A 57,671-nucleotide genomic window follows, 5' to 3' on the forward strand; every position below is an offset into this window, starting at 1 on the left:
TGCGAGGTCGCGCCGCAGATCGTGGCCGCCGGTGGCCAGATCGCGGTGATCGGCGGTGGCGAGCCGGAGATCGAGCAGCAGGTGGCCGAGCTGACCAGGCGCTATCCCGGTCAGGTGGGCGCCTTCATCGGCTTCGAGGAAGGCCTGGCACGGCGCATGTTCGCCGGTGCCGACTTTCTGCTGATGCCCTCGCGCTTCGAACCCTGCGGCCTGAGCCAGATGTATGCGCAGCGCTTCGGCTGCCTGCCGATCGCCCATGCCACCGGCGGGCTGATCGACACCGTGGACGATGGCGTCACCGGTTTCCTGTTCCAGCATGCCAGCGTGGAAGCGCTGCGCCGCTGCCTGGAGCGAGCGTTCCGCACCTTCCGCCTGCCCAGCCTGCTGTCGGCGATGCGCCGTGCGGCGATGCTGCGTCCCAGCGGCTGGGACGTGGCCGGCAGGAAGTATCTTTCCCTCTACGAACACACCGCCGCCCACGCGCCCGCGCTTGCGACGATGTCATGAGCGAACGGTTGGACGGGCAGGGCCAGCAGACGGAAACTGACGCGGTGACCACGGAAGGCATGTCCGATGTTGCACAGACGCTGCAGGCGCTGGCCGAGGGGCTGCCTGCAGATGCATTCGCGGTACTGGGCCCGCACCCGCAAGCCAACGGGAAACGCCGTGTGCGCGTGTTGGCGCCGGGGGCCGAGGCGATGGGCCTGATCGATCCGCGCGGTAAACTGCTGGCACGCGTGCCGGCCAGCGGGATCGAAGGCCTGTTCGACGGCGAGCTGGCGGGCGATGGCCCGTATCGGCTGCGCATCGTATGGCCGGACGCGGTGCAGGAGATCGAAGACCCGTACGCCTTCGGCCCGGTCCTGGACGAATCGGTGCTGCTGCAGATCGCCGCTGGCGACGGACAGGCGCTACGCGATGCGCTCGGCGCCCAGCACGTGCACTGTGGCGATGTGCCGGGCGTGCGCTTTGCGGTGTGGGCGCCGCACGCGCAGCGCGTGGCCGTGGTTGGCGACTTCAACGGCTGGGAGCCGCGGCGGCACCCGATGCGCCAGCGCAGCGGCGGCTTCTGGGAGCTGTTCCTGCCGCGCGTGGAAGCCGGCGCGCGCTACAAATATGCCATCACCGCGGCCGACGGCCGCGTGTTGCTCAAGGCCGACCCGGTGGCGCGCCAGAGCGAGCTGCCGCCGGCCACCGCCTCGGTGGTAGCCGGTAGCGGGGCGTTCGCCTGGACCGATGCCGACTGGATGCGCCGGCGCAGCGCGCAGACGCTGCCGGCGCCGATGTCCATCTACGAGGTGCACGCTGCCTCGTGGCGGCGGGACGGGCACGACCAGCCGCTGGACTGGCCCGGTCTGGCCAGGGAACTGATTCCCTATGTGCAGCAGCTGGGTTTCACCCATATCGAGCTGCTGCCGATCACCGAGTATCCGTTCGGCGGCTCCTGGGGCTACCAGCCGCTGGGGCTGTACGCGCCCACCGCACGCCATGGCGACCCGGAGGGCCTGGCCGCGTTCGTCGATGCCTGCCACCGCGCCGGCATCGGGGTGATCCTGGATTGGGTCAGTGCGCACTTTCCCTCCGATGCGCACGGCCTGGCGCAGTTCGACGGCGCCGCCGTGTACGAGCATGCCGACCCGCGCGAAGGCATGCATCGCGACTGGAACACGCTGATCTACAACTACGGTCGCCCGGAGGTGACGGCGTTTCTGCTGGGCAGCGCGCTGGAATGGATCGATCGCTACCACCTCGATGGCCTGCGCGTGGACGCGGTCGCTTCGATGCTGTATCGCGACTATGGCCGTGCCGAAGGCGAGTGGGTGCCCAACGCGCATGGTGGGCGCGAGAACCTGGAGGCGGTGGCGTTCCTGCGCCAGCTCAATGCCGAGATCGCTGCGCGCTTTCCCGGGGTGCTGACCATCGCCGAGGAATCCACGGCCTGGCCCGGCGTGACCGCAGCGCTGGCCGATGGCGGGTTGGGCTTCACCCACAAGTGGAACATGGGCTGGATGCACGACACGCTGAGCTATATGCAGCGCGATCCGGCCGAGCGCGCGCAGCACCACAGCCAGCTCACCTTCGGTCTGGTATATGCGTTCTCCGAGCGCTTCGTGCTGCCGCTGTCGCACGACGAGGTGGTGCACGGCACCGGCGGTCTGCTCGGGCAGATGCCGGGCGACGACTGGCGGCGCTTCGCCAACCTGCGCGCCTATCTGGCGCTGATGTGGGCCCACCCGGGCGACAAACTGCTGTTCATGGGCGCCGAATTCGGCCAGTGGGCCGACTGGAACCACGACCGCTCGCTGGACTGGCACCTGCTCGATGGCGCGCCGCACCGCGGCGTGCAACGGCTGGTGAGCGATCTCAATGCCGTCCTGCGGCGCGAACCGGCCTTGTATCGCGGCAGCCACCGTGCCGCCGGCTTCGACTGGAGCGTGGCCGACGATGCGCATAACAGCGTGCTGGCGTTCGTCCGCCATGACCCCGACGGCGGCGGCGCACCGCTGCTGGCGGTGAGCAACCTCACCCCGCAACCGCTGCACGACTACGGCGTGGGCGTGCCGCGTGCCGGCAGTTGGCGTGAAATCCTCAACACCGACAGCGCCCATTACGGCGGCAGCAACCTCGGCAACGGCGGCCGCCTGGCGACCGAGCCGTTGGGCATGCATGGGCATGCGCAACGGTTGCGCCTGACCTTGCCGCCGCTGGCCACGATCTATCTGCAAGCGGAGACATGACGATGAGCGAGTACGACGCGACCACCCCGGCCTGGGGCGCATGGCCAGCGGGTGAAGGGCAAGTGCGCTTCGCGCTCTGGGCACCGGACGCCAGCCGCGTGGAGGTGGTCTTCGCCGACGGCACGCGCGCTGCGCTGCAGGCGGGGGCGGACGGCTTCTTCCGTGCGGTGCTCGCCTGCGCGGCCGGCACGCGTTATCGCTACAGCATCGACGGCGGCGAACCGGTGCCGGACCCGGCCTCGCGCTGGCAGCCGGATGGCGTCCATGGCGCCAGCGCCGTGCAGCCGACCGATGGCTACCGCTGGAACCACCCGCAGTGGCAGGGCCGGCCCTGGGACGAGGCGGTGATCTACGAACTGCACGTTGGCACGTGCGGCGGCTATGCCGGGGTAACGGCGCAGCTGCCACAGCTGGCGGCGATGGGCATCACCGCGATCGAGCTGATGCCGCTGAGCGCCTTCCCGGGTGCGCACAACTGGGGCTACGACGGCGTGCTGCCGTATGCGCCGGCCGACGCCTACGGCACGCCGGACGAGCTGAAGGCGCTGATCGACGCCGCGCATGGCCATGGCCTGATGGTGCTGCTGGACGTGGTCTACAACCACTTCGGCCCGGACGGAAATTACCTGGGCAACTACGCCGGCGCCTTCTTCAACGAAGACAAGCCCACGCCGTGGGGCGCGGCGATCGACTTCCGCAAGCCGCCGGTGCAGCGCTACTTTCTCGACAATGCATTGATGTGGCTGCACGAATACCGCTTCGACGGGCTGCGCCTGGATGCGGTGCACGCGATTTCACCGAATACGTTCCTGGACACCCTGCGCGAGACCATCGAAACCAGTCTGCCGGCCGGTCGCCACGTACACCTGGTCCTGGAGAACGAGGCCAACCAGGCCTCGCAGCTGCAACGCGGCTATACCGCGCAGTGGGACGACGACTTCCACAATGCCCTGCATGTACTGCTCACCGGCGAAACCGAAGGCTATTACGCCGCGTTTGCCGACAAGCCGACCGCGCATCTGGCGCGCGTGCTCGGCGAAGGCTTCGCCTACCAGGGCGAGCCGGATCCGCGCGGGCATGTGCGTGGCGAGCCCAGCGGAGCATTGCCGCCGCACAAGTTCGTGGTGTTCGCGCAGAACCATGACCAGATCGGCAACCGCGCGCGCGGCGAACGGTTGCGCGTGCTGGTCTCGCCGCAACGCTTGCGCGCGGCGCTGGCGCTGACCGCATTGACGCCGATGATTCCGCTGTTCTTCATGGGCGAGCCGTGGGGCGCCACCCAGCCGTTCCTGTTCTTCACCGATTTCGGCCCGCCGTTGGACGAGGCGGTACGCGAAGGCCGTCGCCGCGAGTTCGCGCATTTCGCTGCGTTTGCCGATGCAGCGCAGCGTGCCACCATTCCCGATCCGAACAGCCATGCCACCTTCGCCGCATCGCGTTCGCCGATCGACGATGCAGCGCAGGGCGAGGGCGCGCAGTGGGCGGCCTGGTTCACTGCGTTGCTGGCCGCGCGGCGGCAATGGTTGGTGCCGGGCCTGGCCCAGGCGCGTGCGCTGCGTGCCAGTGTCCTGGCAGATGGCGCGGTGGCCGCCACCTGGGAGCTGCCCGGCGGGTTGTGGCATATCGCCTTCAATGTCGGTACCGCCGCCGTGCCGCTGCCGCCGCTGCGTGGGCAGCTTGCCTACGCCGAGAACGTGGATGCCGCCACGCAACAGTTGCCGGTGGATGGCTTCATCGCCTGGCACGAGGCACAGGCATGAGCACGCAGTCCCTGCGCACCCTGGCCGCCGCGGCCGGGGTGATGGTCGATTGGGTGGATGCCAGCGACCAGCCGCGGCAGGTCTGCGAGCCGTCGCTGCAGGCAGTGCTGGCTGCGCTGGAACTGCCTGCCGCCACCGCCGCACAGCGCGAAGACAGTCTGCGTCGCTGCCAGGCCCAGGCTGCCGAGCCGGCCGCCTTGCTCACCGTACAGGTCGGCGAGCCACTGGTGCTGCGCGTCGCCGCCAATGCCAGCGGCCGTTGGATAGACGACGACAGCGGCACTGGCGAAGCGGCGCAGGCCGACGCGCAGGGGCGCCTGCGCGCGCCGCAACGCTACGGCTACTGGACATTGGAGATCGGCGCAACGACGCAGCGGGTGGCGGTGGCGCCGCCGCGGTGCTTCAGCGTGGCCGACGCCTGCGGGCAGACCTCGCCGCGCGCCTGGGGCATGGCGCTGCAGGTGTATTCGGCCTGCAGTCCCGACGATGCCGGCATCGGCGATGCCGCCGGCACCGTCGAATGGCTGCGGCATGCGGCCCTGGCCGGTGCCGACGCGCTGGCGCTGAGCCCGGTGCATGCCGCGCGCCCGATCACCGGCGGCTACAGCCCCTACTCGCCCAGCGACCGGCGCTTCTTCGACCCGCTGCATGCCGCACCGGTGCGCGTGCTCGGCGAGACGGCGCTGGAGGCGCTGGCTGCCGTGCCCGGCCTGCGCGAGCACTTCGCCAGCCTGCATGCGCATGCCTTGATCGACTGGCCGGCCGCGGCACAGGCCAAGTGGCGATTGCTGCGTGAGCTGTACGCGCGGGTGTCGCCGGATCATCCGGATCTGCTGGCGTTTCGCGCTGCCGGTGGCGCGGAGCTGGACGGCTTCGCCCGCTTTGCGGCCCGCGATTTCGGTGATAACGACCCACAGCTGCATGTGTTCACGCAGTGGCTGGCGGCGCGCAGCTGGTCCGATGCGCAACGCGAAGCGCACGAGCGCGGCATGCGGATCGGCCTGATCGCCGACCTGGCAGTGGGCTTCGACCCCAACGGCGCCGAGGCGGCGGCGGCTGGCGACAGCGTGCTGCGCGGCCTGGTCCTGGGCGCGCCACCGGATGCCTTCAATGCCGATGGCCAGCACTGGGGCATTGGCGCATATTCGCCCACCGCCCTGCGTCGCAATGGATACGCGGCCTACATCGCGCTGCTGCGCGCGGTACTGCGCGACCGTGGCGGCATCCGCATCGATCACATCCTGGGCCTGCTGCGGCTATGGGTGGTGCCCGATGGCGCCGGCTCCAACGAAGGCGCGTATCTGTCCTACCCGCTGCACGACCTGCTCAACTTGCTGGCACTGGAATCCTGGCGCCACCGCGCCATCGTCATCGGCGAGGACCTGGGCGTGGTGCCGCCTGGCATCCGCGAAGAACTGTCGCAGCGCGGGGTGATGGGGATCGATGTGCTGATGTTCACCCGCGACCGGCAGGGTGCCTTCGTCACGCCGGCGCTGTGGCGAGCGGACGCGGTGGCCACCACCACCACCCACGACCTGCCCACCCTCACCGGGTGGCGCCAGGGCCGCGATATCCAGTGGCGGCGTCAGCTCGGCTTGATCGGGCCCGATCAGGCTTCCGACGATGCGCGGACGCGGTCGCAGGATCTGGCGCGCCTGGATGTCGCAGTGGAGCACGCCGGCCTGCAGGCCGAAGACCCGCTGCTGGGCGCGCTGCGGTTCACCGCCAGCGGGGTGTCTCCGCTGATGCTGGTGCCGGTGGAAGATGCGCTGGCGTTGCAGGAACAACCCAATCTGCCGGGTACCGTCGAGGTCCATCCCAACTGGCGCCGACGTCTGCCCGATCCCTTGCCGCATGCGCGCCTGACCAGGGCGATGCACGGCGTTGCCGAGGCGCGTCGCGTCGCGGCTGTTTCGGACTCCCAGTCATGATCGAGCTTCGCGCCACCGCCCGCCTGCAGCTGCATGCCGGCTTCACCCTGCAAGATGCGCGCGCGCAGGTGCCGTACTACGCCAGCCTGGGCATCAGCCATCTGTATCTGTCGCCGATCGGCACCGCGGTGCCCGGCTCCACGCATGGCTACGACAACATCGACCCCACGGTGGTCAACCCCGAGCTCGGCGGCGAAGATGCGCTGATCGCGCTGTCGAAGGCCGCGCGCGAACACGGCATGGGGTTGATCGCCGACATCGTGCCCAACCACATGGCCACCCATCCGCAGAACGCATGGTGGTGGGATGTACTGCGCAACGGCCGCAGCGCCAGGCATGCGGACTGGTTCGACATCGATTGGCGTGCCCCGGGGCGCGACGGCAAGCTGTGGCTGGCAGTGCTGGATCGCCCGTATGCGACGGCGCTGGCCGAAGGCCTGATCACGTTGGTGATCGAAGACGATGGCGGCGCCGCATTGGCGCACTACGACCAGCGGTACCCGATCCGTCCGCAGACCCTGGACATTCCCGACAAGGCCGCACGCGCGCAGTGGCTGCGCGACTACAACGACGGCGCCAGGCGCGGCGATGGTCGGTTGCACAAACTGATCGAACGCCAGCCGTATCGCTTGAACTGGTGGCGTGTCGGCAACGACATGCTCAACTACCGGCGTTTCTTCGACATCACCTCGCTGGTGGCGCTGCGCGTAGAGCTGCCGGCGGTGTTCGATGCGGTGCACGCGCTGCCGCTGCGGCTGGTGGCCGAAGGCCATCTGGACGGCCTGCGCATCGACCACGTGGATGGACTCACCGACCCCACCGGCTATGTGCGCAAGTTGCGCAGCCGGCTGGACTCGGCCGGCCGCGCGCGCGGCCTCAAGCCCGGCACGCTGGGCCTGTATCTGGAAAAGATCCTCGCACCGGGCGAGCACCTGCCGGCCGACTGGCCGTGCGATGGCACCACCGGCTACGACTTCATGGACCAGGTGGGCGGCGTGCTGCACGACGCGGCCGGCTTCAAGCCGCTGGCGCGTGCCTGGCAGAAGATGAGCGGGCGCAGTGGCGACTTCGCGCAGGAAGAACGCGCCGCACGCGACGAGATGCTGCGCGGTGCGTTGCAGACAGAGTTCAATCGCGCGGTGGGCGCGTTGTCGGCGCTGGCGCGACTGGATCCGCCAACCCGCGAGTTCAGCCCGCAGATGCTCGCGCGCGGCCTGTGCGTGCTGCTGCGCTGGTTCCCGGTGTACCGCACCTATGCTGGCAGCAAGGGGCTGACCGGCAGCGACGCCGAGCGGCTGCGCGCTACCGCCGCGCACGCACGCGAAGGCATGCCCGAAGCGATCGTGGCGGCGGTGAACGCCATCGAACGCTGGCTGCTGGACGACGCTGGCGCCGACCGCGCCCAGATCGCCTTGCGTCGCATCCTGCGCCGACGTGTCGAGCAGCTGTCCGCGCCGCTCAACGCCAAGGCGGTGGAAGACACCGCGTTCTATCGGCACGGCGTGCTGCTGTCGCGCAACGAGGTGGGCAGCCATCCCACCCATTTCGCCAACGAGGCGGCCGAATTCCACGCGCAGAATCTCGAACGCGCCAGGCACTATCCGCGCGCGTTACTGGCCACCGCCACGCACGACCACAAGCGTGGCGAAGACCTGCGCATGCGTCTGGCCGTGCTGTCCGAGCAGCCTCGCTGGTGGATCGAGCAAAGTGCCCAGTTCGACACCCTGGCCGAAGCGCTGGACGCGCCGGCGCTGGCCGGTGGCGACCAGCAGATGCTGTGGCAGACGCTGGTGGCGGCGTGGCCGATCGGCCTGGGCGCCGATCAGGCCGAGCCGTTGGCCGGCTACGCCGAGCGCGTGGCGCAATGGCTGCTCAAGGCGGTGCGCGAAGCCAAACTGCATACCAGCTGGACCGATGGCTCGGCCGCGTACGAACACGCGGTGCAGGCCACCGTGGAACAGGTGCTGTGCAGCCGCGCAGGCTTGCCGCTACGGCGCGCGCTGCTGCGCGCCAGCAACCATATCGCTGCGGCTGGCGCGCGCAATTCGCTGGTGCAGACCACCTTGCGCCTGACCGTGCCGGGCGTGCCCGATCTGTACCAGGGTACCGAAGGCTGGGATCTGTCGTTGGTGGATCCGGACAACCGTCGCCCGGTGGACTATGCGCAACGCCAGCAATGGCTGGACCAGACGCGCGACTGGAGCACGCTGCTGCGCAACTGGCGCGATGGCGCGGTCAAGGCCCGCCTCACCGCCGTGCTGCTGCAGCTGCGCCGCGACCATCCGGCGCTGTTCGCCAAGGGCGACTATCAACCGCTACAGGTCGCCGCCAGCGGTGGTGCGCAGGTACTGGCATTCCGTCGTCACCACCGCGGCCAGTCGCTGGTGGTGGCGGTCACGCGGCTGGGCGCCGGCAGCCAGGGCGAAGGCGATCTGCCGCTGCTGCTGCCACCGGCGATCTGGGGCCAGGCCGCACTGGCCTTGCCGGAGGCGTCCTATCGCCATGTGCTCGACGGCAGCACGCTGCAGCCGCAGCGCGGCCGCGTGCCGTTGTCGACGCTGTTTGCACGCGCAGCGGTGGCAGTGTTGCTGACCGCTTGACCCCGAAGATCCTCGAGAGAAACGCACGCAATGAATGAGATGCAACGCCAGGCACGGCTTCGCCAGTTGGCACAGGAAATCTGGGAGGCCGAAGGCCGTCCCGACGGACATGCGGACCGCCATTGGGCGATGGCCGAGCGGCTGGTGGACGCCGAGGAGCGGGCTGCCGAGCAGGCCACCGAGCAGGTGGTCACGCCGATCACTGCACGCCAGTAACGTGGCTTCTGCCACCTTTCAGCCCAGTCTGCCGGGTGATCCGGCGTGCCCCCGAACGGCGTACGCCCGCGTCGTCCCACAGCGCGAATCGCGTGCCTGATTTCACCGTACCGAGGAGTTACCGATGGCCACCCGCAAGTTCACCCAGCGCTCGCGTATCCGCGAAGGCCGTCCCAACCCGCTCGGTGCGACCTGGGACGGCCTGGGCGTCAATTTCGCACTGTACTCGCGCAATGCCACACGCGTGGAGCTGTGCCTGTTCGACGAGCGTGGCCGCGAACAGGAACGCATCGCGCTGCCCGAGTACACCGACGAAGTCTGGCACGGCTATCTGCCCGACGCGCGCCCCGGGCAGCTGTACGGCTACCGCGTGCATGGCCCGTATGCGCCGGATGCCGGTCACCGCTTCAACCACAATAAATTGCTGCTGGACCCGTATGCCAAGCAGATTGTCGGCGAACTCAAATGGGCGCCGCATTTGTTCGGCTACACCATTGGCCACCGCGACAAGGACCTGAGCTTCGACCGGCGCGACAGCGCCGCGTTCATGCCCAAATCGGCGGTGATCGATCCGGCCTTCACCTGGGGCCAGGATCGCCCGCCGCAGACGCCGTGGAACCGCACGGTGATCTACGAAGCCCACGTGCGTGGGCTGAGCATGCTGCATCCGGCGGTCCCACCGGAAAATCGCGGCACCTTCTCGGCGTTGAAGACCGATGAACTGATCGACCACATCAGCTCGTTGGGCGTCACCGCAGTGGAACTGCTGCCCGTGCACGCCTTCGTCGACGATCAATATCTGCTGGAAAAAGGCCTGCGCAATTATTGGGGCTACAACACGCTGGGGTTCTTCGCCCCGCAGGCGCGCTACATGTCCACGCGCACGGTGGCCGAATTCAAGCAGATGGTGGCGCGCCTGCACCATGCCGGGCTGGAAGTGCTGCTGGACGTGGTCTACAACCACACCGCCGAGGGCAACGAGCTCGGCCCCACGCTGTCGTTCAAGGGCATCGACAACGCCAGCTACTATCGCCTGGCCGATGATCGACGCTTCTACATCAACGACACCGGCACCGGAAACACCTTCGACCTGACCAATGTCGGCGCGCTGCGCATGGTGATGGATTCGCTGCGCTACTGGGTGCAGGAAATGCACGTGGACGGCTTCCGTTTCGATCTGGCCAGCATCCTGGGCCGCGAACGGTATGGCTTCGACCCGTCGGGCAGCTTCCTGGACGCGGTGCGCCAGGATCCGGTGCTGAGCCAGACCAAGCTCATCGCCGAGCCGTGGGACATCGGCCCGGGCGGCTATCAGGTCGGCAACTTCCCACCCGGCTGGATGGAATGGAACGACAAGTTCCGCGACAACGTGCGCGCGTTCTGGCGCGGCGATGCCGGACAGCTCGCCGAGCTGGCCACCCGACTCACCGGTTCTGCGGATCTGTTCAACCGCAGCGGCCGGCGTCCCACTGCCTCGGTCAACTTCGTCACTGCGCATGACGGCTTCACCCTGCGCGATCTGGTGAGTTACGAAAGCAAGCACAACATGGCCAACGGTGAGGATGGCCGCGACGGCAGCGACCACAACATTTCGGCCAATTACGGGGTGGAGGGAGACACCAACGATCCGGCCATCAAACAGCTGCGCCGTCAGCAGATGCGCAATCTGCTGGCCACGCTGCTGCTGTCGCAGGGCACCCCGATGCTGCTGGCCGGCGATGAGTTCGGCCATAGCCAGAACGGCAACAACAATGCGTACTGCCAGGACAATGCGCTGACCTGGATCGACTGGACGGCGGCCACCAAGGCCGCCGCCGCCGACCAGGCCGCGTTCGTGCGGCGGCTGATCCGTGTACGGCAGCGCTACCCGCTGCTGCACCGCGCGCGATTCTTCGACGGCAAGTTCGACGAAGCCTTGGGCCTGAAGGACCTCACCTGGCTGGCGCCCAGCGGCGTGGAGATGGACGAGGCCGCCTGGCACGACCCGGAGGCTCGCGCGCTGATGCTGCGCCTGGATGGCCGCTCGCCCACCACCGGCCTGCGCGAGATCGCCGCCAACGTCACCTTGCTGATGCTGATCAATGCCGCGTCCACCAGTGTTTCCTTCACTCTGCCGGCGATGCACGACGAACACTGGCGCGTGCTGGTCGATACCGCACGCCATGGCGGGCGCGTGGTTGCCGGCGGCAGTGAATGGAAGGCGCCCGCGCATTCGCTGACGCTGCTGGCGGTGGAGCGCGACCGCATCGCCAGCAGTGCGCGCATCGTCTCCGAAGGGGCGCGCTGATGGCGAGGATGGCCTGATGGACGTATTACTGGCAGGTGCGACCGGATTGGTCGGCAAGCATGTGCTGCAGCAACTGTTGGCCGATGCACGCTGCACCGGCGTGGTGGCGATCACGCGCCGGCCGCTGACACAGATGCATCCCAAGTTGCGCAACCAGGTGGTCGACTTCGAACGGCTGCCACAGTGGACCGCACCGCGCATGGAAGCGGCCATCTGCGCCCTGGGCAGCACCATGAAGCAGGCCGGCTCGCGCGAAGCGTTCTATCGTATTGACCACGATTACCCGATGGCGATCGCGCATGCGGCCTGCGCGCAGGGCACCTCGGTGTTCGTTCTCAATTCTGCAGCGGGCGCCAATGCGCAATCGCGGATCTTCTACAACCGCGTCAAAGGCGAACTGGAGCGCGATCTGCGCGCCGTCGGCTTCCCCTCGCTGACCTTCGTGCGGCCCGGCCTGATCGGCGGCGAACGCGAAGAGCGCCGCACCGGCGAACACATCGGCAGCCTCGTGCTGGGCGCACTGGGCCCGCTGCTGCCGCGGCGCTTTCGCATCAATCCGGCAGAGCGTGTTGCTGCGGCAATGGTATCCGCCGCGCTCGCGCCGGCGCGTGGCGAGCATAGCGTTGAGGCTGCAGAGCTGGCGGGCTGATGATCGCAGGAGCGCGCCCGAGCGCGATAGGGCGTTACCGGTAGAGGTTCGCCGTGCGTAGGTACGCTCCTGCGGGTGGGTTTGGACTGCAGCACTTTCGCTGGTACCGCTCCCCTTAAACGCCCAGCGATTGCCCGCCATCCACCGCCAGCACCTGCCCGGTGATCCAGCGCGCCCGCGATGAAGCGAGAAACAGCGCGGCGTCGGCCACGTGCTGCACCTGCCCGAAGCCACCGAACGGGATGCTGTCGCGGATGCGTGCATACAACTCCGGTTCCTCACGACTGCGCCTGTCCCACAGGCCGTCGGGGAATTCGATCGAGCCCGGTGCGATGGCATTCACGCGGATACGTTCGCGCGCCAACTCTGCGGCCAGGGTGGTGGTGTAGTAATTCAGCGCGGCCTTGGCGGTGGAATAGGCGATCGCGCGTGGTGTCGGGCGTTGCGCGTTGATCGAGCTGATGTTGATGATCACCGCGTCGCTGCTCTGGCGCAGATACGGCAAGGCAGCCCGGTTGCAGCGCACCGCTGCCATCAGGTCCACATCCAACCCCGCCTGCCAGCTTGCATCGTCGTTGCCGTGTCCAAAACCGGAGGCATTGTTGATCACCACATCCAGGCCACCCAATGCCTGCGCGGCGGCCTGCACGTAGCGTTCGATCTGTGCGGCATCGGCCAGGTCGCAGGGCAGGGTATGCACTGTCGCACCTTGCGCAGTCAGCGCGTGGGCCGCCTGCGCCAGACCGTCGGGGCTGCGTGCGCAGATCGACACCTGCGCGCCATCGCGCACGAAGGCTTCGGCGATCGCCAGACCAATGCCGCGGCTGCCGCCGGCAATCAGGACGCGTCGCGGAGGAGATGCGGAGTCGGACATGACGGAGACCGGAGAGCAGAAACCCGCATTATCGGACAGCGGGCGCTGCATGACGCACTGCTATCGGACCTAGTGGGGTAGGCAAGTGCGTGGCGCCGCAGCAGGAAGTTCCACGCTGCAGCAGCGCCGGCACGAGCGGCAGGTGCAGCATCAGGTGGCGTCTTCAGGCGCGAAACACGAACGCCCAGGCTAGTGGCAGGCCAGGCCGGAGCGACAGCGGAAGCCTGCGACGCAGCCGATGGCGAAGCGTCTTCCAAGCCCGGCAGCAGGCCTCACCGGGTCGGCGTCCGCAGCAGCTCCCTGAGCCGGCACGCATGCCTGCTTCGGCACCGGTTGCCGGATAGCGAGGACGTCCAGAGTGCGCTGCGCAGCGGCGCCCGTACTGGATGCCTGCGTCTGCGATCTGGCCCATCGGTTGCGGTGGCGGCTGCTGTCATCTGGCCGTCATAGGCGCCAAGCGCTGCTTGCCCCGTAAGCCTCATCGCCGCTGGCGATCAGCTCATGCCTTTCTGATTGCTCCTCGCTAACCAATTGTTTACACATCGGCTGCGCGCTGCGGGCACAACGTGCGGGTCATTCAGTGGGAGTTGCACATGGAAACCCATATCACCGTCATCGGTGCCGGCTTCTGCGGCACCGCGCTGGTCCGTGCGCTGGCGCAGACGGCCGATGCGCAGGTGCGCATCACGTTGGTGGGCGTGGCCGACACCTTCGGCAGCGGCATTGCCTACGGCGCGGCGCGGCCGGAGCATCTGCTCAACGTGCGCGCCAAGGACCTTGGCATCGACGCCCAGGCGCCGGGTGCGTTCGCCGATACCTTGCATCTGGGCGAGAGCGGGCGATTGGAATTCCTGCCGCGCCTCGCCTATGGCGACTACCTGCGCAGCGAACTCGATGCAGCGGTGAGTGGTGCGCAGGCATCGATCGTGCGCCTGTCGCAGGAAGCGGTGGCGGTGGAGCGTGTGCGCAAGGGATTTCGCGTGTTTCTCGCCAACGGCGATGCCTTCCACAGCGATCGCGTGGTGCTGGCGGTCGGCGGGTTGCAACCGCAGGCGCTGGCGGGTATCGGCCCGCGTTTGAGCGTGCATCCCCGCTACATCGGCTGGCCATGGCAGGGCGATGCGTTGGCACGGCTGTCGCCGGATGACGACGTGTTGATCGTCGGTGCGGGTCTGACCATGGTGGATGTGGCGCTGAGCCTGCATGCGCGCGGACATCGGGGCCGCATGCTGGCGATCTCCCGGCGCGGGCTGGCGCCGCAGGCGCATCTGCGCCAGCCTGGCGCATCGTTGGAGCTGCCGCCGCATCTGCAGCGTGCGCTCAAGGATGCCGATCTGCGCGGACTGTTGCGCGGCGTACGCCAGCTCAGCGCGGTAGTGGACGACTGGAGGCGCGTGGTGGATGCGTTACGCCCGCATCTGCAGCCGCTGTGGCAGCGTCTGGAGCTGTCGCAACGCGCGCGGTTCCTGCGCCACCTGCGCCCGTACTGGGAAGTCGTGCGGCATCGCGTTGCGCCGGGTGCGGCCGAACAGCTGGCGCACTTGCAGGTCACCGGCCAGCTGGAGGTTGTTGCAGCGCGCTTGCTGCGGGCGCGCTGGGTGCCCGATGGCGTGGAAGCGGTGATCCGCGCACGCGGCGCAGCCGATGCGCAGACCTTGCGGTTCGATGCGGTGATTCGTGCCACCGGCCTGGATACCGATATCGATCGCACCAGCGATCCGTTGATCGCCGGTATGCGCGAAGCCGGCCTGTTGCGCGCCGATCCATTGGGATTGGGTGTGGATACCGATGCGCATCTGCGTGTGCGCGACGGCACCGGGCAGATCGTGCCAGGGCTGTATTGCGTGGGACCGCTGCTGCGTGGACGCTACTGGGAAATCACCGCCGTGCCCGAATTGCGCGTGGCCACGCGCTCGCTGGCCGAACGGCTGTTGCTGGGCGCAACGCCGGCCTTACAGCCGGAACCCGAGCACGTCCCGCGCGAAGTCAACGGGCGCTCGTAAGGCGGGGATGTGTTTCGCCCTCGTCGTTGGTGTGCGTACCTGCACGTGTCCGCCGACCTGGTGTGACGTCACTTCGTCAGTGACGCTGCGCATCGACATGCACGCTGGCCGTATCGACCAAGTGCAGAGCGGCTCTGCGCATGCAGGCATGGTCAAAACTGTGCACCCGTGCACGCGCCTTGTCGAACAGCGCAAACATGCGGCGTGATGCGTAGTGCAGCGCGTGGCATTGGGAAGGATTGGGTCATGGTGTTTGCGCTGGGCATCTCTGATGTCCAGCGCGCTTGATTCCCTCGTCTGCCTGGAGTCTGCCATGCCCCGTCTTGCGCCCTCTCTCCTTGCCGCTGCGCTATGTGCCAGCGCCCTGCCTGCGATGGCCAGCGAATCGCTCAAGTCGCGTGCCGATGTCATTGCCGCACTGGAGGCCGGCTACGATGTCAGCCTGACCACCGATCTCGGCCGCTGCACGCCCGAACAGGGCACCCCGGAAAGCCGGACGCGCGGCGGCCGTCATATCGAGGCCTACCGCATCACCGAGGACGGCACGGCCGCGTTCTCCGGCTCGCACTTCACCGTAGCCAACGACGGCAAGCCGATCCAGCAGTTCATGCGCTACCAGCTGCGCCCGGACGGCAGCGTGCGCTTTACCACCTACATGTACGATCTGCCGGCACTGCAGCAACGCGGGCCGATGCTGGCGTATCAATGCACGATCAATCAGGGCATTCGTTTTCATGCCGATTGATTGCGGTCAACGCGCTACGCGCTACCTGCGTTGGAAGCTCGAAGTTGTGCATCGAAGTTGCACGTGTCGAAGTTGTACGTTCGGACTTGCGATGTTGTAGCGAGACGTGGCATGGCGACGCTCGTGGGGTAATCACAAGGTGCGCAGGCAATCCAGGCTCCGCACATACCCTCATCCGCCCCTGCGGGGCACCTTCTCCCGGCGGGAGAAGGGATGTCTTTTCACTGTGCGGGGGAGTGCGCGCAGCCGGAGCCCCTCTCCTGCGGGAGAGGGGTTGGGGTGAGGGTACGGGGCGAAGCCACACGTGCTCTACCGCTATTGCTATTGCCGCTGCACCGCCACCGCCTCATTGCCTCCAGTCTGCCAGCCACCACCCAATGCCCTGAACGTCGCCACCGCACTGCGCGCAGCCTCGGTGCGCGCCTGCACCTGCGCGTCGGAGGCGCGCAGCAGGCTGTCGTCGGCGTTGAGCACTTCGATCAGGCTGACGGTGCCTTTTTCGTAGGCCAGTGCCGAGGCGTCGCGCGCCTTGCCCAGCGCCTCGACACCCTGCGTCAGCACATGGGCCTGTTGCTCGCGTTTGACCAGCGCGGTGAAGGCGTTTTCCACATCTTCGGTAGCGCGCAAGACGGCCAGGCGGTAGGCGGCCAACTGCTCGGCTTCCTGGCCCTTGGCCTGGGCGATCTGCGCGTTGATGCGGCCGAAGTCGAACAGCCGCCAACGCAGCCCCAGCGCCGCGGACGCCTGGGCGGCATCACCGGAGAACAGGTTGGCGCCGGAGATCGCCGTGGCGCTGCCGAGCAGGCCGCTCAATGAGAACTTGGGGTAGTACTCGGACATCGCGACGCCGATGCGCGCATTGGCAGCAGCCAGGCGGCGCTCGGCGACGATCAGGTCGGGCCGGCGGCGCAGCAGGTCGGCCGGCGAGCCGCTATCGGCGATCTGCGGCGCCGCCGGGATGGGTTTGCTGGCCGCCAGCTCTTTGCGGTGAGTGCCGGGCGCCACGCCCAGCATCACATCCAGCGCGTTCATGGCCGCCACCAGCCCGGCCTCCAGCCCGGGCACCGTGGCCTGCGCCTGGGCCAGTGCACCCCGGGCCTGCTGCAGTTGCAGTTCGGCCGCCAAGCCCTTGCCGTGCAGCAGCGTCACCATCGACACCAGACCTTGCTGGGTGGCGATCTGGCGTTGGGCCACGTCCAGCCGGGCCTGCAGGCCGCGGATGCTGATGTAGATGTCGGCGGTCTGCGCGGCGACCGCCAGGCGCGTGGCTGCTGCGCTGGCGTCGGTGGCCTGGTAGTCGGCCAGTGCGGCCTGGCGCCCACGCCGCAGCCCGCCGAACAGATCCAGCTCCCAGCTGGCGCCCAGGTTGGCGTCGTAGAGGCTGGCGTAGCGATCGAAGTTGGGGGTGCTGTCGAGCACCTGCCCCAGCGGGGTCTCCAGCGACTGGTAGGCACGCGTCGCGCTGCCGTTGAGGTTGCCGGAAGGCAGCAGCGCGGCGGTGGCGGCGGTCAGCCCGGCGCGGGCCTGGGTCACCCGCGCGGTGGCCTGCGCCAAGTCCAGGTTCTGCGCCAGTGCGGCGGTGACGTAGCGGCTCAGGTCCGGGTCGCCAAAACCGCTCCACCAGGTTGCCAGATCTGAATGGCCGCTCGCGGGGCGCGCGACGACCTCGGCCTGGCCAACGAAGCGGTCGGGGAGCGGGGCGTCCGGACGGGTGTAGTCGGGACCGACCGCGCAGCCCGTCGCGAGGCTGACGGCAACGAACACTGCAAGGAGGCGGAGTGACGGCATGACGGGACCAAAGCGTTGAAAGATTGGTGACTATAGTATGAAATGGTCACTTTTGTAAGTCGACGGTGACGGCGCTAAGCTGTCGGCATGAGCAAAGCATCCAGTTACCCGGTATCGGGCCGTGGGCCGGCCGATCACGACGTGCGCGACCAGATCGTGGCCGCGGCCACCGAGCATTTCAGTCGCTACGGTTACGAGAAGACCGCCGTGTCCGATCTGGCCAAGGCGATCGGCTTTTCCAAGGCCTATATCTACAAGTTCTTCGAATCCAAGCAGGCCATCGGCGAGATGATCTGCACCCACTGCCTGCGCGAGATCGAGCAGGAGGTGCAGGCCGCCGTGGCAGAGGCGGAGCTGCCGGCAGAGAAGCTGCGGCGCATGTTCAAGGTGGTGATCGAGGCCAGCCTTCGGCTGTTCTCGCGTGAGCGCAAGCTGTACGAAATTGCCACCTCTGCGGCCGTGGAGCGCTGGCAGTCGGTGGTCGCCTATGAGGCGCGCCTGCAGAAACTGCTGCAGGACATCCTGCAGCAGGGGCGTGCCAGCGGCGACTTCGAACGTAAGACGCCGCTGGACGAAGCCAGTGCTGCCATCTATCTGGTCATGCGCCCGTACATCAATCCATTGCTGCTGCAGCACAGCCTGGAACATGCCGACGAAGTGCCTGCGCTGTTGTCCGGGGTCGTGCTACGGAGCCTCTCGCCGTAAGAAAGTCGCTAGTGACTATTGACGTAATTAGTCACAAGTCCCAGGATGCGAGCCTTCACCAGATCGCTCCGGGATTCCCATGTTTCGGCACCGCCTTGTTGTCAGCTCCGTTCTGAGTGTCCTGCCGCTGGTATTGAGTGCCTGCGGCGGAACGGCACAGCCTGATCCACGTACTGCCACCCCGCTGGTGCGGGTGGCCACGGTCAGCGATGCCGTCGCGGCGGCGCGCAGTTTTTCCGGCACCGTCGCGGCGCGGGTCCAGAGCGACCTGGGCTTCCGGGTGGCAGGCAAGGTGTCCGAGCGGCTGGTCGATGCCGGCCAGAGCGTCAAGCGTGGCCAGCCGCTGATGCGCATCGACCAGGTGGATCTGCAACTGGCTGCACGTGCGCAGCAGGACGCGGTGGCCGCCGCGCGCGCGCGCGCGCAGCAGGCCGCCGACGATGAAGCCCGGTACCGCGATCTGCGCGGGACCGGGGCCATCTCGGCCTCGGCCTACGATCAGATCAAGGCGGCCGCCGATGCGGCCAAGGCACAGTTGAGCGCCGCGCAGGCCCAGGCCGACGTGGCGCGCAACGCCAACCGCTACTCCGACCTGCTGGCCGATGCCGACGGCGTGGTGATGGAGACGCTGGTCGAGCCGGGCCAAGTGGTCGCGGCCGGACAGCCGGTGGTGCGGCTTGCGCACGCCGGTCCGCGCGAGGCGGTCATCCAGTTGCCGGAGACGCTGCGCCCGAAGCTCGGATCGGTGGCCCAGGCCACGCTGTTCGGCAACGCCGCCGTCCGCGTGCCGGCCACCTTGCGCCAGCTGTCCGAGAGCGCGGACCGGCTGACCCGCACCTTCGAGGCACGCTACGTGCTCGACGGCGCGCTCGGGCAGGCGCCGCTCGGCACCACGGTCAGTCTCCGCGTTGCCGACGGCGCCGTATCGGGCCCCCGGGCGGGCGTGCAGGTGCCGCTGGCTGCCTTGTTCGACGCCGGCAAGGGGCCGGGCGTGTGGGTGATTGCCGGCAACCCGGCCAAGGTGAGCTGGCGGCCGGTGACCGTGTTCGGCCTGGAAGACGACCACGCCAATGTCGCCGGCACGCTGGCGCGCGGCGAGCGCATCGTGGCCCTGGGAGCGCATCTGCTGCGCGAGGGTGAGCATGTGCGCATCGCCGGTGCCGGCGCTGCCGGCAGCACTGCCACGACGGCTGGTACCGCCAAGGCGGCAGGAGCGCAGCCGTGAGCGAGGGCCGCTTCAATCTCTCGGCGCTCGCGGTGCGCGAGCGCTCCATTACGCTGTTTCTGATCTTCCTGATTTCGCTGGCCGGCCTGGTGGCGTTTCTCAAGCTCGGGCGTGCCGAAGACCCGGCCTTCACCATCAAGGTGATGACGATCGTGACCGCCTGGCCGGGTGCCACGCCGCAGGAAATGCAGGACCAGGTGGCCGAAAAGCTCGAAAAGCGCATGCAGGAGCTGCGCTGGTACGACCGCACCGAAACCTATACGCGCCCCGGTCTTGCGTTCACCACGCTGACCTTGATGGACAGCACGCCGCCCGGTGAGGTGCAGGAGCAGTTCTACCAGGCGCGCAAGAAGGCCGGCGATGAAGTGGCCAACCTGCCGGCCGGGGTGATCGGGCCGCTGATCAACGACGAATATGCCGACGTCACCTTTGCGCTGTTCGCGCTGAAGGCCAAGGGCGAGCCGCAGCGCTTGCTGGCACGCGATGCCGAGACCCTGCGCCAGCGCATCCTGCATGTGCCGGGCGTCAAGAAGGTCAACATCATTGGGGAGCAGCCCGAGCGCATCTTCGTGGAGTTCTCGCACGAGCGCCTGGCCACGCTGGGCGTCAGTCCGCAGGACGTGTTTGCTGCACTCAACGCACAGAACGCCTTGAATGCCGCCGGGTCGGTGGAAACGCGTGGCCCACAGGTGTTCATTCGGCTCGATGGCGCGCTCGACAGCCTGCAGAAGATCCGCGACACCCCAATGGTGGTGCAGGGCCGCACCTTGAAGCTGTCGGACATCGCCACCGTCAAACGCGGCTACGAAGATCCGTCCACCTTCATGATTCGCAGTGGGGGCGAACCGGCGCTGTTGCTGGGCATCATCATGCGCGATGGCTGGAACGGGCTGGATCTGGGCAAAGCGTTGGACAGCGAAGTGGGCGCGATCAATGCCGAGTTGCCGCTGGGCATGAGCCTGAGCAAGGTCACCGACCAGGCGGTCAACATCGACGCGTCGGTCGGCGAGTTCATGACCAAGTTCTTCGTCGCACTGCTGGTGGTGATGCTGGTGTGCTTCGTCAGCATGGGCTGGCGCGTGGGCATCGTGGTGGCTGCCGCGGTGCCGCTGACGCTGGCAGCAGTGTTCGTGGTGATGCTGGCCACCGGCAAGAATTTCGACCGCATCACGCTGGGATCGCTGATCCTGGCGCTGGGTTTGCTGGTGGACGACGCCATCATCGCGATCGAGATGATGGTGGTGAAGATGGAAGAAGGCTATGGCCGCGTTGCCGCATCGGCCTATGCGTGGAGCCATACCGCCGCGCCGATGCTGTCCGGCACCCTGGTGACGGCGGTGGGCTTCATGCCGAACGGGTTTGCCGCTTCCACCGCCGGCGAATACACCAGCAACATGTTCTGGATCGTAGGCATCGCGCTGATCGTGTCGTGGGTGGTGGCGGTGGTGTTCACGCCCTATCTGGGCGTGAAGATGCTGCCCGAGATGAAGAAGGTCGAAGGCGGCCACGCGGCGATGTACGACACGCCGCGCTACAACCGCTTCCGCGATGCGCTGGGCCGCGTGATTGCCCGCAAGTGGCTGGTGGCCGGATCGGTGGTGGGCCTGTTCGTGCTGGCGATCGTCGGCATGGGCATCGTCAAGAAGCAGTTCTTCCCGATCTCCGATCGCCCTGAAGTGCTGGTGGAAGTGCAGCTGCCGTACGGCACCTCGATCACCCAGACCAGTGCGGCGGCCGCCAAGGTGGAAGCCTGGCTGTCCAGGCAGAAGGAAGCAAAGATCGTGACCGCGTACATCGGTCAGGGTGCGCCGCGCTTCTTCCTGGCGATGGGCCCGGAACTGCCGGACCCTTCGTTCGCCAAGATCGTGGTGCGTACCGACGACCAGCACGAGCGCGATGCGCTGAAGCTGCGCTTGCGTGAGGCGATCGCACAAGGCCTGGCACCGGAAGCGCGCGTGCGGGTGACGCAATTGACCTTCGGCCCGTACTCGCGCTTCCCGGTCGCCTACCGGGTAAGCGGTCCCGACCCGCAGGTGCTGCGTGGCATCGCTGCGCAGGTCGAGCAGGTCATGCAGAACAGCCCGATGCTGCGCACGGTCAATACCGATTGGGGCGTGCGCACACCGACGCTGCATTTCAGCCTGGACCAGGACCGCCTGCAGGCGGTGGGGCTGACCTCGGCCGCCGTTGCCCAGCAGTTGCAGTTCCTGCTCAGCGGCGTGCCGATCACGCTGGTGCGCGAAGATATCCGCAGCGTGCAGGTGGTCGCCCGTTCGGCCGGTGACGCACGGCTTGATCCGGCGCGTATCGCCGACTTCACCCTGGCCGGCGGCAATGGCCAACGCGTGCCGTTGTCGCAGGTGGGCAAGGTGGATGTGCGCATGGAAGAGCCGGTCATGCGTCGCCGTGATCGGGTGCCGACGATCACCGTGGGTGGCGATGTCGACGACCAGCTGCAGCCGCCGGATGTCTCGGCAGCGATCACCAAGCAGCTGCAGCCGATCATCGACACATTGCCTGGCGGGTATCAGATCAAGCAGGCGGGCTCCATCGAGGAATCCGGCAAGGCCACCACCGCCATGCTGCCGTTGTTCCCGATCATGCTGGCGGCCACCTTGCTCATCATCATCCTGCAGGTGCGCTCGATCTCGGCGATGGTGATGGTGTTTCTGACCAGCCCGCTCGGCCTGATCGGCGTGGTGCCGACCTTGATCCTGTTCCAGCAGCCGTTCGGCATCAATGCGCTGGTGGGCTTGATTGCGCTGTCGGGCATCCTGATGCGCAACACGCTGATCCTGATCGGGCAGATCCACCACAACGAAGCCGGAGGGTTGGACCCGTTCCATGCGTTGGTGGAAGCCACCGTGCAGCGTACGCGACCGGTGATCCTGACCGCACTGGCGGCGATCCTGGCCTTCATTCCGCTGACCCACTCGGTGTTCTGGGGCACGCTGGCCTACACGCTGATCGGCGGCACCCTGGCCGGCACCATTCTGACCCTGGTGTTCCTGCCGGCCATGTATTCGATCTGGTTCAAGATCCGGCCCGACGGCGGCAGCGCCCCGGCGGTTGCGCAGCACGTCTGAGCATGAGCGGCAACGGCAGCCACGCCGCCGTTGCCGCCAGCTGGGGCACGCGTTCGTTGATTGCTTCTCCCCGAGCGCAGCCGTCCGCTGCGCATCTGATCGTATCCCCTCTCTTTCAAAGGAATCCCAATGCAACAGCAGACTGTTGTGCTGATCACCGGCGTGTCGTCCGGCATTGGCCGGGTTGCCGCAGAGCGCTTTGTGCAGCGCGGCTGCAGCGTGTACGGCACCGTGCGCAACCTCGCCAGCGCCACACCGTTGGCGAGTGTGGAGCTGGTGGAAATGGATATCCGCGATGCGGCGTCGGTGCAGCGCGCGGTGGATGGCATCATCGCCCGGGCGGGCCGTATCGATGTGCTGGTCAACAACGCAGGCACCAACCTGGTGGGTGCGGTGGAAGAAACCAGCACCGACGAAGCGGCGACGCTCTTCGATACCAACGTGCTGGGCATCCTGCGCACGGTGCAGGCGGTGGCGCCGCAGATGCGCGCCCGGCGGCAGGGACGCATCGTCAACATCAGCTCGGTGTTGGGATTCCTGCCGGCGCCGTACATGGGGTTGTACGCCGCCTCCAAGCATGCGGTGGAGGGATTGTCGGAAACGCTGGACCACGAGCTGCGCCAGTTCGGCGTGCGTGTCACCCTGGTGGAACCGTCGTACACCAGGACCAGCCTGGGCAGCAATTCGCCGGCGGCACGGTCCCCTATTGCCGAGTACGACCGTGAGCGAGCCGTGGTGGTCGGCGCGGTCACCCGGCAGATCCAGACCGCACCGGACCCCGCTGGCGTCGCCACGACCGTGTTGGATGCGGCGCTGGGCACATGGCGCATGCGGCGTACGCCTGCCGGCCAGGCATCGTTGTTGAGCAAGCTGCGCCGTTTGATGCCGGCTAAGGCAGTGGATGGCAGCCTGCGCAAGCAGCTCGGGCTGCGCTGAGATGGAGCGGGATTCGGCATGGCGCGAAGACGGCCGAGAACACAGCGGCGCTGCCACAATACAGCTGCCCACAGCGCCATGGGACTGGTCAGCAGCGCCGCCGGCTTCCGGATTCACCGAGGATGCCGCCTTGGCCTCACAATAGGCGGCCAGTTCCCACAACCGATGTCGCCATGCGCAAGACCTATCAGCTCAACCTCGAAGGCAAGAACCGCGATCGTCTGCTGGAAGCCAGCAAGCACGATATCCGCAAGTACATCCGCCGCGAGCGCCGCAAGGACCTGCCGGAAGGGGCCGATTACTGGGATTTCGACATGCGCTTCGGCGTGGACGAGGCCAGCGCGCAGCCGCTGCCGCCGGCAGAGCTGATCCGCTCGATCAATGCGCTCACCGGCGACGGTGGCGACCAGTTCTTCGTAGAAATCCTGCGCAAGCCCGCCAAGCGCACCCCGCGTGCCAATGGCGAGGCGCCGGCCGGCGGCGAGCTGGATTTCGAGCAGGACTGAGCGCAGCAGTTCGAACGACCGCATGACCGTGCCGCCGCCAAGCAGGGTGCGGCGCTTGCCGGTATCCATGGGTACCGCGGCCCTCCGGGCGCCGCCCGCAACTGCCTGGCGCAGGCTCTGCAGGTCTTGCGTGCCAGCGCGTCGGAGGTCCCGGGCCAGGCATCGCGGGTAGCGATATTGCGTCGTGCAGCGCGCGGGGCCGGCGTGCCCGTCCTGCAGCAGCGAGGTCTGGCAGCCGTACGCAGCCTGCCGATCCGAGCAGCGGCTGCGGCGGTGCGATGCTGCGCTTGCCGCGCGCCTCAGCCCGGTTTGGTCGCGGCCTGTGCGGCCGCACGCAACTTGTCCTTCTTGCTGGGCCGCTTGCCCTTGATGCCGCCGTTGTCATCGGCTGCGCGTGTCCACGTGCCTGTGGCGGGTGCGTCGCTGGGCGTGGGTTCGAAACCGGCGATCACCTCGGCGGCAATACGCAGCCCCTGGCGTTTTTCGATCAACCGCCATTGCTGCGCATTGTCGGCGGTGATGAAGCTGATCGCCACGCCGCTGGCGCCGGCACGTGCGGTGCGGCCGATGCGGTGGGTGTAATCCACGGTGGAGCGCGGCAGGTCGTAATTGATCACCGCCGGCAGCTGCGCGATATCGATGCCGCGGGCGGCCAGGTCGGTGGCGATCACCACCTGCACGGCCTGTTGCTTGAACGCGGACAGCGTGCGCTCGCGGCGCCCCTGGCTCAACTCGCCGTGCAGCGGTTGCGCGCTGATGCCGCCCTTCTCCAGTTTTTCGGCGACCTTTTCGGCGCTGTGCCGGCTGGCGACGAACACCAGCAACTGCGGCCAGCGGTGATCGAGCAGCAACTGGCGCAGCAGCTGGGTGCGTTGGCCGGCATCCACGGCGATGGCACGTTGCGCGATCGCCGGCGCCTGTGCGGGCGTTGCTTCGACGGTGATGCGCAGTGGGTCGCGCAGCCGGCGCTTGGCCAGCATGGCGATGGCGGGCGGAAACGTGGCCGACACCAGCACGCTCTGCCGCTGCGCAGGCAGCAACGCGAGAATGCGATCGAGTTCGGCGCCGAAGCCCAGGTCCAGCAGGCGGTCGGCCTCGTCCAGCACCAGGGTGGTCACTTCGCCCAGGCGCAGCGCGTTGTGCTCGACCAGGTCGAGCAGCCGGCCGGGCGTGGCCACCATGATGTCGGCACCGCCGCGCAGCGCCAAGAGCTGCGGATTGATCGAGCTGCCGCCGGTGGCGGCGACGATCTTCAGCCGTCGTGGCAGATGCGCGGCCAGCTGGCGCAGCGTGGTCTCCACCTGCGCGGCAAGTTCGCGCGTGGGCACCAGCACCAGCGCGCCCAGCACACGCGGGACCGCGTCTGGCGCGAGCAGGCGTTGCTGCAGCAGCGGCAGCGCGTAGGCCAGGGTCTTGCCCGAGCCGGTCTGCGCCATCGCGATCAGGTCGCGACCGGCCACCATCGGCGGGATCACCTGCTGCTGGATCGGGGTGGGCGTGCGGTGGCCGGCCTGGTGCAGCGCGGTCTCGAAAAACGGCAGTAGCTGCGGCGACAGCGAGAGAGCGGAAAATGACATGCGCCATTATCCAGGCATTCGAGCTGCAATGGTCGGTGCTGCGTTACGCGAGGTCGCTGTCTTGCGGCGCGTTGATCATCCGCTTCAGAAAAACCCCTTGTCCAAACCGTTCAAGCGCCTGGTATGGCGACCGAAGCCTGGAGCATTGACGCAATCCGGATGCCTTCAGACCACGCCGGTCGAGCGCGCGATGTCCTGACCGCGTGTGGGACCGGCCGGGAATCCATCCCGGCAGGCGCGGTGGTGGCCTCCATGCCGCCACACGGTCCCGCAAGCGGTCGGGCACCGCACCTGTTACCTGGCAGTGCGCCGATGGAAATCACAACGGAGGCTGCGCCGACCTGACGACCGCCGGCGACGGTCTATCAGCCGCTCTTAGCTGGCCAACGCCAGATCGTCGAGCATCGCGCGCAGGAAGCGCGCGGCTTCGCCGCCGGTGGCGGCGCGGTGGTCGAAGGTCAGCGACAGCGGCATCACCTTGTGGGTTTCCACTCCGCCCATCACCGGAGTGAGCTGGTAGCGCGCGCGGCCGGCGGCGACGATGGCCACGCAGGGCGGGACCACCACCGGAGTGGCATAGCGCCCGGCGAACATGCCGAAGTTGGACAGCGAGATGGTGTAGCCGCTGAGTTCGGAGGCAGCGATGCTGCGGCTTTCCACCTGCTGGCGCAGGCGGTTGACGCCTTCTCGAATACCGTGCGCATCGAGCATGTCGGCATTGCGCAACGCCGGGACGAACAGGCCTTCTTCGGTGTCCACCGCAATGCCGACGTCGACCTGGTGATGCAGGGTGCGGCTGAGCGCGTCGCCGTCGAACCAGGCGTTGAGCGCGGGCACCGCCTGGCAGGCGCGCACGATGGCGCGCACCAGGCGCACGGTGACATCGTTGCCGGGCTGCCAGGCGTGCAGGTCGGCATCGTCGTTGAGCGTGGTGGGCACCACCTTGCTGTGCGCGTCGGCCATCACGCGTGCCATGTTGCGGCGCACGCCCTTGAGCTGTTCGGGTTGTCCCTTGACGCTGGTGCCGGGCGGCTGGGTGCGCATCGGTTTGCCGCTGGACGAGAGCGGAGAGCGGGCAGTGCTGCCCTCATCCGCCCTGCGGGCACCTTCTCCCGCACGCGGGAGAAGGGTCGCCGTTGCCGGTCGATTTCTGCTATCGCAAGCGATCCCAGCAGCTCTCCCACCGCCACCGATCGGACCACCGCTCCCCCCGTCACCCATCGGTCCACCTCTCCCGCTGGCGGGAGAGGTCGGCGCACCCTGCGCGCCGGGTGAGGGCCGCGCGGTGCCCGCGGCTGCTGCCTGCTTCACGTCGGCCAGTGTCACCGTGCCGTCCGGGCCGGTGGCGCGCACCTGCGCCAGGTCCACGCGCAGCTTGCGCGCCAGTGCGCGCACCACCGGCATGGCGCGCACGCCGCCGACGGCAATGGCCTGCTCGCTCTGCACGGCGTTGGAGCTCTGCATGGCGCCGACCACGGTGCCGGCATCGTCGCGCTCGCCCGGCGCATCGGCGCCGGCATCCGCATCGGCGATCTCGCCGCCATTGTCGGACGCGACCACGCGCTCGCTGGGACCGGCCGCGCTCTGGCCGGTGCTGGGCGTATGCACCTGCGCCTGCGCGCCACCGTGCCCATGTCCGTGGCCGGTGTCCTGGCCATCGGCGCGCTGCGGCTGCGAGGCATCCAGGGCGAACTGCGCCAGCATCGCGCCGGTCACGATCACATCGCCGGCCGCACCGGCCAGCTTGACCACGGTGCCGGAGAACGGCGAGGGCACCTCCACCACCGCCTTGGCGGTTTCCATCGACACCAGCGGCTCGTCCAGGCGCACGCTGTCGCCTTCCTTGACGAACCATTCGACGATGGTGGCGTCCGGCAGGCCTTCGCCCAGATCCGGCAGGTGAAAATTCTTGCTTTCGCTCATGGCAGATTCTCTTGTGCCGCCGGTAACGGCGGCAGGGTGTTTTCGAGGAGTTCCAGATCGGCGGCCGGTAGCCAGCCCTGCGCGCCATCGGCGCGTTCGGACCACCACCAGCCTCCGTGTTCGTGATGCAGCAGCACGTCCTCGCCTGCCGGGGCGTCGAGTTCGCGTGCGTCGTAATCGCGCAACGCTTCGGCTAGACCGTCGCCCAGCGGGCGCAGCCAGGCCAGCGGTGCCCAGCCCGCACGGCCGCCGTCGGTGGTGACCCAGGCGAACGCCGGCCATTCTTCGTCGCGCACACCGACGCTGACCCGTTGACCGGCCTGGAAGCGGACCGGGTTGGCGTAGGCGGCGCGGTGATCGCAGAGCAGACGTGCGCGCATGTCAGCCGGCAGCCACCGCACGCCGGGCCGCGGTGACGATGCGCTCCACGCTGGGCAGGTACTTCATTTCCAGCCGGAACAGCGGGATATGCGTGTCGTAGCCGGTGACACGCTCGACCGGTGCCACCAGGTCGTACATCGACTGCTCGGCCAGCCGGGCGGCGATCTCCGCGCCGAAGCCGGCGGTGCGCGGGGCTTCCTGCACGATCACGCAGCGGCCGGTCTTGGCGACCGATTCGGCGATGGTGTCGAAATCCAGCGGGCGCAGCGTGGCCACGTCGATCACTTCGGCGCTGATGCCGTCGCCGGCGAGCTTGTCGGCCGCTTCCAGCGCTTCCTTGACCTGCGCGCCCCAGGCCACCAGGGTGACATCGGTACCGTCGCGCAGCACGAAGCACACATCCAGCGGCAGCGCTTCGCCATCGTTGGCCACCACTTCCTTGTACTGGCGATAGATGCGCTTGGGCTCCATGTAGATCACCGGATCCGGGTCGCGGATCGCGGCCAGCAACAGGCCATAGGCGCGCTGCGGCGAGGACGGCAGCACCACGCGCAGGCCCGGCACATTGGTGAAGATGGCTTCGTTGGCCTCGCTGTGGTGTTCCGGCGCGCGGATGCCGCCGCCCCACGGCACGCGCAGCACCATCGGGCAATGCAGGCGGCCGCGGGTGCGGTTGCGCAGACGCGCGGCATGGCAGATCAGGTGATCGACCATGGGATACACAAAGCCATCGAACTGCGCTTCGGCCACCGGCTTCATGCCTTGCGCGGCCAGGCCCACGCTCAGGCCGGCGATGGTGGTTTCATCCAGCGGGGTGTCCAGCACGCGTTCGCTGCCGAAGCGTTGCTGCAGCCCGGCGGTGGCCCGGAACACGCCGCCGTTGACGCCGACATCCTCGCCCAGCACCAGCACCGCAGGGTCGTGTTCCAGCTCCCAGGCCAGCGCCTGGGTGATGGCTTCGATCAGGGTGATGGGCGAACTCATGGCGATCTCTCCGCGCGTGGCAGCGGCGTTGTATGGGGCACTGGCGTGCTGCGAGGTGTCGGCGGGCACATGCTTGAGCTCATCCATGACGCGCCTCCAGGGCCATCGCTTCGGCGCGCTGGGCCAGCAACTCGGCCGGCGGGTCGCCGTAGAGGTAATCGAACATCGCTTCCACCGGCTGCACCGGGGTATTCAGGTACGCATTGACCTCTTCGTCGATGCGGACACCGCACTCGGCCTTCCAGGCCTCCTCCTGGGTCTGGTCCCACAGGCCCTGCGCGGTGAGATAGCGACGCAGGCGCAGCAGCGGCTCGCGGGTCCAGGCCTGCTTGACCTCGTCTTCGCCGCGATAACGACGCGCGTCGTCGGCGGTGGTGTGGTCGGTCAGGCGGTAGGTCATAAACTCGATCACCGTGCCGCCGTCGCCGGCCAGTGCGCGCTCGCGCGCCTGTCGCATCGCTTCGAGTACGGCGATGAGATCGTTGCCATCCACCTGCAGGCAGTGCAGGCCGCCTGCCAAGCCCTTCTGGGCCAGCGTCTGCGCGCCGGTCTGCGCCGCGCGCGGCACCGAGATCGCCCAGCCGTTGTTGATCACGCACAGGATCAGCGGCAGCTTGTAGGCGCCGGCCGAATTGAGCGCGGCATAGAAGTCGGTCTTGGAGCTGCCGCCGTCGCCGCAGCAGGCCACCGCCACCTGCGGCTTGCCCATCAGCTTGAACGACAGCGCCGAGCCGGCCGCGTGCAGGCACTGGGTGGAGATCGGCACGCAGATCGGGAAGTCGATCGCCGCATCGGCATCGCGCGGGTAATCGCTGCCGCGCTCGTCGCCGCCCCAATACAGCAGCACATCGCGTGGGCGCACGCCGCGTTCGAACATGGTGCCGTATTCACGGTAGCTGGGCGCGAACACATCGCCGCTGCGCATCGAGGCGCCGATGCCCACGTGGGTAGCTTCGTGGCCCAGGCTGGCGGCGTAGGTGCCGAGCTTGCCGGTGCGCTGCAGCGCCACCGACTTGCTGTCGAAGGTGCGCACGAACAGCATGCGCTTGAACAGCGCGAGCAGGGTGTGCGGGTTGGCGGCGTCGGCCGGCAGGTCGTCGCGGACGAGATTGCCGTCCGCATCCATGTACTGCAGATAGTCGATCTGGAACTGCGCGGCTACGCTCATTGCGCGACACCTTGGTCAAGAAGTTTCAAATGATATGAGTTGCCATGTTAAGGACGGAGGTGCGAAACCCTGTCCTGCACCGCAGCACGATCGATGTTGGGATGCACAAAAAAAGGGCGCGGACCGGGCCGCGCCCTTTGCTGCAGTTGAGACCTGCAACGTGTTGCAGTGCGATCAGCGGCGGCCGGCGCCGCCTCCGATCGGGGTGACGATCAGCGCCGAATCGTTGGCCGGGTTCGCATCCGGCGATACGGATGCGGCATTGGCCTGGACGCGAATGGCACCTTCTGCCGGGATCGGCTTGGCGGCCACGCTCAACTGGAAGGCCAATTGCGCGCCCGGCAGTACGGCTGCCGCACTGTTGCACACGAAGCGAGCGCTACGCAGCGACTGCAACTGCTTGTCGCAGCGCCAGCCCTGCGGCGGCACCAGCTGCGACAACGCAGACACCGTATTGCCTTCGATCACCACGCTGGGGCGCTGTGCCGCGGCGGCACCGACGTTGTCCAGCAGCACCCGGTAGGTGGCGTTGAAGGCGCTGGTTGGCAGGCTGGCCGGGCCATCCAGCCGCACCGCCAGGTCGCTGCGGGGTTGCGCCAGCACGGCCACGCTGGCCGTATCGGTGTTGTTGTCCGGCTGTGGATCCGGGGTCTGCGAGGCCACCGACGCCGCCAATAGCAGGGCGCGGCCCGCCAGTGCGCCACTTGCTTCCACCTGCACCGCAAAACTCTGCATGTTGCCCGGTGCCAGCGAAGCGATGGTGCAGGTGACCACGGTCTGGGGGCCGGTCTGCGGCGATTGGCACGTCCAGCCCGGAGCAGCGGCAACACGCGGAGTGACTGCCGCATCAAACGCCAGCGCCACTGCGGCAAATGCTGCGCTCTCCGGCCCACGATTCTCCACATCCACGGTGTAGTCGATGCGCTCGCCTTCGGTGACTTGCGCACGTGCGGCAGTGACCGCCACGCCCAGGTCCGCGTTGACCTGCTTGCTCATGCGCAGCAACACCACGGTGGGATCATGGTCTGACAGGCGCGTGGGCGTATTGGCATCGTTGCGCGCGGTGCCGGGGAAGTCGGCATTGATGCGGGCGTGGCCCACCGACAGCGAGGCGATCTGCGGTGCGCGCATCAGTGCGTCGTTGGCGAGGATGTGATCCAGCGACTGCACGTTGCCGTCGAACGCGTACGAATAGCTCTGGTCGGGCGTGTTGAACCAGGTCAGGTCGGTGTAGTCCGGGTCGACCAGATCGGCGCCATCGCCGCCCACCACCGTCTGCGCATCCGGCGCCGGTTTGCCGGTGACGGTGCCCATCGCGTCCACATAGCCGTCGTTGAACTCGAAGGCGTTGAAGTCACCCATCACCAATACTTTCTCTTCAGGGTTCAATTGCTGACGTGTCTGCAGCAGGCGCGCCAGGTATTCGGCCTGGGCCTGGCGCTTGGCGCGGATGCGGGTGCCGGCGGCATCGTCGGTGTCGGCGCCGTTGAGCGAGCGCTGATGCACCACGATGGCGGTCAGCGGCAGCGTGCGGCCATCGGCCTGATGCACGTTTGCGCTGAGCACCAGCGGCGGGCGGTCGTTGAGCAGGCTCACGCCGCCGCCCGGCTCGGTCCAGGTCGCGGTCTTGCCTTCCTGCGCGATGGAGAGCACTTCCACGCGCGGCACGCCGCCGGCGACCCAGGCGCTCTTGACCAGGAAGCCTACGTCGATGCCGCCGACGTCATTGCCTTCCTGCAGATACGCCACGTACCCGGGATCCTGCTGACCGGCGGCCACCGCGTCGGCATTGATGCGTGCCGCCAACGCCTGCAACACGCTGAGGTTTTCCACTTCCACCGTACCCAGGATGTCGGGCAGATGCAGATAACGGCGGATCGCCAGCGAAGCCTTGTTGAGGCGCGCCTGGAACGCGGCCGGGGTGAGTACCGGTTCGCCGATCGCCGGGTCGTTCTGGTCGTCGAAGAAGCGCTCCATGTTGTAGGTGGCCACGGCCACGTCGTCGGCCTGCGGCAGCGGTGCCGGGCGCGGTTGGTCGGCACCGTTGCAGCTGATCTGCGGGGTGCGTTCCGGGTACAGCGTGTAGCGGCGGAAGCCGTAGTCCAGCGGGCCGACCACGTTGAACACCAGGCAGCCCGAGGCCAGATCCAGCCGTTCGCCGCCCACGCCGGCACTGCCGACCGCGATGACTTCCGGGTTGGTATTCCAGCGCGGTACCCCGGCAGGCGAGCCGGCCGGCAGCGGGTCGGGCAACTGCACGCCCGGCTCGCGGTAGGCACGCGGCACGCCGGTAACCACCGCGTGGAACACGCCATTGCTGCTCGCGGTGGCATTGGTCTCGTTGACGCTGCCGCCAGTGGGGGCATTGACGGTGAGGCTGGACGCGGCCACGCGCATGCCTTCCAGCGCTTCGAGCTGATCGAAGGCGCCGTTGGGGTTGGGGAAGTCCGGGCGCAGCATCACCGGTGAAGGCAGCGGGTTGCCGGTGGAATCGGCCAGCACGGTGACGCTGCCGCCGATTTCGGTGAGCGGCGGCTGGGTCGGATCGGCGGTGGGCACGTATTCGATCACCGTGCCCTGCACGCGGACCCGGTTACCGATGGCGGCCGCCTCCGGCGGTGCGCTGCCGGTATAGACATAGACGCCTTCGGAGGTGGCCGGATCGGCATCGGCTTCGATATCCGGTGCCTGCAGGAAGAAGCCGGCGCTGCGGCGTGCGGTCACGATGCCCGAGGTGGCCACCACCTGGCCATCCAGCGGCGAGCGTGCGCCCTTGCCCTGGATGGCGTGGATCGGCAGCAGGCTGAAGTCGTCGTTGAGGAGGGTGCCGGTGGCGCGCAGCGTAGCCGGCAACGCGCCGGTGAGGCCGCTGATCTGCAGCGCGAAGGTCTCGTCGGACTCGGGCGTGGTGTCGCCCAGCACCTCCACGGTGATGCTGGCGCTGCGTTCGCCAGCGGCGATGCGCAGGGCGGTGGCGGGCAGGGCGACATAGTCGCTGCCGGCGGTCGCAGTGCCATCGACGGTGGCGACGCTGAAGCTCACCCCGCCCGCACCGGCCGGCTGGCTCAGGCTCAGCGTGAACACGAAACTGCGGCGGCCGCTGTTGCCCTCGGCCTGGCTGACATCGGCCAGCGTGGCGATCGGCTGGCCGCCGCCGCTGCACAGGCGCGCGGTACTGGCGGAATTGCGCGGAGCTGGCGCGCCGGTGGAGAAATCGGCCGCGTTGTTGTCGGTGTCGGTGCAACCCTCGTTGCCGCGTAGCACCGCCAGCGTATTGCTGGGGGCCGGCGTCGGCGCGTTGCCTTCGGCGCAGCTGGCAGTGCTGCCGTAGCCAACCAGGTCGGCGTTGCCGGTGGGGCAGGTGCCGCTCAGTGCCGCCGTCGCCGTGCTCAGCGCCACCTTGCCCGCGGTGCCGCTCATGGCCAGCGTGCCGGTGGCGTCGGGCGTGGGCAGCGCCACGCTGCCGCCGCTGCCGTCGGCCTGCTTGATCAGGTAATAGCCACCGGCCGGCACGCTGCCGGACAGCGGGGTGACCTGCCAGCTGCTGCCGGCGGCCGAGGCATACTGCACCGACCAGCCATCGAGGCTGACCGTGCTGGTGCCGATGTTGTGCAGCTCGACGAAATCGCTGCGAAGGGTGGCGCCGCTGTTGCCGCCACCGCCGTAGACCTGGCTGATGACGACCTGGGCCTGAGCATGGCCGGCGAATGCCAGCCCACACAAGAGTAAGGCTGCACGATGCTGCAACACTGACATGAGATGAGAGTCCCCTGGATCCACGAGACGTAGAGCGCGCCCCTGCACCGGCCACGTCCCTGGCCGGCAGCGCCGTTGAATTCTGCATGAATCTGCAGATCTACGTTGACCATAAGGTGACAGCGGCGCAATCGCTGCGACTGCGCCGACGGCACACGAGGTGCTTCAGCGCTGAAACAAACGGTCAGCGGCTTGGGTCCGGCGTGGCACCCGAAACAGCGGTTCTGCCAGGCACGGCACCGTCGCGCGCTGCCCCGGCATCCTGCCGACCACACGGCCGCGAGCAGACCAGGCAAGTGGGTGGTCCGGCTCGTAGCCCGTTGCCTGACCGGGCGCGGCCGCCGGGACCGACCGCCGCATCAGTCCGCCATCGATCGGTGGGCGCTCGTGTCCACCGCCCCCGCCGCCCGGAGCGACAGCTGACGTCGGGGATCGCGATCCACGTCCAGAGCCGGTAGTTCGGCCAAGCCCACTGGGCGATCGACACTCCACGCGACCGCCTCCCCAATCCCTAATCCCCGCCCCCCACCGTCGCTGCGCTACCCTGGCCGGCCCGATCCATCTACCCCCGCCATGCCCGTCGACAAGAACCTGCGTGACCTGGAACCCGGCATCCACACCGACCTGCAGGGGCGTCTGACCTATGGCGGCTACCTGCGGCTGGACCAGTTGCTGTCGGCGCAGCAGCCCCTGTCCGAACCGGCGCACCACGACGAGATGCTGTTCATCATCCAGCACCAGACCTCGGAGCTGTGGCTGAAGCTGCTGGCGCACGAGCTGCGAGCGGCCATCGTGCATTTGCAGCGCGACGAGGTCTGGCAATGCCGCAAGGTGCTGGCGCGCAGCAAGCAGGTGTTGCGCCAGCTCACCGAACAGTGGTCGGTGCTGGAGACGCTCACGCCCAGCGAGTACATGGGATTTCGCGACGTGCTCGGGCCCTCGTCGGGATTCCAGTCGCTGCAGTACCGTTACATCGAGTTCCTGCTCGGCAACAAGAACCCGCAGATGCTGCAGGTGTTCGCCTACGACCCGCCCGGCCAGGCGCGTCTGCGCGAGGTGCTGGAAGCGCCCAGCCTGTACGAGGAATTTCTGCGCTATCTGGCGCGCTTCGGGCACGCGATCCCGCCGCAGTATCAGGCGCGCGACTGGACCGCCGCGCATGTCGCCGACGATGCCCTGCGTCCGGTGTTCGAGCGCATCTACGAGAACACCGATCGCTATTGGCGCGAGTACGCGCTGTGCGAGGACCTGGTGGACCTGGAAACCCAGTTCCAGCTCTGGCGGTTCCGCCATATGCGGACGGTGATGCGGGTGATCGGCTTCAAGCGCGGCACCGGCGGTTCCAGCGGCGTGGGATTCCTGCAGCAGGCGCTGGCGCTGACCTTCTTCCCGGAATTGTTCGACGTGCGGACCTCGGTGGGTGCGGAAAATCGTCCATCCCAGGGCAACGCCAGTACGGCAGATAGTTGAGCAACGCAACGCTACGAAGCTGAGCTGGACTGGCCAGGCAGGTTGCTTGGTCAGGCAAAACCAGCAACGACAAGAAATCAGGAACGCGAGAAGCAGGCACTGCAAGGAGCGAACACCGCAAGAGCCGCAGCGCATCGGCGCAGCCGTGCGCTCAAGCCCCTCTCCCTGCGGGGCGAGAAGGCACGGCTTGCGCGCCACTGGCGCGCGTGCCTTGGCGTCCGCGTCGCAAACGCGGGCCGGGGCGCGGAGCGGGGGTTGGGGTGAGGGTACGGGCCTTATCCCGGGGACCAGCCACCATGCCAATGCTGGGAGATGGCGATCTGCACCGTCCGGCGACTTCGCACCCTCATCCTCCCTTCGGGCACCTTCTCCCGACGGGAGAAGGGGGGCGGTGCAGAGGTTCTTCCTACCCACCGGCATCAGGTCGCCGACGCCGGCGAATTTGACGCGTACATGACGTCTAAGTGATCCTCGCGCGTTGTCCGGGGATCGCCCGGGTGCCCCGCCATTACTGAATACGCAAGGGACTTCTATGAGCGTTGACGCTGCCGCGCCGACATCCGCTTCCACTCCGCCGCCGCCGGCGCCTCCCGAATTCCCCACCTTGCTGGGCCATCCGCGTCCGCTGTGGATGCTGTTCATGACCGAATTCTGGGAGCGCTTTGCGTTCTACGGCATCCGTTGGGCGCTGGTGCTGTACATCGTGGCGCAGTTCTTCGGCGGCGACGCCACCGGCCAGGCGCCGGCAGGTCGAACCTACGGCGCCTACCTGGCGCTGGTGTATGCGGCGGCGATCTTCGGCGGCTACGTGGCCGACCGCGTCCTCGGCTATCAGCGCTCGATCCTGGTCGGTGCGGCGGTCATGGCCACCGGCCTGTTCCTGATCGCCATCCCCGACCAGACCATGTTCGAGATCGGCCTGGCCACGGTGGTGGTCGGCAATGGCCTGTTCAAACCCAACATCTCCACCATGGTGGGCAAGCTGTACTCGGTGGCCGATCCGCGCCGCGACAGCGGTTTCACCATCTTCTACATGGGCATCAACCTGGGCGCGATGATCTCGCCGGTGCTGACCCAACTGCTGGCCGAGAAGGTGTTCGGCACCCAGGCGATGCCTTCTTACAAGATCGTGTTCATGGCCTCCGGCGTGGGCATGCTGATCAGCCTGGTGTGGTTCTGGATCGGCCGCGCCCAGCTCCGCGGCATCGGCGCGCCGACGCCCGACGCGCAGGGCATCGGCCGCGTGCTGATGGTGCTGGTGGGCTGCCTGCTGGCGATTCCGGGCGTGTACTTCCTGCTCGCCGTCGGTGCGGACGTGTTGCAGATCGTGCTGACGGTGCTGTTCATCGGCTTGTCGGTGATGCTGCTGGTCGAGGGCATCCGCGAAGGCAAGGTGCAGCGCGACAAGGTGATCGCCATGCTGATCATCTTCGCGTTCAACGTGCTGTTCTGGATGTTCTTCGAACAGGCCGGCAGCTCGTTCACCTTCCTGGCCGACAACATCGTCAACCGCGACTTCGGTGGCTGGACCTTCCCGACCGCGTGGTTCCAGTCGGTCAACTCCATCGCCATCATCACGCTGGCGCCGGTCGTCGCCTGGATCTGGGTCAAGTCCGGTCGCTTCAATCCGTCGATCCCGCGCAAGTTCGGCCTGGGCCTGATCTTCAACGGCCTGGCCTTCCTGCTGCTGATGTTCGCGCTGTCCAGCCTGGTCAGCGATGCCGGCAAGATTCCGTTCTGGACCTTGTTCATGGTCTACGTGATCCAGTCGGTGGGCGAGCTGTGCCTGTCGCCGATCGGCCTGTCGATGGTGACCAAGCTGGCACCGGTACGCCTGGTCGGTTTCGGCATGGGCGGCTGGTTTTTGTCCACCGGCATCGGCAACAACCTGTCGGGTATCTTTGCGGGACATGTCAGCGGAAGCGAAGGCATGAGCGTGTCTTCGGCGCTGGGCGGGTATACCTTCGGTTTTTGGGCGCTGCTGGGCGCCGGCGCGTTGCTGTTCCTGATCGCGCCGCTGATCAACAAACTCATGCACGGTGTGAAGTGAGGAGAAACGCGATGCCGATCAAACCGCTTGTCTGTGGCCTGTTGCTGACCGGCCTGCTGAGCGCCTGTGGGCAGCCTGACGACCAGCAGCAGGCACCGCGGCCGCTGGATACCTCGATGCAGAAGCCGCCGAGCGCCGATCCCAGCCAGCCGGTGTCCTCGGGCAACACCCCGACCGCCGCAGACATCGCTGCGGCGGCCGCGCTCAATGCGCAGTACGACCCCTCGCGCGACCCGGCCGCGGATCTGGAAACGGCCAAGGTCGAAGCCAAGCGTGGCGGCAAGCGCATCGTGCTGAACGTCGGCAACGCCGCCTGCGAGCCATGCAAGGCGCTGGACGAGGTGGTGGGCGGCGATGCCGAACTGCGCAGTTTCCGCGATGCGAACTTCGTGGTGGTCAAGGTCAACCGCGATGCGGCCAACGAAAACGCCGCGTTCCTGTCGCAGTTCGCCCAGCTCAACGATTTCCCCTCGCTGCTGGTCCTGGACAACGATGGCAAGTTGCTGACGACCCAGCCGGGCGCGGAGCTGCGCAAGGGCGAGGGATTCGATCGCAAGAAGCTGTTCGACTTCCTCAAGCAGTGGGCGCCACCGCAGGCCTGAGTGGTCTGCATGGTCTGGCCTGCATGTAAGGCGCGTGTCAGACCAGAGCGCGCTCCTGTGCGCTGGGTTCGCCTCGCAACGTCGCTGCGCGACGAGTGCGCCCCTCATCCGGCGCGATGCGCCACCTTCTCCCGCACGCGGGAGAAGGGAATGCCGTGGCACTGGTTCCCCGGTGCAATGCTCCCTTCCCCCGCTTGCGGGGGAAGGTGCCCGCAGGGCGGATGGGGGGAGCGGACGGGCGAAGCGCCCGCAGTCAGTCCTTGCCGGCCATGCGCGGCAGCCCGTCCTTGGCCAGCGTGTCGATCAGACGTTCCAGCAACTGCTGTTCCTCGGCACTGAAGACCGACATCAGCCGTTGTTCCATTTCGTTGACCAACGGAGCGACGGTCTCGTAGACCTGGCGCCCGGCCGGCGACAGCGCCAGCATCGAACGGCGGCGGTCGTCACCGTGGGTCTCGCGGCGAATGAAACCTCGCTCCAGCAGCCGGGCCACCGCCCGGCTGACCGCCACCTTGTCCATCGCCGTGCGGTCGGAGACCTCACTGGCCGACGACCCGGGGTACAGCGCCAGGATGGTGATCACGCGCCACTCGGGAATCGCCATGCCGTAACGATCGCCGTATACCTTGGCGATGTTGCTGCTGATGCGATTGGACAGCACGCTGAGGCGATACGGCAGGAACTGCTCCAGGTTGAGCAGCACGGGGTGTTGCAGCGGCTGGGGGGCGTCGAGATCGCTCATGCTGCGCTGTGTCTTGATTTTGGTTTCATTTGCAACTACAAACCGAGGGTGGCCTGCGCATTCTCGCGGGTCTTCTGCCACTCCGCATAGCCCTGCGGACACCCCAGCGTGGAGAAACGACGATGAGCGCACAACCGAACACCACCGCACACCGCCCGGATCCGGGTATGCAGGTCACCACCTTCGACAATCCGATGGGGATCGACGGGTTCGAATTCGTCGAGTTTGCCGCCCCGGCCGGACAAGGTGCGCAACTGCACGACTACTTCCGCAAGATGGGATTCAGCGCGGTATTGCGCCACCGCAGCCGTGCGATCACCGTCTACCGCCAGGGCGGGGTCAACTTCCTGCTCAACGAGGATCCCGATTCGTTCGCCGCCGACTTCGCCGCCGCGCACGGCCCCTGCGCTTGCGGGTTTGCGATCCGCTTCCGCACCCCGGCCGAGACCGTGCTGCAGGCCGTGCTGGGCAACGGCGGCGAAGCGGTGCAGAACAAGCCCGACACCCGTGCGGTGCCGGCGCCGGTGGTCAAGGGCATCGGCGACTGCATGCTGTACCTGGTGGACCGTTACGGCGAGGCAGGCAGCATCTACGACGCCGACTTCGAACCCATCGAAGGCGCCGATCAGCACCCGGCCGGTTTCGGGCTGACCTTCATCGACCATCTGACCCACAATCTGTACTTCGGCAACATGCAGCGCTGGTCGGACTACTACGAGCGCCTGTTCAACTTCCGCGAGATCCGCTACTTCGACATCAAGGGCGCCAAGACCGGGCTGGTGTCCAAGGCGATGACCGCGCCGGATGGCATCGTGCGCATCCCGCTCAACGAATCCTCCGACCCCAAGAGCCAGATCAACGAATACCTGGACGCCTACCAGGGCGAGGGCATCCAGCACATCGCCTGCTTCACCGACGACATCTATACCAGCGTGGAAAAGATGCGCGCCGCCGGCGTGAGTTTCCTGGACACGCCGGACACCTATTTCGATGTGGTGGATCTGCGCATCCCCGCGCACGGTGAAGACGTCGAACGGCTGCGCCGCAACAAGATCCTGATCGACGCCGACCCGGACACCAAGCAACGCAAGCTGCTGCAGATCTTCACTACCAACTGCATCGGCCCGATCTTTTTCGAGATCATCCAGCGCAAGGGCAATGAAGGCTTCGGCGAAGGAAATTTCCAGGCGCTGTTCGAAAGCATCGAGCGCGACCAGATCAAGCGCGGGGTGCTTTGAGGGCGGGGATTGGTGATTCGTCATTCGGGATTCGCTGAAGGCGATACGTCCAGTCGCCACATCGTCGGGAACCGGTTGTCCGACAAGACAACCAAGAAAGACTCACGCAGTTGAAGCCCCTCTCCCGACGGGAGAGGGGTTGGGGTGAGGGTACGGTGGAGCGATGAGAATCAAGCCGCCATTACCCACGGTTGCACTCGCCCACGCACGCGCATTGCGTCGCGACATGAGCGACGCAGAGCGTGCACTGTGGCGCCGTCTGCGTGGGAATCAGTTCCAAGGCTTCAAGTTTCGAAGGCAGCATCCGATTCCGCCGTACATCGCAGATTTTTGTTGCATTGAAGCCAGGTTGATTGTCGAGTTGGACGGATCGCAGCATCATGCCGTCGGCGACCAGGCAAGAACGCAATGGCTGCAATCGAAGGGTTGGGCGGTGCTGCGCTTTTGGAACAACGATGTACTGTTCTCACTCGATGCGGTGGTCGAGGCGATCTGTCATGTCATTGCGCCGCCGTACCCTCACTCCGACCCCTCTCCGACGTGAGAGGGGCTTGATCCACCCCAAGCCCAGCCTTCTGCGGTCGAGGAGGAGGGTCAACATCCGGACGCGCCACCATGCACAACCCGCAGCACTACATGACCGGCTTCGGCAATGAATTCGCAACCGAAGCTGTGGCCGGTGCCCTACCGGTCGGACAGAACTCGCCGCAGCGCGTGGCGCATGGCCTGTACGCCGAACAACTGTCCGGCACCGCCTTCACCGCACCGCGCGGTGCAAACCGGCGCAGCTGGCTGTACCGCATTCGTCCGGCCGCCGTGCATGGCAGCTTTTCGCTGATCGAGCAGTCGCACGTGCACAACGATTTCGGCAACGGCCCGGTGCCGCCGGACCAGATGCGTTGGAGTCCATTGCCGCTGCCAACCACGCCCACCGACTTCGTCGATGGCCTGTACACCATGGCCGGCAATGGAAGCCCGGAAGCGATGAGCGGCGTGGCAGTGCACCTGTATGCGGCCAACGCGTCCATGCGCGATCGCTTTTTCTACGACGCCGATGGCGAGCTGCTGCTGGTGCCGCAACTCGGCCGGCTGCGCGTGTGCACCGAACTCGGCGTGCTCGAACTGGAACCGCAGCAGATCGGGGTGATTCCGCGCGGCGTGCGGTTCCGGGTGGAGCTGCTCGATGGGCAGGCGCGTGGCTATGTCTGCGAGAACTTCGGCGGCCTGCTGCGTCTGCCGGATCTGGGGCCGATCGGCGCCAACGGCCTGGCCAATCCGCGTGATTTCCAAACCCCATGCGCGGCGTTCGAACAGCGCGAGGGCGCATTCGAACTGGTCGCCAAATTCCAGGGCCACCTGTGGCGCGCGGACATCGATCACTCGCCGCTGGACGTGGTGGCCTGGCACGGCAACTACGCGCCGTATCGCTACGATCTGCGCCGCTTCAATACCATCGGCTCGATCAGCTTCGATCACCCGGATCCGAGCATCTTCACCGTGCTGACCTCGCCCAGCGACACCCACGGCACTGCCAACATGGACTTTGCGATCTTCCCACCGCGCTGGCTGGTGGCGCAGCACACCTTCCGTCCGCCGTGGTTCCACCGCAATGTCGCCAGCGAATTCATGGGCCTGGTGCACGGCGTCTACGATGCCAAGGCCGAGGGCTTCGCGCCTGGCGGGGCATCGCTGCATAACTGCATGAGCGGGCATGGCCCGGATGCGGCCACCTTCGACAAGGCTTCGCAGGCGGATCTGTCGCGCCCGGACGTCATCGCCGACACCATGGCCTTTATGTTCGAGACGCGTGCGGTGCTGCGCCCCACTCGGCAGGCGCTGCAGGCCGCCCACCGGCAGGGCGATTACCAGCGCTGCTGGAATGGCCTGCGCGCCGGCTTCGAGGCGCCCACGACCGACGCGGCAGGCTAGCGGCGGCGATCGAACCCGCTGCGCGGCCGGCCGTGGCGTACAGCGGTGTCCGTAGGCGGCAGTCCATGCCGTCACGATGATTGTGTGGCCAAGCCCGCTTCCCGCCCAGCACTGCATGCAGCAGGCTGGACGGCGTGGTGGTCCCGGCCGTTGCCGATCGCACGCGATGGACGATGGACCACGCGTGTCTGGCCGCATCAGGCCGCCTGCAGCGCCTCGGGAAGCAGCTCGCCGATCCGGATACGCACGCGCTCGGCAGACGCCAGGGTGAGCGCGACCGATGAAGCGACGATGACATCGGCGGCGGCGTGCCGGCCGTGCATGGGCCTGCGCAAGGCAGGGATGCAGGTCCTGCACATCGCTGCGATGCAGCCTGTGTAGGCTGCGCAGAGACATCGGGAGCGAACGCATGATCTTCAGAACGCTGGGCTTGATGGGCATGCTGGCGGCCGTGGCCGGCTGCCATCGCACGGACGACGCGCCCGCGGCGTCGGTGTCGCCCGCACCGGTCGCGTCCGTTGGCGACCAGCCGACCGGAGCGGTGCCTCCGGCGACCGCCCCGGCAGGGACGTTTCCACCGCATCTGCGGCAGGCAGAGACCGCGCTCGCACGGATGGACGGCTACGGCGACCTGCGCCTGGGCATGGATGCAAGCCAGGCTCGCGCGGCCTGGGGCGGCGATCTGCGTGGCGATGCGGCCCCCGACGGTGGCTGCTACCTGCTACGCCCGCAATGGGCCGACGACGCGCGGCGCTTCGGTTTCATGTTCGAACAAGATCGCCTGGTTCGCTATCAGACCAACGAACCGAAGGAACTCGCGCCGGGCGGCGGCCGGGTCGGCATGACGCTGCCGCAGTTGCGCAGCCTGTACCCGGATGGGCTGGAGGCGCAGCCGCACAAGTACGTGCCCGGCGCGCAGACCCTGCGGCATGCCGATACGGCAGCGCGGTCGGCGCTGGTGTTCGAGACCGACGCCGACGGCAAGGTGCTCAGTTGGCGGGTCGGCCTGCCACCGCAGGTGGACTATGTGGAGGGTTGCGGATGAGCGATGTGGCGTGCCCGCGGACCAGTGCGTCGCCACGCCGGCCACGTACGCAGCGCTGGCAACGCCTCACCGGCAACGCCTCACGCCAGCCAGGTGGTACGCGGCACGTGGCCTACCGGGTCCAACGCCCGCCCGCAGCGCAATGCCGCGCGGCATTCAGCGCGGATCGGAGGATGGCCGCTCGTGCTGCCTGGCGCTCTCTACATTCTCGCCGACGTCCCCTTGCGTCGTCGGCGTTGGCAAGCCTTCGTTCTCCATCTCGCCGTGGTTGGGGACTTCCGGCCGGTCTTCCATCATCAGCGACAGCGCGGCCTTGGCCATCAGGTGGGCGCTGATCGGCGCGGTGATGAACAGGAACACGGTGATCAGCAGCTCGCGCGGCTGCGGGTCCACGCCCAGGAACAGGTGATATCCCACCGACGCCAGCAGCACGCAGCCCACCCCCAGCGTGCTGGCCTTGGTCGGCGCATGCAGGCGTTTGAAGAAATCCGACAGTTTCACCAGCCCGAACGCACCGATCAGGATGAAGAAGGTGCCCACCAGCAGCAGCGCACCGAGCAGGTATTCGGTCAGCGCGATCATTCGACGATGTCCCGCCGCAACACGTACTTGCTCAGTACCACGGTGCTGCCGAAGCCGAGCATCGCAATCACCAGCGCGGCCTCGAAATAGATCGGCGAGTCCAGATACATGCCCAGCAGCATCAGCTCGGCAATGGCGGTGATCGACAGGGTGTCCAGCGCCAGGATGCGGTCGGGCACCGACGGGCCGCGCAGCAGGCGCCAGAGCGCCATCAGCATGGCCAGGCCTACCGCGTGCATGCACACGACGATGGTCGATTCGATGAACGTGTGACCGGTCATGGAAAGATCTCCATCAGGGGCTTCTCGTAGCGATGCTTGATCTCGGCGATCAAGGCATCGGGATCGTCCAGATGCAGCACATGCACCAGCAGGTATTTGCGGTCGTCCGACAAGGCCGCCGAGACGGTGCCGGGGGTGAGCGTGATCATGCTGGTCAGCGCGGCGATGCCGTGGATGTTGGCGATCTCCAGCGGTACCCAGATGAAACCCGGATGGATACGCGATTCGGGTCCCAGGACCTGCATGGCCACCTTGATGTTGGAGCGCACGATATCGCCGGCGGCCACCAGCAGCATGCGCGGCACCGAGCGCAACGAGCCGATGCGCGCGAATTCGCGGTCCAGCCGTGCAGCGAAGATCGGCACCACCACGCCGAGCAATGCGCCCAACACCCACTGCTGCGGGCCGAAGCTGTCGCTGAGCAGCAGCCAGAACACGAACACCGTCACGCTCAACGGTGCCGACGGAAAGATCCGGCGTCGCCATGGCACACGGATGTTCATGGCGCCCTCCTTAGCGGCGCGCTGGCACGCACCTGGTCCACATAGGCGCCGGGGTCGCGCAACTGCGCGCCGGCGGCATCGGTGTAGCGCATCAACGGGTCGGCCGCCACCGTCATCGCAACCAGCGCAGTGAGCAGCAACAACGTGGCGGCGGTCTCCACCGGGCGCATGCGGCCACGGCGCTGCGGTTGCAGTTCGGGCGTGTCTTCGGCCGCGGCGGGCACGCGCCAGAACAGGCGCACACCGGCCCGGGTCAAGCCGATCACCACCAGCAGGCTGCCTCCCAGAATGGCGCCCCAGACCGGCCCGACCAGACCCTCGGGGACGTGCTGCAGCAACGCGGCCTTGGCCAGGAAGCCGGACAAGGGCGGCAGCCCTGCCACCGCGATCGCGGCGATCAGGAACATCGTGCCGGGAATCGCACGTCCGGGCAGGGGAGCGATGACTTCCTTGCGATCGCTGGCGCTGCCACGGCGTCGCCGGATCAAGTCCGACACCATGAACAGCGCGGCCGCCACGAAGCTGCTGTGCGGCAGGTAGTACAGGCCCGCGCCGAGCGCGCGCGCATCGTCCAGCGAGAAGGCGATGAACAACGTCGCCGCCGAAAACACCACCAGATACGACACCATCACCCGCAGGCGCGATGCCGCCATCACGCCGAAGGCGGCCATCAGCAGGGTCGCGATGCCCAGCCATAGCAGCGCATGCCGGCCAAATCCGTGCAACGCGCCAGCGCCGGCGCCGAACCACAGGCTGGAGATGCGCAAGGTCGCATACAGCCCCACCTTGGTCATGATCGCGAACAATGCCGCCACCGCCGCCGGAGCGCGCGAATAGGTTTCCGGCAGCCACAGATACAACGGCAGCAGTGCCGCCTTGCTGCAGAACACCACCAGCAACACTCCCAGCGTGGCCTTGGCCAGCGGCAGGTCCTGCGCCGGCAGCTCGGCGATGCGCTGCGACAGCTGCGCCATGTTGAGCGTGCCGAAGACGCCGAACAGCAGCCCCAGCGCGATCAGGAACAGCGTCGAGGCGCAGACGTTGAACACCACGTAATGCAGCCCCACGCGCATCTGCAGTCCGCGTCCGCCGCTGAGCAGCAGCCCGTACGAGGCGATCAGCATCACTTCGAAGAACACGAACAGGTTGAAGATATCGCCGGTCAGGAAGGCACCGTTCAAGCCCATCAGCTGGAACTGGAACAGCGCATGGAAATGCGGCGCGCGTCGGTCCCACCCGGCACAGGCATGCAGCAGGCACGCGGCCCCCAGCAGCAGCGTGGTCAGCAGCATCCACGCCGACAGGCGGTCGCCCATCAGCACGATGCCCAGCCGCGCCGGCCAGTTGCCCAGCAGATAGACCAGCACCTGACCATCGGCCGCGCGCGCGAACAACGCGATCACCGCGATCGCCAGCAGCAACAAGCTGGTCCACGCCACGCTGCGCTGTACGCGCGGCCCATAGCGGCGGTGCTCGACGAACAGCGAGGCGCAGGCGCCAAGCATCGGGATCAGGATCGGCAGGATCAGCAGATGATTCATCGCTGCGCCTCGCGCGTATCCACCCCGGTGGTCGCATCTTCATGCGCGTCCACATGATCGCTACCGTTGTCGCTGCGGCTGCGGATCGCCAGCACCAGGCTGACGGCGGTCATCGCGAATGCAATCACGATCGCGGTCAACACCAGCGCCTGCGGCAGCGGGTCGGTGTAATGCTGCAGGTCCACCGGTACCCCATCGCGCAGCACCGGCGCCTGGCCGCTGCGCAAGCGCCCGCCCGCGAAGATCAGCAGGTTGGTCGCATACGACAGGAAGGTCATCCCCAGGATCACGTCGAAGCTGCGCGCACGCAGCAGCAGATAGATCGCCAATGCGGTGAGGACGCCGATCGCGCTTGCCACTGCCAGTTCCATCAATGCTGCTCCGCGGTACGTGTCGAACGCCGGGCAGGATCGATCTCGCCACGCTGCGAGGTGCGCGTGCGCGACGGTTTGATCGTGCCCATCATCGACAGCATCAACATCGCCGCGCCGAATACCACCAGATACACGCCGATATCGAAGCCCAGCGCGCTGGCAAGTTCCAGCTCGCCCAGCAACGGCAACCCAACCGTGGCATGCCCGCTGCTCAGGAACGGCAGGCCGAACGCCAGCGCTCCCGCGCCGCTGAGCAGCGCGCACAGCAGGCCGACACCGATCAGCCGGATATAGTCGAAGCCAAAGCGCGACTCCACCGACGCCGCGCCCTGGATCACGTACTGCATCAGCAACGGCACCGCCAGCACCAGGCCGGCAATGAAGCCGCCCCCCGGGGCGTTGTGGCCGCGCAGGAACAGGAACAACGAGACCGTCAGGGTCAGCGGGAACATGATCTGCGCCAGATCGGCCGGCACCGGCAGCCGGATCGCCGGACCTGGCATGCTGCGCTCCGGCGCCATGCGCGAGCGCCGCAGCAGCGCATGCACCACCAGCCCGGCGATGGCGAACACGGTGATCTCGCCGAAGGTGTCGAACCCGCGGAAATCCACAAGGATGACATTGACCACATTGCGCCCGTACGCCTCCGGCAGCGCGCGCTGCAGCATCTCGCCGGCCACGGTGGGGCTGGGTTGGGTCATCAGCGTGTACGACAGCGCGGCCAGGCCGGCGCCGGCGATCACCGCAAGGGCGACATCGCGCAGCTTGCGCAGCCGCGCCTTCTCGGGCAGCGAGCGCTCGGGCAGGTAGTTCATCGCCAGCAACATCAGCACCAGGGTCATCATTTCCACCAGCAGCTGGGTCAGCGCCAGATCCGGCGCCGACAGGAACACGAAGGTCAGGCTGACCGCCAGCCCGGTGCCGCCCAGGACCAGCACCGCCAGCAGGCGTTGCCGGTACAGGAACAGGCTGCCCAGCGCGCACGCGATCATCAGCAGCCACACCATCCAGCCCAGCAGCGGCATCGGCGCCGGCGCGGGCCAGACCGGCAGCGCGCCACCCTGCAGGAACGGCATCGACGCCACGACTACGGCACTGAGCACCAGCAGCATCAGCATGCGCTGCAAGCTACCGTTGGTGACCGCATCGGTCATGCGCGCGGTGGAGGCGAACAGCGTGCGCAGATTCCAGTGGAACAGCGCCTTGCCGGGCGACCGGTTCTCGATCGCGTGCAGGTCCAGCGTACGGCGCAAGGTCATGTACAGCAGCGTGCCGCCGACGATGCCGGCGATGCTCATCGCCAGCGGCCAGTTGACGCCGTGCCACAGCGCCAGGCTGTAGTCGGGCAGCGCCTGGCCCAGGATGGCGGCGGCCCCGGCGCGCAGCACCGGCGCCACCGTCCACGCCGGTATCATGCCTACCGCCACGCAGATCAGCACCAGCACCTCCACCGGAATCTTCATCCAGCGCGGCGGCTCGTGCGGCGTGGTGTCCAGATCGCGCGGGCCGTCGCCGAAGAAGGTGTCGTGCACGAACCGCAGGCTATAGGCCACGCCCAGCAGACCGGCCAGCAGCGCGGCGATGCTGGCCAGCACACGCATCGACTGCGGCGCGTCGGTTTCCAGCGCCACCGCGAAGAACATTTCCTTGGACAGGAATCCGTTGAGCAACGGAATCCCGGCCATCGCCAGTGAGGCGGTGATCGCCAGCGCACTGGTGAACGGCATCAGACGGCGCAGGTTGCCCAGCTTGCGCATATCGCGCGTGCCGGTTTCGTGGTCGATGATGCCCGCGGCCATGAACAGCGATGCCTTGAACACCGCGTGGTTGAGCAGATGGAACACGCCCGCCACCACCGCCATCGGCGTGGACAGCCCGAACAGCATCGTGATCAGGCCCAGGTGCGAGATGGTCGAGTAGGCCAGCACGCCCTTGAGATCGTGCTGGAAGATCGCGTACCACGCGCCCAGCAGCAGCGTGATCGCGCCGATGCCGGTCACCGTATAGAAGAACAGGTCGGTCCCGGCCAGTGCCGGGTGCAGGCGCGCCAGCAGGAACACGCCGGCCTTCACCATCGTGGCCGAGTGCAGGTAGGCCGACACCGGCGTCGGCGCCGCCATCGCATGCGGCAACCAGAAGTGAAACGGAAACTGCGCGCTCTTGGTGAAGATACCCAGCAGCACCAGGCCCAGCGCATACGGATACAAGGCGCTGGCACGGAGCGTATCGCCAGCGGCCAGCACCGCATCCAGCTGAAAGCTGCCCACGATACGGCCGATCATCAGCACGCCACCCAGTAACGCGAGCCCGCCGCCGGCAGTCAGCACGAAGGCCATGCGTGCGCCGTCGCGCGCATCCCTGCGATGCGACCAGAAGCCGATCAACAGGAACGAGCTGATGCTGGTGAGTTCCCAGAACACCATCAACAGCAGCAGATTGCCCGACAACACCATGCCGAGCATCGCGCCCATGAACAGCAGCAGATAGGCGAAGAAGCGCGAGGCGCTGTCGCGCGCGCTCAGGTAGTAGTGCGCATACATCACCACCAATGCGCCGATGCCAAGCACCAGCAGCGCAAACATCCATGCCAGCCCGTCCATCCGCAACGAGAACCACAGGCCGATCTGCGGCAGCCACGCGTGTTCGCTGGCGACGATCTCGCCACGCAGCACCGCAGGCGTCAGCCAGGCCAGCACCAGCAACCCGGCCACCGGTGCGGCCGCCGCCACCCATGCGGTGATCGCGCGTGACGTGCGCCAGAGAAGCGCAACGGCCGCCGCCATCAGGAAGGGCAGGCCGAGCAGGATTTCCAACGGAAAAGGCATGCAGGGAACACGAGATTCGCGAGCAGGCCGTCGAGTTTAACAAAGCGTTGATTGACGCTGGCGTCAACGTGGCGCGACGCAGAGCAGTCGAGCGGTGGCTGCGGCGTGCCTGCGCGCCAGCGCGGTGGACTCGGTATGCTGTTCTCACCGCCGCCACCTTCGCTGCCCTGTGACCGCTGCCGATCCTGTTCCGTCCCCCGCCGTATCCGCGCCCCGCGCCCTGGTGTTCGGCGGTAGCGGCCAGATCGGCGAGCGCCTGCTGACCCGGCTGCTGAGTCGCGGCTGGCAGGTCACGGCATGGTCGCGTCAACCGCGCGCGACGCGGACGGGGCTGATCTGGAGACAAGGCGGCCTGGCGATGCCTGCGGCAGCAGGCGAGACGTTCGAGGCCATCTTCAGCTGCGGGCCACTGGATCATTTCGCGCGCTGGTACGCCGAAAACCCGGTGGTCGCCGCACGCATCGTCGCCTTCGGCTCCACCAGCGTCGAGGTCAAGGAACATTCCAGCGATCCGGCCGAGCGCGACGTGGCTCAGCGCCTGGCCATTGCCGAGCAAGCGCTGTTCTCCGCGGCGCAGGCGCGCGGCTGCGCCGCCACCGTGCTGCGCCCGACCCTGGTCTACGGTGCCGGGCGCGACAAGACGCTGACCCAGATCGCCGGGCTTGCCCAGCGCACCGGCGCCTTCCTGCTGCCCGCCAACGCCACCGGCCTGCGCCAGCCGGTGCATGTGGACGACCTGGCCAATGCCGCACTGGCCGTACTCGGGCAGGTGGCCACGCAGCAACGCAGCTATGCCGTGGGTGGTGGCGAAGTACTGGCCTACACGCAGATGGTGGAGCGGGTACTCGCCGCACTGCCACGACCGGCGCGCCTGTATCAGGTGCCGCCGAGCCTGTTCGGCCTTGCGCTGATCGCTGCCCATCGAATGGGACGCCTGCGCGGCATGAACGCGGCGGCGCTGCAGCGCATGCGCGATGACCTGGTGTTCGATCTGGAACCGGCGCGCCGCGATTTCGGTTATGTGCCACGCGCGTTCCGGCCGCTGCCGGAAGAGCTTGGCATCGGCGACTGAGCGTGGCCGACAGAACGTAGCGAGCAGTCGCTCCACGGGCGTGGAAGGCGCGCGCAGAACCGGAGGCTGCGCGCGTAGCGCCGATTCCAGGCGCCGGCCGGAATCAGCTGGCGGTGAGTGCAGCCGTTCTATCGGCTGTCCAAGCCGCCGGCAGACTGCCGCTGCCTCAGTAACGCCAGCCCAGTTGGCGATAGAGCTTGGCCAGCACCCAGATCGGCCCGATCAGCAGATAGGTCAGGTCGGTGAGAAAGCTCGGTTTGCGCCCTTCGATCTTGTGCCCCACGAACTGTGCGATCCACGCCAGCACGAAGACCGCCAGGCCGGTGGCGAACAGGCCGTCGAGCCCGATCCTGCTCTCGACCAGCCGGCACAGGCAGCCGAAGAAGAAGAAGATCCCCAACATGCCCAGACCCAGCGGGCGCGACAGCCGGTTGTAGTAGGACCATGCCGCGAACATCGTCAGCGCTGCCCAGACCCCGCTGGTGAACCAGGTACCGCCGACCGGAATGCACCACAGCAGGGCCACCACCGACCACAGGATGGCCGGCACCGCCAGCACATGGATCTGCTGGTTGGTGGCATTGCGGTGGTCGTCGGAATAGCTGGCGAAATAACGGTCGATCGGTCGCGCGGTCGTAGTGCGTTCGGTCATGTTCCCTCCCAGGAATGACCCAAGCATACGCGTGCGCACCGCTGCAGTGGTGCGCACGCATCAGCGCTGCCCTGCCGTGCCGTCGGTGGGCGGCACGGCACCGATGCGGTCAGTTGACCGACACCGCGCTCCAGGCGGCCGCCACGGCGCGGTACTGCGTGGAGCTGCTGCCATACAGGTCGGTGGCCGCACTCAGCGTGGCCCGGCGCGCGGCTGCATAGTTGGTGGACGAGGTCATGTAGACCGTGAGCGCGCGGTACCAGATGCGGCTGGCGGCGGCACGGCCGATCGCGGTCAACGCGGTATTGCCATTGCAGACCAGCCCGGCCGGTGTCAGGTTGTAGCTGGTGCCCGCACCGAAACCGCTCGGCACTACTGCACCTTCGGCCAGCAGATAGTAGAAATGGTTCGCCACGCCGGAGCTGTAATGCACATCGATCGAGCCCAGGTTGCTGCGATAGCAGTCCGGCGAATCGCCATCCAGGCTGGGCTTGAACATGTAGCGTAGCGCCAGCGTCCCGCTGCTGTTGCCGGCGATGAGTTTTTCGCCGATCAGATAGTTGCCCGGCTGCGCGCTGTTGTTGGCGGAAAACTCCACCATCGCGCCCATGATGTCGGAGGTGGCCTCGTTCAAGCCGCCCGATTCGCCCCCATACACCAGCCGCGCCGAGCGACTGGTCACGCCGTGGGTCATCTCGTGGCCGGCAACGTCCACCGAGACCAGTGGCGTGAACGTGCTGCCGTCGCCATCACCGAAGGTCATGCAGAAACAGCTGTCGGACCAGAAGGCGTTGTTGTAGCGGTTGCCGTAGTGCACGCGGCTGCGCGCACCGCGCCCATCGTTGGCGATGCCGCTACGCGCGTGGATGTTCTTGAAGTAATCCCAGGTCAGCGAGACGCCGTAGTGCGCATCCACCGCCACCGTGGCGGCGTCGCTGTTGGCACCGTTGCCCCAGGCGTTGTCGGCATCGGTCAGCAGCGTGCCGTTGCCGGAGGTGCCGTTGCGCATGGTATAGGTCGCACCGCCACCGCGACCGAGATCGGTCAGCTCGAATCCACTGCTGCACCGCGTGCTGGCCAGCGGTACGCTGCCCGCGTACAGGGCGCGCCCGCTACCGGCTGCGGCGGTGCCGCCCGCGCACGCGGTATGCACCGTATCCCAGGACTCGAGAATGCGCCGATCCACCGCATCGACGATGTAATGCATTTCGGTCGGCGTCTGGTCCGGCTTGATGCCGCTGTAGACCACATCGTAGACCAGGCGTGGCGCTCCCTGGCGCGCATAGATCGCCAGGCTGGCACGCGGTGCTGCGTCCTGCGCCACGTCGAATTGCGCAGCGGCCACGCGTAACGCAGTGGCGGCATCGATCCCGGGTACGAGGCTGGGGCGCAACGACGTATCCAGGGTCTGGCTCAGCTGCCGCATCACCCCGCGGCGCGAATGCACCACCACATCGCCGCCGATCACCGGCAGGCCCTGGTAGGTACGATCGAAACGCACATGCTCGCTGCCATCGGCATCGACGATGCTGTCGCGCGCGATGAAGACATCGGCAGGTGCACGATTGGCCAGGGCCGAGGCGGTGTTGCCCAGCAAGCCCTGCGCACGCGAGACCGCCGCGTTGGCAGACAGATCCGCCGCGGTGGCGGCAGCAGAAAACGACAGCGCGCAGCAGATGGCCGCGCCCAACAGATGGAATTGCATGACGACTCTCTCCCAGAACGTGCAATGCAAGAAGCCGGCGGGATACCACACCAGCGCCGGTCGCGATCGGCAGCAGCTGCCGGCAGACAAGCTGGCACACTCCAGAACGGGGAAGTAGTAAAAGTTAAAGCCGTCTTACGATCTGTGCGCACGGCCACCTTGTGCTGCGGAAGCCCATCGCAGAGCGGGCAGGTTTGCGCGCCACGGCGGCGGGCAAATACATCGTTATCTGTACCGCTAGCAGCTGCACACCCGGCGCGGCGCCTACCCGCAGCGATTGGTCCGGGGCAGCCTGCCGTGCGCGCAACATCAGGGAGTGGTAAAAAAAAACCGGCCAGAGGACTGACCGGCTTTCATCATCACTTTGCTGCGGCGTCAGCGGCCGCCGATGGCGACCTTCTGCTGTTGGTCCTGCATCTGCTGCTGTTGCGTCTGACCGGCGAGCAGCTGCGCGCTGGTCTGCTCCAGCGGGGGTGCCGGCTGATTCAGATCCACCGCGGCCCTGAAGCCGCGCGTGGTCCCCATCACGAACGCCTTGCCGTCCTGCACCATCACACTTTGCAACTTGTCCGGGCTGTCGATGCCGTTTTGCTTGGCCTGCAAGGTGATATTGGCAGCGGCCTCGTTGGAAATCACGCTCGGCAGTTTGCTGCGAATTGCGTTGTGCAACGCATGGTCCGGATGCGATGCATCGTTGAGCGACAGACCTGTCGAAGCCGCGACCGGGGCATCGGCCGCCCTGGCCGCAGGCGCCGACAACGCCGCCCGCGTATCGCGGCCGACGACTCCGTCCTGCTGCAGCCCATGCTGCTTCTGGAATGCCATCACCGCTTCGCGCGTGTTATCGCCAAAGCGCCCGTCCTCGGCGAGTCGATTGCCCTGCGCGTCGCGTACACCCAGCCGGTTGAGATCTTGCTGCAGCGACTGCACTTCGCCTCCGCGAGCTCCGTGCTTCATGAGGTGATGAGAGGTGATTCCGTTCGAGAAAGGGTGAGCTGGCGACACACTGGTGTGTGTCTGAGTGCGTGCTGCAGGCGGCTCGGACGTACCATGCAGTGGTGCACGCACCTGGAACTCGGGTTTCGGAGTCAACGCGCCGACAATACGCGTTCCGCCGCCGTCCCAATAGCCACCGGGACTGATCGTGACCTCTGCAGGTCCCGTGCTGCCTTGAGAGCCGATGAACTGGATGTTTCCTTTGGCGTCGTAACCCTTGAAGATGCCGACATGCTGGCCCTGCGATGATGAAAACATCAGGATGTCGCCCTGGTGCAGGCTTCCATTTGGCTTGCGTGCTTCTGCAGCCGAAGTGACATCGAAATGTTCGCGTGCATATGCTGTGGTATTGGCACCATTGAACAATTTGGCAGTCGTGAAGCCAGCCGCGTTTTCGCCGGGCACATCGTATCCGGCGTTCTTGAGCCCGCGCCAGACAAAGGCGGAGCAGTCCACGCCCAGGCGTCCGTCGCCATCTGCGTCACGCTCCAACCGACTACTGTCGCGGCCTGGGCGTGGATGATCGGGGCGACCGTACTCGTACCGCCGACCTTCGCCCAGGAAATGCTGGTACGCCTCGTTGTAGACGGCAGCGCCGGTGGCGGCTGCTGCCGTTTGACTGGCTGTAGGTGCGGTTGTAGCGGGCGTCGTGGATGATGGCGTCTGTGGCTGTCCCACTGATGGCGTATGTGAAGGCTGCTGGGTGATCGTTACCTCGCCCGCGCGCCAGCCCTCGAAACGCCGAATTCCGTCCGCGAGCACCTCGCGTTCGCGCACGCTCATCTGTCCGACGGTCTTCTCGCGCAGATCCACGCCGTGTCGATCTCCTTCCGCAAAGATCGCGGCTGCCTGTTCCTTGTGGTGGGTGCGACCACTGTAATCAGCGGTTGAATAACTTGGCAGAATTTCTTCGACTGTCTTTTCAGCGAAGCGATGCTCCAGGAGCTGGATCTTGGCAGCCCGACCGGCTTCGTAGCTTTCAAAGACGGCGTTACCCCATTGATCCAGCCCGACCACGCCTTGATAGCGATTCTGTGCCGCTTCGAGTGCCTGCTCGCGGGTGCGGGGGTTATTGACGGTCTTATCGGCACTTCCGGCAAATTCGAATTTGAGGTTGCCGGGATTGTTGTTACGCCACGAGACGGTGCCACCGGAGCGGGTGATGACGCTGCCGTCATCCATTTCCAGCGTACGCGTCGTGCCCACACTACTGACCACACGGGTAATCTTGGGATCCGACATGAGCTGTTCCTTTGCTGAGTGGTTGGTCGAACCTGATGTGTGTTGTCTGACTTACAGTCCGTCCGAAAATACGTCCAGTGCCTCCGCGCTGACCCATCCCTGCGCGCAACTGCCAACATACCGTCCGGGTGCTGCTGCATGGCAGGCATCACCACGTGCAGGCGTCATACGCTTGATCGGCCTATCACCATACGTCTTGCAAAGCACATTGTTTTTGCACTTTGCAACGCTGTCTGCTGGGATTGCGACGACGTAATAATAAAGCGGGTTCTGTCCTGCGCGGCCGATCGCCTGGACGCAGACGAGCTGACCTTGTGCCAGGCTGGCATTCGCCGTTGCGCTGCTGCCTGTGGTGGGCACCGTACTCAATGCATCCACACCCTTGGCTTGTGCAACGCCAGCGAAGAACCCATCAACGCCACAATCGGGCGACAGCTCTACGTCGTAAAAATCACCGCTATCGACATTGCCTGCGGTGCAGCCTTTCGCCGTCTTTGCATCCGTGCACTTGACGCCGCTGGCTTGTATCAGCGCGGCAATTGTGTCGTTTAACGATGCACTTGCAGGTGCTGAGGGTGCTGAGGGTGCAGTTGACGCAGTAGGCGCGGCTGGCAATGCGGCAGGCGCGGCAGACTCGCCTGCACTGCAGGCGCTCAATACGAGCAGTGAACCGGAAAGCATGGCGCCGCAGAGCGCGCGTGAGTGGCCGAGAAGTAGACGTGACAGAGCCATTGCGACCTCATTGGAGAGAGGCGCGCCATCGCGGCGTGCCTGATGGGGTATGTGCCAATGCACGTGGATGGCCGTTGTGAACTTTCACGCACGGCTGCCAACGGGCTCCGGCGGCCTCTTGGATCGGGTCCAGGCGCGCCGAGTATGTCGGCGCTCAAGTCATGGCGGCGTCAGTGCGACTCAAAGCCCCTGACAGCGGGGCGCCACCCCATCAATCGACCGAAATACCCGCCAGCCGTTGCAGTGCTTCGGCATACTTCGCACGCGTGCGATCGATCACTTGCGCTGGCAGGCTGGGGCCCGGCGCGGTCTTGCCCCAGTCCAGGGTCTCCAGATAGTCGCGCACGAATTGCTTGTCGTAGCTCGGCGGGCTGGTGCCCAGTTCGTATTGATCGGCCGGCCAGTAGCGCGACGAATCCGGCGTCAGCATCTCGTCCATGATGTAGAGACGACCATCGGCGTCGGTGCCGAATTCGAACTTGGTGTCAGCCAGCAGGATGCCGCGTTCGGCGGCGAAGTCCGCCGCGAAACGGTAGATGCGCAAGGTGGCATCGCGCACGCGCTCGGCCAGCTCGGCGCCGACGGTCCTGACCATCGCATCGAAGTCGATGTTCTCGTCATGGTCGCCGACGGCGGCCTTGGTGGACGGGGTAAAGATCGGTTCGGGCAGTTTCTCGGCCTGGCGCAGGCCGTCGGGCAGTTCGATACCGCTGATCTTGCCGGTACGCTGGTAATCCTTCCAGCCGCTGCCGATCAGATAGCCGCGGGCGATCGCTTCCACCGGCACCGGCTTGAGCTTGCGCGTCACCACCGCACGTCTGGCGTACAACGCCGGGTCCACGCCGTCGGGCAGCACCTGCTCCACGCCAATGTCGACCAGATGATTGGGCATCAGGTGTTCGGTCTTGTGGAACCAGAAGTTGGAGACCTGGCAGAGCATTTCGCCCTTGCCAGGAATCGGATCCGGCAGCACCACGTCGAACGCCGACAGGCGGTCGGTGGCCACCATCAACAGGTAGTCGCCCGGCGGAGCATCCGCGGGCAGACGGTCGCGCGGGATATCGAAGACATCGCGGACCTTGCCACGGTGACGCAACGGTAGGCCGGGCAGATCGGATTGCAACAGCGTGGTCGACACAGGCACTCCTAAGGACGTCGCAATGACGCTGTCCCCGGGACCCGGCGGGCCCGCGGGTGGGCAGCGGGCCGCGTAGTGTACGGCGCTTCGTGGCGGTCCGCTGGTTTTATCTGGTTGCCGTGCAGGCACGCCGTGGACGCCGCGTCAGCCAGCCCGAACAGGCGTTCGGGTAAGATCGCCTGCCCGCCTTCCCCGCCCCCGATCGCCCATGTCCTGGTACGGAAAACTGCTCGGCGCATTGGCCGGCGCCCTGCTGTTTCGTGGCGCGCCCTTCGTGGGGCTGATGATCGGCCTGGCGATCGGGCACGCGGTGGACGCCGGCTGGTTCAAGCGCCGGGCAGAGAACCCGTACGAGGCGCTGGGGCTGGAGCCGGACGCCACCACTGCCGAGGTCGATCTGGCCTATCGCCGGCTGATGTCGCGCTACCACCCCGACAAGGTGGCCAATGCCGAGCCGGAGGCGCGCCGCCAGGCGGAGCGGAAGGCCAGCCAGATCAACGCTGCCTACGACCGCATCCAGCGGATGCGCAAGCGCTGAGCGCAGCGCCCGGGCACGATGCCCGGCAGTCGCGCGGGCGCGCCATGGCCGCGTCGTCGGGCCTGACATGGCAGCCAGGCCCGGGGCATGCCTCAGAAGCGGTAGCCGACGGTCAGACGAACCGCATTGGTCGAAAAATCGGTATCGGTACGGCGCAGATCGGTGCCGGCCGGATTGACCCGCAGGAACGGATTGGTCGCCGGCGCAGTGCCCGGCCCGACGCGCACGCGGGTGTCGTCGTCCTGCAGGCGGGTGTACAGATACTCCACGCCCACCGAGACATGGTCGCTCAAGCGCCGCTGCAGGCCGATGCCGGCCTGATAGCCATCGGCACTGTCGCCACCGCGGCCGGTGAAGCTGTTGGCGGTATTGCTGCTGGTGAAGCCGTGGTCGAACTCGCCGCGCGCCACGCCGGCGGTGACGTACGCCAGGTAATCGCCCTGCGCGCCGAACGCGTAGCCGAGACGGCCGCGCAATGCCGCGGTACGGTTGAGCTGGCGGGTGAAGGTGTACAGCGCCGGGGTGGTGCTGAAGGCGCTGACGCTGTCGCGGATATCGTTTCGGGTGTATTCGGCC

47 protein-coding genes (2 of these 47 only partly in view) are annotated in these 57,671 nt (G+C 67.1%); 24 read left to right on the top strand and 23 right to left on the bottom strand.

Going from position 1 to position 57,671, the window contains the following annotated elements; all coding sequences use genetic code 11:
- The 8 genes from glgA to LL962_RS01510 all read left to right on the top strand — a co-directional run.
- Window positions 1-507: the 3' portion of a glycogen synthase GlgA gene (gene glgA / locus LL962_RS01475; RefSeq protein ID WP_146092325.1), read on the top strand. It extends 1,080 nt beyond the left edge of the window; 507 of the gene's 1,587 nt are visible here — the last part of the coding sequence; the start codon falls outside the window, past its left edge; it ends in the stop codon at window positions 505-507.
- The gene (locus LL962_RS01480; RefSeq protein WP_228315620.1) at window positions 504-2,738 is read left to right on the top strand and encodes a 1,4-alpha-glucan branching enzyme; all 2,235 of its coding nucleotides are present in this window, start codon (window positions 504-506) and stop codon (window positions 2,736-2,738) included. The genes glgA and LL962_RS01480 overlap by 4 nt, the downstream gene beginning before the upstream one ends.
- A gap of 2 nt (window positions 2,739-2,740) precedes the next feature.
- On the top strand, window positions 2,741-4,498 hold the full coding sequence (gene treZ / locus LL962_RS01485; protein ID WP_228315621.1) for a malto-oligosyltrehalose trehalohydrolase: 1,758 nt from the start codon (window positions 2,741-2,743) through the stop codon (window positions 4,496-4,498).
- Complete coding sequence (locus LL962_RS01490; protein WP_228315622.1) at window positions 4,495-6,429, top strand: 4-alpha-glucanotransferase; 1,935 nt, start codon at window positions 4,495-4,497, stop codon at window positions 6,427-6,429. Before treZ ends, LL962_RS01490 begins: the two co-directional genes overlap by 4 nt.
- Window positions 6,426-9,029: a malto-oligosyltrehalose synthase gene (treY, locus tag LL962_RS01495; RefSeq protein ID WP_228315623.1), complete on the top strand. Its 2,604-nt coding sequence runs from the start codon at window positions 6,426-6,428 to the stop codon at window positions 9,027-9,029. The genes LL962_RS01490 and treY overlap by 4 nt, the downstream gene beginning before the upstream one ends.
- A gap of 30 nt (window positions 9,030-9,059) precedes the next feature.
- Window positions 9,060-9,245, top strand: coding sequence for a DUF2934 domain-containing protein (locus LL962_RS01500; RefSeq protein ID WP_104586185.1), 186 nt, complete (start codon window positions 9,060-9,062; stop codon window positions 9,243-9,245).
- A gap of 124 nt (window positions 9,246-9,369) precedes the next feature.
- Window positions 9,370-11,532 (top strand): glycogen debranching protein GlgX, encoded by a 2,163-nt coding sequence (gene glgX / locus LL962_RS01505; RefSeq protein WP_228315624.1) that lies wholly within the window; start codon window positions 9,370-9,372, stop codon window positions 11,530-11,532.
- Window positions 11,533-11,548: 16 nt separating this feature from the next.
- Window positions 11,549-12,181 carry an NAD(P)H-binding protein gene (locus LL962_RS01510; protein WP_228315625.1) on the top strand — a complete coding sequence of 211 codons (633 nt, stop codon included), beginning with the start codon at window positions 11,549-11,551 and terminating at the stop codon, window positions 12,179-12,181.
- 115 nt (window positions 12,182-12,296) lie between these two features.
- Here the strand turns inward: LL962_RS01510 and LL962_RS01515 are convergent, their stop codons facing one another.
- Entirely contained in the window at window positions 12,297-13,055 is a 759-nt protein-coding gene (locus LL962_RS01515) for an SDR family NAD(P)-dependent oxidoreductase (protein ID WP_228315626.1), read from the bottom strand.
- Window positions 13,056-13,648: 593 nt separating this feature from the next.
- On the opposite strand from LL962_RS01515, the gene LL962_RS01520 reads away from it, so the two are divergent.
- The gene (locus tag LL962_RS01520) at window positions 13,649-15,058 is read left to right on the top strand and encodes an FAD/NAD(P)-binding protein (RefSeq protein ID WP_167395228.1); all 1,410 of its coding nucleotides are present in this window, start codon (window positions 13,649-13,651) and stop codon (window positions 15,056-15,058) included.
- Between the two features lie 76 nt (window positions 15,059-15,134).
- Here the strand turns inward: LL962_RS01520 and LL962_RS20865 are convergent, their stop codons facing one another.
- Window positions 15,135-15,257 carry a hypothetical protein gene (locus tag LL962_RS20865; RefSeq protein WP_255626111.1) on the bottom strand — a complete coding sequence of 41 codons (123 nt, stop codon included), beginning with the start codon at window positions 15,255-15,257 and terminating at the stop codon, window positions 15,135-15,137.
- A 114-nt stretch (window positions 15,258-15,371) separates the two neighbouring features.
- On the opposite strand from LL962_RS20865, the gene LL962_RS01525 reads away from it, so the two are divergent.
- Entirely contained in the window at window positions 15,372-15,803 is a 432-nt protein-coding gene (locus LL962_RS01525; protein WP_228315627.1) for a VirK family protein, read from the top strand.
- A gap of 321 nt (window positions 15,804-16,124) precedes the next feature.
- Here the strand turns inward: LL962_RS01525 and LL962_RS01530 are convergent, their stop codons facing one another.
- On the bottom strand, window positions 16,125-17,591 hold the full coding sequence (locus LL962_RS01530; protein ID WP_228315628.1) for an efflux transporter outer membrane subunit: 1,467 nt from the start codon (window positions 17,589-17,591) through the stop codon (window positions 16,125-16,127).
- An 87-nt stretch (window positions 17,592-17,678) separates the two neighbouring features.
- Here LL962_RS01530 and LL962_RS01535 point away from each other — a divergent pair, with 87 nt between their 5' ends.
- The 5 genes from LL962_RS01535 (at window position 17,679) to LL962_RS01555 (ending at window position 24,049) form a co-directional block, all read left to right on the top strand.
- Window positions 17,679-18,296: a TetR/AcrR family transcriptional regulator gene (locus tag LL962_RS01535; RefSeq protein ID WP_104586169.1), complete on the top strand. Its 618-nt coding sequence runs from the start codon at window positions 17,679-17,681 to the stop codon at window positions 18,294-18,296.
- Window positions 18,297-18,375: 79 nt separating this feature from the next.
- Window positions 18,376-19,521 carry an efflux RND transporter periplasmic adaptor subunit gene (locus LL962_RS01540; RefSeq protein ID WP_228315629.1) on the top strand — a complete coding sequence of 382 codons (1,146 nt, stop codon included), beginning with the start codon at window positions 18,376-18,378 and terminating at the stop codon, window positions 19,519-19,521.
- On the top strand, window positions 19,518-22,607 hold the full coding sequence (locus tag LL962_RS01545) for an efflux RND transporter permease subunit (RefSeq protein ID WP_228315630.1): 3,090 nt from the start codon (window positions 19,518-19,520) through the stop codon (window positions 22,605-22,607). Before LL962_RS01540 ends, LL962_RS01545 begins: the two co-directional genes overlap by 4 nt.
- Window positions 22,608-22,736: 129 nt before the next feature.
- On the top strand, window positions 22,737-23,543 hold the full coding sequence (locus tag LL962_RS01550) for an oxidoreductase (RefSeq protein ID WP_228315631.1): 807 nt from the start codon (window positions 22,737-22,739) through the stop codon (window positions 23,541-23,543).
- A gap of 173 nt (window positions 23,544-23,716) precedes the next feature.
- On the top strand, window positions 23,717-24,049 hold the full coding sequence (locus LL962_RS01555) for a DUF6172 family protein (protein WP_104586161.1): 333 nt from the start codon (window positions 23,717-23,719) through the stop codon (window positions 24,047-24,049).
- 299 nt (window positions 24,050-24,348) lie between these two features.
- Here the strand turns inward: LL962_RS01555 and LL962_RS01560 are convergent, their stop codons facing one another.
- The 6 genes from LL962_RS01560 to LL962_RS01585 all read right to left on the bottom strand — a co-directional run bounded on the left by LL962_RS01560 (window position 24,349) and on the right by LL962_RS01585 (window position 33,838).
- Window positions 24,349-25,626, bottom strand: a complete 1,278-nt coding sequence (locus LL962_RS01560; RefSeq protein WP_228315632.1) for a DEAD/DEAH box helicase — start codon at window positions 25,624-25,626, stop codon at window positions 24,349-24,351.
- 375 nt (window positions 25,627-26,001) lie between these two features.
- On the bottom strand, window positions 26,002-27,549 hold the full coding sequence (locus LL962_RS01565; RefSeq protein ID WP_228315633.1) for a dihydrolipoamide acetyltransferase family protein: 1,548 nt from the start codon (window positions 27,547-27,549) through the stop codon (window positions 26,002-26,004).
- Window positions 27,546-27,929, bottom strand: a complete 384-nt coding sequence (locus LL962_RS01570) for an SH3 domain-containing protein (protein WP_104586153.1) — start codon at window positions 27,927-27,929, stop codon at window positions 27,546-27,548. The genes LL962_RS01565 and LL962_RS01570 overlap by 4 nt, the downstream gene beginning before the upstream one ends.
- Window position 27,930: 1 nt before the next feature.
- Window positions 27,931-29,001, bottom strand: coding sequence for an alpha-ketoacid dehydrogenase subunit beta (locus LL962_RS01575; protein ID WP_167395227.1), 1,071 nt, complete (start codon window positions 28,999-29,001; stop codon window positions 27,931-27,933).
- Entirely contained in the window at window positions 28,994-30,082 is a 1,089-nt protein-coding gene (gene pdhA, locus LL962_RS01580; protein WP_228315634.1) for a pyruvate dehydrogenase (acetyl-transferring) E1 component subunit alpha, read from the bottom strand. Before pdhA ends, LL962_RS01575 begins: the two co-directional genes overlap by 8 nt.
- Window positions 30,083-30,256: 174 nt before the next feature.
- Window positions 30,257-33,838 carry a lamin tail domain-containing protein gene (locus tag LL962_RS01585; RefSeq protein ID WP_228315635.1) on the bottom strand — a complete coding sequence of 1,194 codons (3,582 nt, stop codon included), beginning with the start codon at window positions 33,836-33,838 and terminating at the stop codon, window positions 30,257-30,259.
- 573 nt (window positions 33,839-34,411) lie between these two features.
- On the opposite strand from LL962_RS01585, the gene LL962_RS01590 reads away from it, so the two are divergent.
- The 3 genes from LL962_RS01590 (at window position 34,412) to LL962_RS01600 (ending at window position 37,960) form a co-directional block, all read left to right on the top strand.
- Window positions 34,412-35,308: a tryptophan 2,3-dioxygenase gene (locus LL962_RS01590; RefSeq protein WP_104586147.1), complete on the top strand. Its 897-nt coding sequence runs from the start codon at window positions 34,412-34,414 to the stop codon at window positions 35,306-35,308.
- Between the two features lie 532 nt (window positions 35,309-35,840).
- Window positions 35,841-37,358 (top strand): peptide MFS transporter, encoded by a 1,518-nt coding sequence (locus tag LL962_RS01595; RefSeq protein WP_104586145.1) that lies wholly within the window; start codon window positions 35,841-35,843, stop codon window positions 37,356-37,358.
- An 11-nt stretch (window positions 37,359-37,369) separates the two neighbouring features.
- A complete protein-coding gene (locus tag LL962_RS01600; protein ID WP_104586143.1) occupies window positions 37,370-37,960 on the top strand; it encodes a thioredoxin family protein in 591 nt (196 codons plus the stop codon).
- A 253-nt stretch (window positions 37,961-38,213) separates the two neighbouring features.
- Here the strand turns inward: LL962_RS01600 and LL962_RS01605 are convergent, their stop codons facing one another.
- The gene (locus LL962_RS01605; protein WP_228315636.1) at window positions 38,214-38,702 is read right to left on the bottom strand and encodes a MarR family winged helix-turn-helix transcriptional regulator; all 489 of its coding nucleotides are present in this window, start codon (window positions 38,700-38,702) and stop codon (window positions 38,214-38,216) included.
- 122 nt (window positions 38,703-38,824) lie between these two features.
- On the opposite strand from LL962_RS01605, the gene hppD reads away from it, so the two are divergent.
- From hppD to hmgA, 3 genes are all read left to right on the top strand, one after another.
- Window positions 38,825-39,940 (top strand): 4-hydroxyphenylpyruvate dioxygenase, encoded by a 1,116-nt coding sequence (hppD, locus tag LL962_RS01610; RefSeq protein WP_208621394.1) that lies wholly within the window; start codon window positions 38,825-38,827, stop codon window positions 39,938-39,940.
- A gap of 163 nt (window positions 39,941-40,103) precedes the next feature.
- Window positions 40,104-40,484 (top strand): endonuclease domain-containing protein, encoded by a 381-nt coding sequence (locus LL962_RS01615; RefSeq protein WP_228315637.1) that lies wholly within the window; start codon window positions 40,104-40,106, stop codon window positions 40,482-40,484.
- A 71-nt stretch (window positions 40,485-40,555) separates the two neighbouring features.
- Window positions 40,556-41,869 (top strand): homogentisate 1,2-dioxygenase, encoded by a 1,314-nt coding sequence (hmgA, locus tag LL962_RS01620; protein WP_104586135.1) that lies wholly within the window; start codon window positions 40,556-40,558, stop codon window positions 41,867-41,869.
- 197 nt (window positions 41,870-42,066) lie between these two features.
- Here the strand turns inward: hmgA and LL962_RS20870 are convergent, their stop codons facing one another.
- Entirely contained in the window at window positions 42,067-42,192 is a 126-nt protein-coding gene (locus LL962_RS20870) for a hypothetical protein (RefSeq protein WP_255626112.1), read from the bottom strand.
- Between the two features lie 110 nt (window positions 42,193-42,302).
- Here LL962_RS20870 and LL962_RS01625 point away from each other — a divergent pair, with 110 nt between their 5' ends.
- Window positions 42,303-42,914, top strand: coding sequence for a lectin (locus tag LL962_RS01625; RefSeq protein ID WP_425478144.1), 612 nt, complete (start codon window positions 42,303-42,305; stop codon window positions 42,912-42,914).
- Window positions 42,915-43,070: 156 nt separating this feature from the next.
- Here the strand turns inward: LL962_RS01625 and LL962_RS01630 are convergent, their stop codons facing one another.
- From LL962_RS01630 to LL962_RS01655, 6 genes are read right to left on the bottom strand one after another with little or no spacing between them, the layout of a single operon-like run.
- The gene (locus LL962_RS01630) at window positions 43,071-43,496 is read right to left on the bottom strand and encodes a Na+/H+ antiporter subunit G (protein WP_228315638.1); all 426 of its coding nucleotides are present in this window, start codon (window positions 43,494-43,496) and stop codon (window positions 43,071-43,073) included.
- Window positions 43,493-43,777, bottom strand: a complete 285-nt coding sequence (locus LL962_RS01635; protein ID WP_104586129.1) for a K+/H+ antiporter subunit F — start codon at window positions 43,775-43,777, stop codon at window positions 43,493-43,495. The genes LL962_RS01630 and LL962_RS01635 overlap by 4 nt, the downstream gene beginning before the upstream one ends.
- Entirely contained in the window at window positions 43,774-44,280 is a 507-nt protein-coding gene (locus tag LL962_RS01640; protein WP_228315639.1) for a Na+/H+ antiporter subunit E, read from the bottom strand. The genes LL962_RS01635 and LL962_RS01640 overlap by 4 nt, the downstream gene beginning before the upstream one ends.
- Window positions 44,277-45,821 (bottom strand): monovalent cation/H+ antiporter subunit D, encoded by a 1,545-nt coding sequence (locus LL962_RS01645; RefSeq protein ID WP_228315640.1) that lies wholly within the window; start codon window positions 45,819-45,821, stop codon window positions 44,277-44,279. The genes LL962_RS01640 and LL962_RS01645 overlap by 4 nt, the downstream gene beginning before the upstream one ends.
- On the bottom strand, window positions 45,818-46,192 hold the full coding sequence (locus LL962_RS01650; RefSeq protein WP_104586124.1) for a Na+/H+ antiporter subunit C: 375 nt from the start codon (window positions 46,190-46,192) through the stop codon (window positions 45,818-45,820). Before LL962_RS01650 ends, LL962_RS01645 begins: the two co-directional genes overlap by 4 nt.
- Complete coding sequence (locus tag LL962_RS01655) at window positions 46,192-49,020, bottom strand: monovalent cation/H+ antiporter subunit A (protein ID WP_228315641.1); 2,829 nt, start codon at window positions 49,018-49,020, stop codon at window positions 46,192-46,194. Before LL962_RS01655 ends, LL962_RS01650 begins: the two co-directional genes overlap by 1 nt.
- A gap of 169 nt (window positions 49,021-49,189) precedes the next feature.
- On the opposite strand from LL962_RS01655, the gene LL962_RS01660 reads away from it, so the two are divergent.
- Window positions 49,190-50,092, top strand: a complete 903-nt coding sequence (locus tag LL962_RS01660) for an NAD-dependent epimerase/dehydratase family protein (protein ID WP_228315642.1) — start codon at window positions 49,190-49,192, stop codon at window positions 50,090-50,092.
- 166 nt (window positions 50,093-50,258) lie between these two features.
- On the opposite strand, the gene LL962_RS01665 is transcribed toward LL962_RS01660, so the two are convergent.
- The 5 genes from LL962_RS01665 to LL962_RS01685 all read right to left on the bottom strand — a co-directional run bounded on the left by LL962_RS01665 (window position 50,259) and on the right by LL962_RS01685 (window position 56,557).
- Window positions 50,259-50,744, bottom strand: coding sequence for an Mpo1 family 2-hydroxy fatty acid dioxygenase (locus LL962_RS01665; protein ID WP_104586120.1), 486 nt, complete (start codon window positions 50,742-50,744; stop codon window positions 50,259-50,261).
- Window positions 50,745-50,853: 109 nt separating this feature from the next.
- On the bottom strand, window positions 50,854-52,449 hold the full coding sequence (locus tag LL962_RS01670; RefSeq protein WP_228315643.1) for a M4 family metallopeptidase: 1,596 nt from the start codon (window positions 52,447-52,449) through the stop codon (window positions 50,854-50,856).
- 375 nt (window positions 52,450-52,824) lie between these two features.
- Complete coding sequence (locus tag LL962_RS01675) at window positions 52,825-54,687, bottom strand: peptidoglycan-binding domain-containing protein (protein ID WP_228315644.1); 1,863 nt, start codon at window positions 54,685-54,687, stop codon at window positions 52,825-52,827.
- 51 nt (window positions 54,688-54,738) lie between these two features.
- A complete protein-coding gene (locus tag LL962_RS01680) occupies window positions 54,739-55,419 on the bottom strand; it encodes a hypothetical protein (protein ID WP_228315645.1) in 681 nt (226 codons plus the stop codon).
- Between the two features lie 211 nt (window positions 55,420-55,630).
- On the bottom strand, window positions 55,631-56,557 hold the full coding sequence (locus LL962_RS01685) for a phosphoribosylaminoimidazolesuccinocarboxamide synthase (RefSeq protein ID WP_167395226.1): 927 nt from the start codon (window positions 56,555-56,557) through the stop codon (window positions 55,631-55,633).
- A gap of 208 nt (window positions 56,558-56,765) precedes the next feature.
- On the opposite strand from LL962_RS01685, the gene LL962_RS01690 reads away from it, so the two are divergent.
- Window positions 56,766-57,095 (top strand): J domain-containing protein, encoded by a 330-nt coding sequence (locus LL962_RS01690; RefSeq protein ID WP_104586116.1) that lies wholly within the window; start codon window positions 56,766-56,768, stop codon window positions 57,093-57,095.
- A gap of 92 nt (window positions 57,096-57,187) precedes the next feature.
- Here the strand turns inward: LL962_RS01690 and LL962_RS01695 are convergent, their stop codons facing one another.
- Window positions 57,188-57,671, bottom strand: the 3' portion of a protein-coding gene (locus LL962_RS01695; protein ID WP_228315646.1) for an outer membrane protein. The gene runs 356 nt beyond the window's last position; 484 of the gene's 840 nt are visible here — the last part of the coding sequence; the start codon falls outside the window, past its right edge; its stop codon occupies window positions 57,188-57,190.

It is taken from the genome of Xanthomonas sp. NCPPB 1067 (assembly GCF_020783795.1).
Classification (GTDB): Bacteria; Pseudomonadota; Gammaproteobacteria; order Xanthomonadales; family Xanthomonadaceae; genus Xanthomonas; species Xanthomonas melonis.

Excerpts from the sequence above, each read along its gene's own strand:
- LL962_RS01650 (WP_104586124.1), bottom strand. The coding sequence starts at position 46,192 with ATGGAACTGGCAGTGGCAAGCGCGATCGGCGTCCTCACCGCATTGGCG.
- LL962_RS01585 (WP_228315635.1), bottom strand. The coding sequence starts at position 33,838 with ATGTCAGTGTTGCAGCATCGTGCAGCCTTACTCTTGTGTGGGCTGGCA.
- LL962_RS01615 (WP_228315637.1), top strand. The coding sequence starts at position 40,104 with ATGAGAATCAAGCCGCCATTACCCACGGTTGCACTCGCCCACGCACGC.
- LL962_RS01605 (WP_228315636.1), bottom strand. The coding sequence starts at position 38,702 with ATGAGCGATCTCGACGCCCCCCAGCCGCTGCAACACCCCGTGCTGCTC.
- LL962_RS01510 (WP_228315625.1), top strand. The coding sequence starts at position 11,549 with ATGGACGTATTACTGGCAGGTGCGACCGGATTGGTCGGCAAGCATGTG.
- LL962_RS01490 (WP_228315622.1), top strand. The coding sequence starts at position 4,495 with ATGAGCACGCAGTCCCTGCGCACCCTGGCCGCCGCGGCCGGGGTGATG.
- LL962_RS01525 (WP_228315627.1), top strand. The coding sequence starts at position 15,372 with ATGCCCCGTCTTGCGCCCTCTCTCCTTGCCGCTGCGCTATGTGCCAGC.
- LL962_RS01690 (WP_104586116.1), top strand. The coding sequence starts at position 56,766 with ATGTCCTGGTACGGAAAACTGCTCGGCGCATTGGCCGGCGCCCTGCTG.
- LL962_RS01550 (WP_228315631.1), top strand. The coding sequence starts at position 22,737 with ATGCAACAGCAGACTGTTGTGCTGATCACCGGCGTGTCGTCCGGCATT.
- hmgA (WP_104586135.1), top strand. The coding sequence starts at position 40,556 with ATGCACAACCCGCAGCACTACATGACCGGCTTCGGCAATGAATTCGCA.
- LL962_RS01480 (WP_228315620.1), top strand. The coding sequence starts at position 504 with ATGAGCGAACGGTTGGACGGGCAGGGCCAGCAGACGGAAACTGACGCG.
- treY (WP_228315623.1), top strand. The coding sequence starts at position 6,426 with ATGATCGAGCTTCGCGCCACCGCCCGCCTGCAGCTGCATGCCGGCTTC.
- glgX (WP_228315624.1), top strand. The coding sequence starts at position 9,370 with ATGGCCACCCGCAAGTTCACCCAGCGCTCGCGTATCCGCGAAGGCCGT.
- LL962_RS01575 (WP_167395227.1), bottom strand. The coding sequence starts at position 29,001 with ATGGATGAGCTCAAGCATGTGCCCGCCGACACCTCGCAGCACGCCAGT.
- hppD (WP_208621394.1), top strand. The coding sequence starts at position 38,825 with ATGAGCGCACAACCGAACACCACCGCACACCGCCCGGATCCGGGTATG.
- LL962_RS01535 (WP_104586169.1), top strand. The coding sequence starts at position 17,679 with ATGAGCAAAGCATCCAGTTACCCGGTATCGGGCCGTGGGCCGGCCGAT.
- LL962_RS20870 (WP_255626112.1), bottom strand. The coding sequence starts at position 42,192 with ATGCACGGCCGGCACGCCGCCGCCGATGTCATCGTCGCTTCATCGGTC.
- LL962_RS01560 (WP_228315632.1), bottom strand. The coding sequence starts at position 25,626 with ATGTCATTTTCCGCTCTCTCGCTGTCGCCGCAGCTACTGCCGTTTTTC.
- LL962_RS01675 (WP_228315644.1), bottom strand. The coding sequence starts at position 54,687 with ATGTCGGATCCCAAGATTACCCGTGTGGTCAGTAGTGTGGGCACGACG.
- LL962_RS01555 (WP_104586161.1), top strand. The coding sequence starts at position 23,717 with ATGCGCAAGACCTATCAGCTCAACCTCGAAGGCAAGAACCGCGATCGT.
- pdhA (WP_228315634.1), bottom strand. The coding sequence starts at position 30,082 with ATGAGCGTAGCCGCGCAGTTCCAGATCGACTATCTGCAGTACATGGAT.
- LL962_RS01630 (WP_228315638.1), bottom strand. The coding sequence starts at position 43,496 with ATGATCGCGCTGACCGAATACCTGCTCGGTGCGCTGCTGCTGGTGGGC.
- LL962_RS01665 (WP_104586120.1), bottom strand. The coding sequence starts at position 50,744 with ATGACCGAACGCACTACGACCGCGCGACCGATCGACCGTTATTTCGCC.
- LL962_RS01655 (WP_228315641.1), bottom strand. The coding sequence starts at position 49,020 with ATGCCTTTTCCGTTGGAAATCCTGCTCGGCCTGCCCTTCCTGATGGCG.
- LL962_RS01625 (WP_425478144.1), top strand. The coding sequence starts at position 42,303 with ATGGGCATGCTGGCGGCCGTGGCCGGCTGCCATCGCACGGACGACGCG.
- LL962_RS01530 (WP_228315628.1), bottom strand. The coding sequence starts at position 17,591 with ATGCCGTCACTCCGCCTCCTTGCAGTGTTCGTTGCCGTCAGCCTCGCG.
- LL962_RS01540 (WP_228315629.1), top strand. The coding sequence starts at position 18,376 with ATGTTTCGGCACCGCCTTGTTGTCAGCTCCGTTCTGAGTGTCCTGCCG.
- LL962_RS01635 (WP_104586129.1), bottom strand. The coding sequence starts at position 43,777 with ATGACCGGTCACACGTTCATCGAATCGACCATCGTCGTGTGCATGCAC.
- LL962_RS01670 (WP_228315643.1), bottom strand. The coding sequence starts at position 52,449 with ATGCAATTCCATCTGTTGGGCGCGGCCATCTGCTGCGCGCTGTCGTTT.
- LL962_RS01570 (WP_104586153.1), bottom strand. The coding sequence starts at position 27,929 with ATGCGCGCACGTCTGCTCTGCGATCACCGCGCCGCCTACGCCAACCCG.
- LL962_RS20865 (WP_255626111.1), bottom strand. The coding sequence starts at position 15,257 with ATGTTTGCGCTGTTCGACAAGGCGCGTGCACGGGTGCACAGTTTTGAC.
- LL962_RS01515 (WP_228315626.1), bottom strand. The coding sequence starts at position 13,055 with ATGTCCGACTCCGCATCTCCTCCGCGACGCGTCCTGATTGCCGGCGGC.
- LL962_RS01640 (WP_228315639.1), bottom strand. The coding sequence starts at position 44,280 with ATGAACATCCGTGTGCCATGGCGACGCCGGATCTTTCCGTCGGCACCG.
- treZ (WP_228315621.1), top strand. The coding sequence starts at position 2,741 with ATGAGCGAGTACGACGCGACCACCCCGGCCTGGGGCGCATGGCCAGCG.
- LL962_RS01500 (WP_104586185.1), top strand. The coding sequence starts at position 9,060 with ATGAATGAGATGCAACGCCAGGCACGGCTTCGCCAGTTGGCACAGGAA.
- LL962_RS01680 (WP_228315645.1), bottom strand. The coding sequence starts at position 55,419 with ATGGCTCTGTCACGTCTACTTCTCGGCCACTCACGCGCGCTCTGCGGC.
- LL962_RS01565 (WP_228315633.1), bottom strand. The coding sequence starts at position 27,549 with ATGAGCGAAAGCAAGAATTTTCACCTGCCGGATCTGGGCGAAGGCCTG.
- LL962_RS01595 (WP_104586145.1), top strand. The coding sequence starts at position 35,841 with ATGAGCGTTGACGCTGCCGCGCCGACATCCGCTTCCACTCCGCCGCCG.
- LL962_RS01520 (WP_167395228.1), top strand. The coding sequence starts at position 13,649 with ATGGAAACCCATATCACCGTCATCGGTGCCGGCTTCTGCGGCACCGCG.
- LL962_RS01590 (WP_104586147.1), top strand. The coding sequence starts at position 34,412 with ATGCCCGTCGACAAGAACCTGCGTGACCTGGAACCCGGCATCCACACC.
- LL962_RS01600 (WP_104586143.1), top strand. The coding sequence starts at position 37,370 with ATGCCGATCAAACCGCTTGTCTGTGGCCTGTTGCTGACCGGCCTGCTG.
- LL962_RS01645 (WP_228315640.1), bottom strand. The coding sequence starts at position 45,821 with ATGAATCATCTGCTGATCCTGCCGATCCTGATCCCGATGCTTGGCGCC.